This window comes from Actinomadura rayongensis, assembly GCF_009831215.1.
Lineage (GTDB): Bacteria > Actinomycetota > Actinomycetes > Streptosporangiales > Streptosporangiaceae > Spirillospora > Spirillospora rayongensis.
Genome location: NZ_WUTW01000002.1, coordinates 686949 through 743844, shown reverse-complemented (window position 1 = coordinate 743844; position 56896 = coordinate 686949). Strand labels below are relative to the sequence as shown.

General features: G+C 71.7%; 50 protein-coding genes and 1 tRNA gene (2 of these 51 only partly in view). 24 read left to right on the top strand and 27 right to left on the bottom strand.

Annotation, left to right across the window (positions count from 1 at the left end):
• Window positions 1-367: the 3' portion of a response regulator transcription factor gene (locus tag GQ466_RS12705; protein WP_161103060.1), read on the top strand. The gene continues 317 nt to the left of window position 1, outside the view; 367 of the gene's 684 nt are visible here — the last part of the coding sequence; its start codon lies off the left edge, out of view; it ends in the stop codon at window positions 365-367.
• 50 nt (window positions 368-417) lie between these two features.
• On the opposite strand, the gene GQ466_RS12700 is transcribed toward GQ466_RS12705, so the two are convergent.
• The gene (locus GQ466_RS12700) at window positions 418-978 is read right to left on the bottom strand and encodes a DoxX family membrane protein (RefSeq protein ID WP_161103059.1); all 561 of its coding nucleotides are present in this window, start codon (window positions 976-978) and stop codon (window positions 418-420) included.
• A gap of 327 nt (window positions 979-1305) precedes the next feature.
• Between GQ466_RS12700 and GQ466_RS31505 the strand changes: the two genes are divergently transcribed.
• Genes GQ466_RS31505 through GQ466_RS12685 form a run of 3 tightly spaced genes read left to right on the top strand, consistent with a single transcriptional unit; the run spans window position 1306 to window position 3322 of the window.
• Window positions 1306-1470, top strand: coding sequence for a DUF3073 family protein (locus GQ466_RS31505; RefSeq protein ID WP_161103058.1), 165 nt, complete (start codon window positions 1306-1308; stop codon window positions 1468-1470).
• An 8-nt stretch (window positions 1471-1478) separates the two neighbouring features.
• Window positions 1479-1616 (top strand): hypothetical protein, encoded by a 138-nt coding sequence (locus tag GQ466_RS12690; RefSeq protein WP_161103057.1) that lies wholly within the window; start codon window positions 1479-1481, stop codon window positions 1614-1616.
• Entirely contained in the window at window positions 1613-3322 is a 1710-nt protein-coding gene (locus GQ466_RS12685) for a SulP family inorganic anion transporter (RefSeq protein WP_161103056.1), read from the top strand. The genes GQ466_RS12690 and GQ466_RS12685 overlap by 4 nt, the downstream gene beginning before the upstream one ends.
• Here GQ466_RS12685 and GQ466_RS12680 read toward each other — a convergent pair.
• Window positions 3319-3750 (bottom strand): hypothetical protein, encoded by a 432-nt coding sequence (locus tag GQ466_RS12680; protein ID WP_161103055.1) that lies wholly within the window; start codon window positions 3748-3750, stop codon window positions 3319-3321. The genes GQ466_RS12685 and GQ466_RS12680 overlap by 4 nt on opposite strands.
• 327 nt (window positions 3751-4077) lie before the next feature.
• Between GQ466_RS12680 and GQ466_RS12675 the strand changes: the two genes are divergently transcribed.
• From GQ466_RS12675 to GQ466_RS32750, 3 genes are all read left to right on the top strand, one after another.
• Window positions 4078-4563 carry a hypothetical protein gene (locus tag GQ466_RS12675; protein ID WP_161103054.1) on the top strand — a complete coding sequence of 162 codons (486 nt, stop codon included), beginning with the start codon at window positions 4078-4080 and terminating at the stop codon, window positions 4561-4563.
• Between the two features lie 4 nt (window positions 4564-4567).
• A complete protein-coding gene (locus GQ466_RS12670; RefSeq protein ID WP_161103053.1) occupies window positions 4568-6082 on the top strand; it encodes a hypothetical protein in 1515 nt (504 codons plus the stop codon).
• A 159-nt stretch (window positions 6083-6241) separates the two neighbouring features.
• A complete protein-coding gene (locus GQ466_RS32750; RefSeq protein WP_161103052.1) occupies window positions 6242-9328 on the top strand; it encodes a CHAT domain-containing protein in 3087 nt (1028 codons plus the stop codon).
• 12 nt (window positions 9329-9340) lie between these two features.
• Here GQ466_RS32750 and GQ466_RS12660 read toward each other — a convergent pair whose 3' ends face one another.
• Together GQ466_RS12660 and GQ466_RS12655 are read right to left on the bottom strand one after the other, a co-directional pair.
• On the bottom strand, window positions 9341-9742 hold the full coding sequence (locus tag GQ466_RS12660; RefSeq protein WP_161103051.1) for a hypothetical protein: 402 nt from the start codon (window positions 9740-9742) through the stop codon (window positions 9341-9343).
• 325 nt (window positions 9743-10067) lie between these two features.
• Window positions 10068-12131: a vanadium-dependent haloperoxidase gene (locus GQ466_RS12655; protein WP_161103050.1), complete on the bottom strand. Its 2064-nt coding sequence runs from the start codon at window positions 12129-12131 to the stop codon at window positions 10068-10070.
• A gap of 289 nt (window positions 12132-12420) precedes the next feature.
• Here GQ466_RS12655 and GQ466_RS12650 point away from each other — a divergent pair, with 289 nt between their 5' ends.
• Both GQ466_RS12650 and GQ466_RS12645 read left to right on the top strand, forming a co-directional pair.
• Entirely contained in the window at window positions 12421-14184 is a 1764-nt protein-coding gene (locus GQ466_RS12650) for an adenylate/guanylate cyclase domain-containing protein (RefSeq protein WP_337193442.1), read from the top strand.
• A gap of 114 nt (window positions 14185-14298) precedes the next feature.
• On the top strand, window positions 14299-15648 hold the full coding sequence (locus tag GQ466_RS12645; protein ID WP_337193441.1) for a sensor histidine kinase: 1350 nt from the start codon (window positions 14299-14301) through the stop codon (window positions 15646-15648).
• A 93-nt stretch (window positions 15649-15741) separates the two neighbouring features.
• On the opposite strand, the gene GQ466_RS12640 is transcribed toward GQ466_RS12645, so the two are convergent.
• Complete coding sequence (locus GQ466_RS12640) at window positions 15742-17211, bottom strand: Crp/Fnr family transcriptional regulator (protein ID WP_161103049.1); 1470 nt, start codon at window positions 17209-17211, stop codon at window positions 15742-15744.
• Between the two features lie 742 nt (window positions 17212-17953).
• Here GQ466_RS12640 and GQ466_RS12635 point away from each other — a divergent pair.
• The 3 genes from GQ466_RS12635 (at window position 17954) to GQ466_RS12625 (ending at window position 22261) form a co-directional block, all read left to right on the top strand.
• Entirely contained in the window at window positions 17954-18826 is an 873-nt protein-coding gene (locus GQ466_RS12635) for a helix-turn-helix domain-containing protein (protein ID WP_161103048.1), read from the top strand.
• A 250-nt stretch (window positions 18827-19076) separates the two neighbouring features.
• Complete coding sequence (locus tag GQ466_RS12630; RefSeq protein ID WP_161103047.1) at window positions 19077-19271, top strand: DUF397 domain-containing protein; 195 nt, start codon at window positions 19077-19079, stop codon at window positions 19269-19271.
• Between the two features lie 170 nt (window positions 19272-19441).
• Window positions 19442-22261, top strand: a complete 2820-nt coding sequence (locus GQ466_RS12625) for an FAD-binding and (Fe-S)-binding domain-containing protein (RefSeq protein WP_337193440.1) — start codon at window positions 19442-19444, stop codon at window positions 22259-22261.
• A gap of 174 nt (window positions 22262-22435) precedes the next feature.
• On the opposite strand, the gene GQ466_RS12620 is transcribed toward GQ466_RS12625, so the two are convergent.
• The 5 genes from GQ466_RS12620 to GQ466_RS12600 form a co-directional block, all read right to left on the bottom strand.
• A complete protein-coding gene (locus GQ466_RS12620; RefSeq protein WP_161103046.1) occupies window positions 22436-23053 on the bottom strand; it encodes an alpha-ketoglutarate-dependent dioxygenase AlkB in 618 nt (205 codons plus the stop codon).
• Between the two features lie 615 nt (window positions 23054-23668).
• Window positions 23669-25081, bottom strand: a complete 1413-nt coding sequence (locus tag GQ466_RS12615; RefSeq protein WP_161103045.1) for a sensor histidine kinase — start codon at window positions 25079-25081, stop codon at window positions 23669-23671.
• The gene (locus GQ466_RS12610; protein WP_161103044.1) at window positions 25078-25767 is read right to left on the bottom strand and encodes a response regulator; all 690 of its coding nucleotides are present in this window, start codon (window positions 25765-25767) and stop codon (window positions 25078-25080) included. The genes GQ466_RS12615 and GQ466_RS12610 overlap by 4 nt, the downstream gene beginning before the upstream one ends.
• A gap of 44 nt (window positions 25768-25811) precedes the next feature.
• Window positions 25812-26039: a hypothetical protein gene (locus tag GQ466_RS12605; RefSeq protein ID WP_161103043.1), complete on the bottom strand. Its 228-nt coding sequence runs from the start codon at window positions 26037-26039 to the stop codon at window positions 25812-25814.
• A complete protein-coding gene (locus tag GQ466_RS12600) occupies window positions 26018-26389 on the bottom strand; it encodes a hypothetical protein (protein ID WP_161103042.1) in 372 nt (123 codons plus the stop codon). Before GQ466_RS12600 ends, GQ466_RS12605 begins: the two co-directional genes overlap by 22 nt.
• 173 nt (window positions 26390-26562) lie before the next feature.
• Between GQ466_RS12600 and GQ466_RS12595 the strand changes: the two genes are divergently transcribed.
• Complete coding sequence (locus GQ466_RS12595) at window positions 26563-27426, top strand: DMT family transporter (RefSeq protein WP_161103041.1); 864 nt, start codon at window positions 26563-26565, stop codon at window positions 27424-27426.
• On the opposite strand, the gene GQ466_RS12590 is transcribed toward GQ466_RS12595, so the two are convergent.
• Window positions 27410-28465, bottom strand: coding sequence for an MGDG synthase family glycosyltransferase (locus GQ466_RS12590; protein WP_161103040.1), 1056 nt, complete (start codon window positions 28463-28465; stop codon window positions 27410-27412). The two genes, GQ466_RS12595 and GQ466_RS12590, sit on opposite strands and share 17 nt — an antisense overlap.
• A 31-nt stretch (window positions 28466-28496) precedes the next feature.
• On the opposite strand from GQ466_RS12590, the gene GQ466_RS12585 reads away from it, so the two are divergent.
• A complete protein-coding gene (locus GQ466_RS12585; RefSeq protein WP_161103039.1) occupies window positions 28497-29267 on the top strand; it encodes a polysaccharide deacetylase family protein in 771 nt (256 codons plus the stop codon).
• 66 nt (window positions 29268-29333) lie between these two features.
• On the opposite strand, the gene GQ466_RS12580 is transcribed toward GQ466_RS12585, so the two are convergent.
• From GQ466_RS12580 to GQ466_RS12570, 3 genes are all read right to left on the bottom strand, one after another.
• Window positions 29334-30785, bottom strand: a complete 1452-nt coding sequence (locus tag GQ466_RS12580) for a SulP family inorganic anion transporter (RefSeq protein ID WP_161103038.1) — start codon at window positions 30783-30785, stop codon at window positions 29334-29336.
• Window positions 30786-30793: 8 nt separating this feature from the next.
• Entirely contained in the window at window positions 30794-31390 is a 597-nt protein-coding gene (locus tag GQ466_RS12575) for a carbonic anhydrase (protein WP_161103037.1), read from the bottom strand.
• Between the two features lie 124 nt (window positions 31391-31514).
• Entirely contained in the window at window positions 31515-31916 is a 402-nt protein-coding gene (locus GQ466_RS12570; RefSeq protein ID WP_161103036.1) for a hypothetical protein, read from the bottom strand.
• Between the two features lie 541 nt (window positions 31917-32457).
• Here GQ466_RS12570 and GQ466_RS12565 point away from each other — a divergent pair.
• Together GQ466_RS12565 and GQ466_RS12560 are read left to right on the top strand one after the other, a co-directional pair.
• Window positions 32458-33201 carry a hypothetical protein gene (locus tag GQ466_RS12565; RefSeq protein ID WP_161103035.1) on the top strand — a complete coding sequence of 248 codons (744 nt, stop codon included), beginning with the start codon at window positions 32458-32460 and terminating at the stop codon, window positions 33199-33201.
• 226 nt (window positions 33202-33427) lie between these two features.
• Window positions 33428-34129 (top strand): hypothetical protein, encoded by a 702-nt coding sequence (locus GQ466_RS12560; RefSeq protein WP_161103034.1) that lies wholly within the window; start codon window positions 33428-33430, stop codon window positions 34127-34129.
• Between the two features lie 312 nt (window positions 34130-34441).
• On the opposite strand, the gene GQ466_RS12555 is transcribed toward GQ466_RS12560, so the two are convergent.
• From GQ466_RS12555 to GQ466_RS12545, 3 genes are all read right to left on the bottom strand, one after another.
• A complete protein-coding gene (locus tag GQ466_RS12555) occupies window positions 34442-34816 on the bottom strand; it encodes a hypothetical protein (RefSeq protein ID WP_202420402.1) in 375 nt (124 codons plus the stop codon).
• Window positions 34817-35228: 412 nt separating this feature from the next.
• Window positions 35229-37352: an ATP-binding protein gene (locus GQ466_RS12550; RefSeq protein ID WP_161103033.1), complete on the bottom strand. Its 2124-nt coding sequence runs from the start codon at window positions 37350-37352 to the stop codon at window positions 35229-35231.
• Between the two features lie 50 nt (window positions 37353-37402).
• Window positions 37403-38368: an AfsR/SARP family transcriptional regulator gene (locus GQ466_RS12545; protein WP_161103032.1), complete on the bottom strand. Its 966-nt coding sequence runs from the start codon at window positions 38366-38368 to the stop codon at window positions 37403-37405.
• Window positions 38369-38507: 139 nt separating this feature from the next.
• Here GQ466_RS12545 and GQ466_RS12540 point away from each other — a divergent pair, with 139 nt between their 5' ends.
• A complete protein-coding gene (locus GQ466_RS12540; RefSeq protein ID WP_161103031.1) occupies window positions 38508-38702 on the top strand; it encodes a DUF397 domain-containing protein in 195 nt (64 codons plus the stop codon).
• Between the two features lie 73 nt (window positions 38703-38775).
• Here GQ466_RS12540 and GQ466_RS12535 read toward each other — a convergent pair whose 3' ends face one another.
• Together GQ466_RS12535 and GQ466_RS12530 are read right to left on the bottom strand one after the other, a co-directional pair.
• A complete protein-coding gene (locus GQ466_RS12535) occupies window positions 38776-39606 on the bottom strand; it encodes a DUF5753 domain-containing protein (protein WP_161103030.1) in 831 nt (276 codons plus the stop codon).
• A 105-nt stretch (window positions 39607-39711) separates the two neighbouring features.
• Entirely contained in the window at window positions 39712-39861 is a 150-nt protein-coding gene (locus GQ466_RS12530) for a hypothetical protein (RefSeq protein ID WP_161103029.1), read from the bottom strand.
• Window positions 39862-40067: 206 nt separating this feature from the next.
• Here GQ466_RS12530 and GQ466_RS12525 point away from each other — a divergent pair, with 206 nt between their 5' ends.
• The gene (locus tag GQ466_RS12525) at window positions 40068-40913 is read left to right on the top strand and encodes a helix-turn-helix domain-containing protein (RefSeq protein WP_161103028.1); all 846 of its coding nucleotides are present in this window, start codon (window positions 40068-40070) and stop codon (window positions 40911-40913) included.
• Window positions 40914-41151: 238 nt separating this feature from the next.
• Here the strand turns inward: GQ466_RS12525 and GQ466_RS12520 are convergent, their stop codons facing one another.
• The gene (locus GQ466_RS12520) at window positions 41152-42468 is read right to left on the bottom strand and encodes a bifunctional DNA primase/polymerase (RefSeq protein ID WP_161103027.1); all 1317 of its coding nucleotides are present in this window, start codon (window positions 42466-42468) and stop codon (window positions 41152-41154) included.
• A gap of 587 nt (window positions 42469-43055) precedes the next feature.
• On the opposite strand from GQ466_RS12520, the gene GQ466_RS12515 reads away from it, so the two are divergent.
• On the top strand, window positions 43056-43223 hold the full coding sequence (locus GQ466_RS12515; RefSeq protein ID WP_161103026.1) for a hypothetical protein: 168 nt from the start codon (window positions 43056-43058) through the stop codon (window positions 43221-43223).
• Window positions 43224-43410: 187 nt separating this feature from the next.
• On the opposite strand, the gene GQ466_RS12510 is transcribed toward GQ466_RS12515, so the two are convergent.
• Together GQ466_RS12510 and GQ466_RS12505 are read right to left on the bottom strand one after the other, a co-directional pair.
• Window positions 43411-43486: transfer RNA gene (locus tag GQ466_RS12510), tRNA-Glu, on the bottom strand.
• Between the two features lie 81 nt (window positions 43487-43567).
• Window positions 43568-45091: a metallophosphoesterase family protein gene (locus tag GQ466_RS12505; RefSeq protein ID WP_337193439.1), complete on the bottom strand. Its 1524-nt coding sequence runs from the start codon at window positions 45089-45091 to the stop codon at window positions 43568-43570.
• Window positions 45092-45114: 23 nt separating this feature from the next.
• Here GQ466_RS12505 and GQ466_RS12500 point away from each other — a divergent pair, with 23 nt between their 5' ends.
• Window positions 45115-45465, top strand: coding sequence for a metallopeptidase family protein (locus GQ466_RS12500; RefSeq protein WP_202420401.1), 351 nt, complete (start codon window positions 45115-45117; stop codon window positions 45463-45465).
• Window positions 45466-45605: 140 nt separating this feature from the next.
• Complete coding sequence (locus GQ466_RS12495) at window positions 45606-46952, top strand: MFS transporter (protein ID WP_161103024.1); 1347 nt, start codon at window positions 45606-45608, stop codon at window positions 46950-46952.
• Here GQ466_RS12495 and GQ466_RS12490 read toward each other — a convergent pair.
• The gene (locus GQ466_RS12490; protein WP_161103023.1) at window positions 46949-47257 is read right to left on the bottom strand and encodes a PspC domain-containing protein; all 309 of its coding nucleotides are present in this window, start codon (window positions 47255-47257) and stop codon (window positions 46949-46951) included. The genes GQ466_RS12495 and GQ466_RS12490 overlap by 4 nt on opposite strands.
• Window positions 47258-47446: 189 nt before the next feature.
• Here GQ466_RS12490 and GQ466_RS12485 point away from each other — a divergent pair, with 189 nt between their 5' ends.
• A complete protein-coding gene (locus GQ466_RS12485; protein ID WP_161103022.1) occupies window positions 47447-48466 on the top strand; it encodes an aspartate-semialdehyde dehydrogenase in 1020 nt (339 codons plus the stop codon).
• A 32-nt stretch (window positions 48467-48498) separates the two neighbouring features.
• Here GQ466_RS12485 and GQ466_RS12480 read toward each other — a convergent pair whose 3' ends face one another.
• Complete coding sequence (locus GQ466_RS12480; RefSeq protein WP_237417863.1) at window positions 48499-48726, bottom strand: DUF2277 domain-containing protein; 228 nt, start codon at window positions 48724-48726, stop codon at window positions 48499-48501.
• Between the two features lie 14 nt (window positions 48727-48740).
• On the bottom strand, window positions 48741-49769 hold the full coding sequence (locus GQ466_RS12475) for an alpha/beta hydrolase (RefSeq protein WP_161103021.1): 1029 nt from the start codon (window positions 49767-49769) through the stop codon (window positions 48741-48743).
• 114 nt (window positions 49770-49883) lie between these two features.
• Between GQ466_RS12475 and GQ466_RS12470 the strand changes: the two genes are divergently transcribed.
• The gene (locus GQ466_RS12470) at window positions 49884-50783 is read left to right on the top strand and encodes a LamG domain-containing protein (protein ID WP_337193438.1); all 900 of its coding nucleotides are present in this window, start codon (window positions 49884-49886) and stop codon (window positions 50781-50783) included.
• Here GQ466_RS12470 and GQ466_RS12465 read toward each other — a convergent pair.
• Together GQ466_RS12465 and htpG are read right to left on the bottom strand one after the other, a co-directional pair.
• Window positions 50737-54267 (bottom strand): nSTAND1 domain-containing NTPase, encoded by a 3531-nt coding sequence (locus GQ466_RS12465; RefSeq protein WP_161103020.1) that lies wholly within the window; start codon window positions 54265-54267, stop codon window positions 50737-50739. The two genes, GQ466_RS12470 and GQ466_RS12465, sit on opposite strands and share 47 nt — an antisense overlap.
• Window positions 54268-54354: 87 nt before the next feature.
• Window positions 54355-56238 (bottom strand): molecular chaperone HtpG, encoded by a 1884-nt coding sequence (gene htpG / locus GQ466_RS12460; protein ID WP_161103019.1) that lies wholly within the window; start codon window positions 56236-56238, stop codon window positions 54355-54357.
• Between the two features lie 243 nt (window positions 56239-56481).
• Here htpG and GQ466_RS12455 point away from each other — a divergent pair, with 243 nt between their 5' ends.
• A protein-coding gene (locus GQ466_RS12455) for an SDR family oxidoreductase (protein WP_161103018.1) crosses the window boundary here: on the top strand, window positions 56482-56896 show its 5' portion. The gene runs 341 nt beyond the window's last position; 415 of the gene's 756 nt are visible here — the first part of the coding sequence; its start codon is at window positions 56482-56484; its stop codon lies off the right edge, out of view.

Sequence of the window (56896 nt, the reverse complement as noted above, 5' to 3'; positions counted from 1 at the left end):
CGGGGCCGCGGGCTATGTGCTCAAGCAGATCCACGGCTCGGACCTGGTCGGCGCGGTGCGCACGGTCGCGTCCGGCCAGTCGCTGCTGGACCCGCGCAGCACCGCCCAGATGCTCCAGCGCATCCGCGAACGCCAGGAGCGCAAGGACCCGCTGGCCGCGCTCACCGACCAGGAGCGGACGATCTTCGAGCTGATCGGCGAGGGCCTGACCAACCGGCAGATCGGTGAACGCATGTTCCTCGCCGAGAAGACCGTCAAGAACTACACGTCGCACGTGTTCGCCAAGCTCGGCATGACCCGCCGCACTCAGGCCGCCGCCTACGCCGCCCGCCTCAAGGCCGACGCCCCGAAGCACCCCGAGCGCTGAGAAGCGGTGAGGCGCGCCCCGGTGCGCCTCACCGCTTCGCCCGCGTCCGGTCACTTCAGGAACGGGAACCTGCGCACCAGCGCCGTGGCGCTCCACCGGCGGCCGAGGCCGAGGGCGTCGCCCGCGCTGACCAGGGCGAGGCCGATCAGGACGAGCGCGTAGACCAGGTGGTCGTCCATGAAGACGTTGTTGGCGGGCGGGAGCACGGCGCTCCACATCATGACCAGCAGCAGCGCGCCCGCCCCCGCCGCGACGCGCATCCCGATCCCGAGGACGAGCGCCGCGCCGACGCCCGCGAGGCCCGCCATGAACAGCCAGTCGGCCCAGGCCGCTCCGGCGATGTCGTGGTAGAAGCCGGCGAGCGGTCCCTGCGGCGCGTGCTTCAGGAAGCCCTCGGTGGGGCTGCCGCCGTCGATCCACGCCTGCGCGCGCGGCGTCTCGTGGCCGAGTCCGAAGGTCTTGTCCAGGAACGCCCAGACGAACACCCAGCCCAGCGCGAGCCGGGCGGCGGCCCAGACGTAGCGCGCGGCGGGCGACTCGGTGAGCGGCGCGGGGGCGTGCAGGTGGTCCAGGACGCGGTGGGTCGTGTTCCTGCGGGTCGAGACAGCCATGGTCGTCCCTCTTCTGCTCGTTCTCGATTCCGTCCGTCCCCACTTCACCGTTCTCCGGAAAGCGGGGGCAGGTCCGAACGGCTCGCGGCCATGGGACTTACGTCCTCGCCGGGTCACCGGCTGAAGCGCGCCGCGCGGCGGCCACCGCGCCCCTCGCGCAGCAGCGGATCGGCCGTCAGGGAGATCTGGCCCGGTGCCGGACGGCAGACCCGGCTGAACCCCGTCCTGTGCGCGAACGCACACGGCCTTACGACTTTACAAAATATGCAATTCGCTAGGCTTGCAACTCACCGGGACGGTCGGTGTCGTGGAGTGAGGAGGCCGGTCGTGGGACGTGGTCGGGCGAAGGCCAAGCAGGTGAAGGTCGCGCGCAGGCTGAAATACGGCGGCGGCGACGGCGATCTCGAGCGGCTGCGGCGGGAACTGGAAGCCGCCGCGGGCGGTGACGACGCGTCGGCCGACCGAGGAGACGACGACGTCGCGGAGGGATGAGCGTGCCGGTGCCGCTGCATCAGGCCAAGGCCGAACCGTTCGAGACGCCGGGGCATCCGGTCCGGGTGCCGGAGCCGATGCGCGCGGGCCGGTGGATCCCGACCGACCTGCGGGCCGCCGAGCCGGTGGACGGGACGCGCGCGTGAGCGCCCAGGCGCTTCTGCGCGACCTGCCCGGACGGTCGGCGCGGTTGCTGCCGGGACGCGCCGACTGGCGGATCGTCCGGCGGTCGTGGGGCCGGGACCTGGTGGCCGGGTTGATCGTGGCGGTGGTGGCGCTGCCGCTGGCGCTGGCGTTCGGGATCAGTTCCGGGCTGGGCGCCCGCGCCGGGCTGGTCACCGCGGTGGTCGCCGGAGCACTGGCCGCGATCTTCGGCGGCAGCAACCTCCAGGTGTCCGGGCCGACCGGCGCGATGACGGTGGTGCTGGTGCCGATCGTGGCGAAGTACGGCGCCGAGGGCGTGCTGCTGGTCGGGCTGCTGGCCGGGCTGATCCTGATCGCGGCGGCGGTGGCGCGGGCGGGCCGGTTCGCGGCCTTCCTGCCCACCCCGGTGATCGAGGGTTTCACCGCCGGGATCGCCGTGGTGATCGCGTTGCAGCAGGTGCCCGCCGCGCTCGGGATCACCGGCGCGCACGCCGGGAAGGTGTGGCGGGTCGCCGCCGAGGCCGCCGCCCGGTTCGCCGCCCATCCCACCGCCGCCGCCCCGGTCATGGCGGTGGCCGTCGCGGCGCTGATGCTGGTCGGCGGACGGTGGCGGCCCGGCGTCCCGTTCTCGCTGGCCGGCGTCGCGATCGCCACCCTGGTCGCCGAGGCCGCCCGGCTGGACGTCGCGCGGATCGGCGCGCTGCCCGCCGGGCTGCCCGCTCCGTCGCTGGACTTCGTCGACCCCGGCGCGATCACCGCGCTGCTGCCGTCGGCGCTGGCCGTGGCGGCGCTGGCGGCGTTGGAGAGCCTGCTGTGCGCCACGGTCGCCGACGCGATGAGCGTCGGGGAAAAGCACGACCCCGACCGCGAGCTGTTCGGCCAGGGCGTCGCCAACCTCGCCGCGCCCGTGCTGGGCGGGGTGCCCGCCACCGCCGCGATCGCCCGCACCGCGGTCAGCGTCCGGGCCGGAGCCCGGTCCCGGCTGGCCGCCCTCACCCACGCGGGCGTGCTCGCCGTCATCGTGCTGGCCGCGGGCGGCCTGGTCGGCCGCATTCCGCTGGCGGCGCTGGCCGGAGTTCTGCTCGCCACGACCGTCCGCATGGTCGAGGTCGGGTCCCTGGCCGCTCTCGCCCGCGCCACCCGCCGCGACGGCGCGGTCCTCGTGCTGACCTTCACCGTCACCGTGGCGTTCGACCTGATCACGGCCGTGGCCGTCGGTGTCGCGGCGGCCATCGTGCTGGCGCTGCGCGACCTGGCCCGGACCGCGCGGCTCCGGCCCGTCCCCCTCGACGCGGGCGACCACACCGCCGAGGAACAGGCCCTGCTGGCCGAGCACATCGTGGCCTACCGGCTGGACGGCCCGCTGTTCTTCGCCGCCGCGCACCGCTTCCTGCTGGAGCTGTCGCAGATCTCGGACGTCCGCGTGGTCATCCTGCGGATGTCGCGCGTCACCACCCTGGACGCCACCGGCGCGAGCGTCCTCGGCGACGCCGTCACCCGCCTGGAACAGCGCGGCATCCTGGTCCTGCTCTCGGGCATCGACCCCGCCCACGACCAGGTGCTGACCACCCTCCGCACCGCCGAGCACCTCCGCCGCGACGGGCTGGTCTTCCCCGACACCCCCGCCGCCATCGCCCACGCCCGCGCCCACGTTCACGCCGCCGACGCGGGACTTTCGGCACTGCCGGTACGTCCGGCCCGCTCCTAGCGTCGGCCGGAGTTGTCGTTGCCGTCGATGGAGACCCCGAACTTTTCGGCGATTGATCGGATCAACCGTGTGGTCGAACCTCTGCCGCCCAGCGCGTAAGGGCCGACGAGGTGTGCGATCCTGTAGTCGCCTTTTTCGATCACGTACAGATGAACGGCCATCCGCGTCGCTCCGTGCCATTTGCTGTGCCCGGGAACGAACGCTCCAATTCTCAGCGACGGTGCGGTCTCGCCGACCGGGACGGGTTCTTCGGAAGGCGTGAAAAACTCGAGTCCGCCTTCGTCTCTGTTCACGAGTGCCGAACCCGCTCGCAGCAGCTTTCGGGCGGGGCCGTAACTCGCTCGCACGGCGTCTACGAAGACCTGGTCGCACCGCTGGACGGTCATGTCGGTCCGGAATTCGACGCGAACGCTGTTCACTCTGGCCACCGGCCTTCCCTTGCACCCGATCCGCTGGCAGGAGCGTACGCGGCACAGAGCGCCGTGGCCGCCAAGTCGCGGATTCGTTCATGGCCGCATCAGGCCTGTGATCAGAGTCAACAGGCTGGTATCAGCGTCGTTGCCGAAAAGCTGGGTCTATGCGTCTATCGGATTCTCTGACGCATTGCAGGCGATGTCCAGAAGCGGACAGTCCGGGTGAAGAATGTGCTTCGAAAGTATACTTGGCCATTCGGCGTCCTGTGGCCTTGTGTGGATGGACGCCCGACGTCACGTTCGGTTGACCACGGCGGCGGCGTGGCGGGAAAGCGGGCAAGGGTGGCTGAGCATCTTCTCATCGAACGCGCTTCGCGCGACTTCACGGTGCTGCGGGATGGGTACCGGGTCGGCGCGGATTTCGAGGTCACGGTCGACGAGGACGGTCGTCCCCGCTCCGCTTTGGGGCCGGAAGGCGCTCTCCACGTTCTGGTACTCGACGCGACGGCGTCAGTGCTGGACCTCGTCGAGGAATGCCGTCGAGAAGGTCCAGCCGGACGCTCGTTGAAAGAGCGGCGGCTCATCATCGCCTTGGTCGACCGAGGGCGCGAAATCCGAGGTTTCGTTCTTCCCGAGACCGCCGCGACCATTGTGCGTGAGATCGTGACGGGCGTACGCGGCGACTCTGAGCTTTTCGGGCCCGCCGAGGGGCGCGTCGGATCATCAGCGATCGAGTGCCCGGAGTGCCGCCGTGTCGGGCAATACGATGACGTGGAGCCGGGTGAGACGCGGTGCGGCTACTGCGGCGGCGTGCTGAGGCCGGTTTAGCCGGATGGGCGGGCTCGTCGACGGCGCCGCCGGGCTGCTGAGCCGCCGTCTGATCATCACCACCTGGATCCCGCTGTTCGTTTCCCTGGTGCTGCTGACCGTCCTCACGGCCGCAGGCGTCGGATGGTCGGCGATCGTCAGCGCCTGGCGCGCGGTGCCGGCGGATCTGCGGGTCATCGCCGGCCTCGCCGTGCTGGCCGCGACGACGATGCTCGCGCACATGATGAACGCCTTCCGTCCGCAACTCCTACGGATCTATGAGGGCTATTGGGCCGAACCGCTGATGCGCCGGTACGGACGGCGTCACGCGCTCGTCCACGCACGGCTCAAGGAGGACGCGGCGGATCCGTGGCCCGTGACGTATCCGCGCAGCGCTTCCCGGGTTCTGCCCACCAGACTCGGGAACATTTTGCGAGCGGCGGAGGAGCATCCCTTCCGTCAATATGGGATTCCGGCGGTTCTGGCCTGGCCGCGTCTCTATAACTCCCTTCCCGAAACCTTTCTGGTCGCGTTCGGCGCGGCGGCGGCCGATCTGGAGCTGATGATCACGATCAGCTTCCTCGGCATGGTCCTCGCATCCGTCGGGGCCGTGCTGTCCGCGTTCCTCCTTCCCTGGTACGTCGCGGCCCTGGTGCTGCTGGGCGGAGCAGGAGTCTTCTGGCTCGGGTACATCGCGGCCGTGCGGGCTGCGGTTCCTTACGCCAACCAGGTCCGTGCCGGGTTCGATGTCCATCGGTGGAAGCTGCTGGAGGCCATGGGCCTGCGATTGCCTACGAGCTACGCGGAAGAACGCGCGCAGTGGGGCCAGCTCCGCAAGCTCTGGGCCGGAGCCGGCCCGGACGCCGCTCAGCACGATGAGCTGCGCTATCCGAAGGACGAATCTTTCGTCTCCGAGCCGCCGCCCGAGCCCGGCCCGGTCCGGCCGCCTGAGCCGCGCCCCGTCTCGGAGCCCGTCGCTGAACAGCCGCCAGAGTCATCGTCCCTCGCGCCGTCCGCAGCGCCGCGGCCGGCGACGCGCACGAGAGTGCCGCACCCGGCGCGCGATCTGGCGATCGTCGTCGTGGCGGCGGCAGCGACCATCAGCGCGCTCACGGGCGCACGGGCGAGGCTCGACGACGATCCGGTTCACGCGTCACGACGGCTGCCCGCATTCCGCCAATTGACCGACGCCGATCTCGACCGGCCCGCGCGGAAGCTGCGCGGCCGTTACACGCTGACAGAAATCGCGCCCGGCAAAGAACTGGCCGCGCGGTCGCTGGGGCCCCCACTGCGCCCGGGGACGCTGGACAAGATGATCATCACGACGATCGGGATCGACGCCGGCGGTGAGGCGGTCGCCGCCGCCGGCTCGATCGTGACGCTTCGCTGGGCCTCCAAAGACTCCCCGTCCCGCATTCGGAGCGTCGACGGGGTGATCGTTCTGCGCCTCCTGCCGAGAGATCGCGCCGTCGTCGCCGCAATGCCGGCGGTCGCGGCCACCCTCCCCGCGACGGGCATCGTCCACGTCGCCCGGCCCTGAGAGGTCAAAGCAATGGCACGACGCATTCCACCGACCTCGTACGGTTACGTTCCTCCTCCGGAGGCGCGGGCATCCGGATGCCAATGCCCGGGCTGTGGATGGAGCGCCGAACCGGCCCCACGGCGCTGGTCCCGAGCGTGTCCGGAATGCGGCACGCGCGTGGACGCTGTTTTCGAGCAGCCGTGGGCGTACGATGCCGAAGGTGTCCGACTTCGACACGCCGTCGCGCACAGCGAAGACGAATACTCACGCGTGTACGCCCAGATGCAGCTTTCCGTTTGGAGCTACAAGGATGCGTACGGCAAGGGCGCCACGGACGAAGCAGCACGGCTTCGTCGCGGCTTCTCCCGATCCCTGTGGGAGTCGCTGGAAAGTCGCTCACGGGCCACGACCGCGTTCGGGCTCTACCGGCTCGTATCCTCGGCCGTCGAGATGGGTGATCTCCAGGGCGCGGCGGAAGAACTTCTCGATTGGCATCCGCTCCTGGACTTCCGTGCGCTCGAAGAGGACAACGCCCGCCGCACCGACGTCCGCAACTTCATCTCGGCATGCACGGCATTCCTCGGCCACGCCGGGTCGATCGGTTTTCCCCTCGAAATAGCGGTCGACGAGGCGATGATGGACGCGGTGGAGCGCGCAGAGAGCGTGCTGACCGTCGAGAACATCGAGAGCCTGAAAGGTGTCCGTCGCCGGCGCGCACGGACGTACGAGGCATCGCGGCTGGAACAGCGTGATCTCCTCCAGACGACGACCGAGAGCGACGAGGCCGGACTCTCCGACCACGTCCGCCGAACGGTCTCGCGGCGGGACCGCCCGCGCGGCGACGCCAGGTCGGCGTCGAAACGCGTCGGACGCGCCGAACACGTGATCGCGTCGGTGCGGAAGGGCGGCCCGCCGGACGCCCTCGCCGGGGTGATCGGCGATCTCGTCACCGTCCTGTCCGAGCCCGGCCTCGCACGGGCGGTGTGCTTGCGCGCCGCCACCGCGCTCGCCGACGCGGCGCTCGTCGTCAACCAGGTGCACGACGACCCGGCCGCCCTTCTCAGCGCCGCGGCGCGGCTCGACCAGTTCGCCGCGACCGCGGACGGCAGGCCGGTGCGCAGCCTCGCGCACATGCTGAAGGCTCGCGCGGCGATGGCCGCGCTCCGCGATCAGACCGCCGACGCCCACGCGCACATCGCAACCGCGGTCGCCGAATGGAACCGGGCCGCGGCCAATGCCGACGATCTGACCGAGGCGATGCTTCCCGAGATCCACTCCGCGCTCGCCCGGCTCCTCGTGTTCCAGAATCCCGACGAGATCGACACTGCGATCGAGAGCTGTCGTACCGGCCGTCGGCACGGTCTTCGGCGGTGGCGCGCAGCCACCGCCGCCGACACGACCTTGGCGCGACTTCTGGTGTGGCGCGCGCTCCGTCCGGACACCGCACCGGAAGATCGAGAAGCGATGGTCGACGAGGCGATTCGCCTCAGCCGAAGGCAGAGCCGCCCGTGGCACGCGGGCGGCGCACGGGCACGGCTCGCGCTCAACGAGGCGCTGTCCCTGCGCGACGCGCTGTCGGGCGGCGCCGACCAGAACAGGCGAGCGGCGGATTGGCGCAAGGCCGAGAGGCTGGCGGGCGGCGCGAGCACCGGTGACCGGCTCCGTGTCGCCGAGGCGTGGGTCGCCTGGTCGGTGGGAACCGGTGACGCCGACCTCATCGCGGAGGCATATGAGCGTCTCGTGTCCGCCGTCCCGCTGCACGCGGCCACCCGGTACCGGTCGGCCGCGAAGGACGAGGTCATCGCCGGCGCCCAGGAGCACACCGAGGAGGCCGGTTACTGGCTCAGCCGCGCGCGCCGCTACCGTGACGCGGTCGTCGCGCTGGAGACCGGACGCGCCGTCAAACTCAGCGAGATCACCGCGCGGGACCGGGCGAGCATGGTGGATCTGCTCACGCGGATCGGCGATCCGTCGCTGGCCGCGCGGCTCGCGAACGCGCTCGCGACGCTGGACGACGAGGAGCGGGGCGCCTCGGCGCCTTCCGGCTCGTCGACGCACCTCCAACAGGCCTGGGCCGACGTGACGGCCGCCGCCCGCGCCATCGCGACCGCGACCGGAACCGATCCGCTGGCCTTGGCCGTGGACTACGACGATGTCACCGCCGCCACGGCCGATGGAGCGGTGGTGTACATCGCCGCCGCGAAAGCCGGAGGTTACGCGCTGGTGGTCGCGAGCGGGCACGACCCGCAGTTCGTGGACCTGCCGCGTTTCGACCGGGCGACCATCGAACGACTGTTGGACGCGTTCCTTCCCCGTCAGGGCAAGAAGCCGCCGTCACCGGATCGGCGAGCCGCCGGGCTGAAGTGGTTGTGGGACAACGGCATGCGGGATCTGATGCTCGATCACGCTCGCGGGCGAGTGGTCACGCTCGTTCCGGTCGGGCTGCTCGGCCTCGTCCCCCTGCACGCCGCCGGTGATCCGGGGGACCCGGACGTCCTGCGGGAAGAATGGCGTCACGCGAGCCACTTCTCGGCGGTCCGGTACGCGCCGAACGCCCGCGCACTGCGCTGGGGACGCGAGACGGCGGACCACCTGTCGGGGCCGGAGCTCTCACTTTTCGCCGCGAGCGTGCAGCGCGGACACGGATCCCGTAGCCCGTTGTTCGCCGTCGTGGACGAGACGAACGACGTCGCCCGGACGTGGAAAGCGGGCACCACCACGCCTCATCACGAATGCACGTGGGCGGAGTTCCGGGAGAATGCGCCGGAGCACAACGTCTGGCATCTGGCCTGTCACGGCCGGGCGATCCCGGACGCGATCCTGGCCAGCACGCTTCACTTCAGCGACTCGGCGGTCACGCTTCGTCAGATGCTCGCCGATTTCGGGCTGGCGCCGCGGCGTTTGGCCGTCCTGTCGGCCTGCGAGTCGCACATGACGGGCATCGCCAACCCCAATGAGGCCATCGGGCTCCCGTCGGCGATGATCCAACTCGGCTTCGCCGGAGTCATCGCCGCGGCATGGCCGACGAGCGACCTCGCCACCGGCTACCTCATGGCCAGATTCCACCGCTATTGGCGGCAGGAGGGCGACGCACCCGTCATCGCCCTCACCCGCGCCCAACAGTGGCTCCGCCGTGCCACCCGATCAGAACTGACGGCATTGCTGCCCGGCCTGTCACCGATCTTGGAAATGTTCGCCGAGGAGGATGCGCGCCCGTTCGCCGACCCGGTCTACTGGGCGGCGTTCGCCTACACGGGCGTCTGAGCGCGCGCGTGGCTACCACGTATCCGGGCCGTTGACCTCCAGCCACCGCTTCCACTCGTACCCTTTCAACCTGGCGCTGGGCAGCCCGCGCTCACGCTTGAACATGATCGCCGCGTCGAGGACCGCAAGGGAGTCCGCCGTCCGGAAATCCGACCCCGCCAGCTCGACGATGAGGCAGCTCGCACCGTACGTTGCGAAGCCGCTGCGCTCGCCCTCGACAGCTCCGCTGAGCATCTCGGCGAGAGCCTTCGGATCATCGACGTACCCGGTGAACGGTGCGATGGACGTCTGGATTACTTCGGTCGAGTCGATGCCCGAACCCGGCGGGTCCATTTCGAACCGGCCCAGCAGTTCCAGGCGGCGCAGCAGGTCCGCGCGCGCCCGGGACGCCGACTTCCTCCTCGACCACCTCATGTGCAATCTCCTCCGGGAGCGATGCCCGTGACCGCATGCCCGTTTATTCGCCTAGCGCGATAACACTTCTGCCTGAAAGCGATCCGCTCGACCATGGCTCCCATACTTGCAGTCACTCGATGCAATCGGCGGTGATTCGGGGGTATCCGTCCGGTTGCGGTCCGCAGGACGCGTCGATCGGTTGAAGAGGGCACGCCGGAAAACGCTCACGAGAGATGTCCGTATAGCGGCACTGTCCGGGTGGAGGATGAAGTGAGAGGCGTAGCGGCGACCGCAGGTGTGTGCCTTCACGCCTGTGAAGGCACACACCGTTGGTCGGAGGGGACTAGCCGGCCGGGCGGCTCACCTGGAAGTCGTCGAAGTCCACGGTGACGGGGGCGTTCGTGGAGCTGGCGGACAGGTAGGCCAGCAGTCCCGCTCGGCCGGCTCCCTGGAGGGCGGTGGTCGAGTCGGTGACTGTTTGCAGCCAGGAGGTGGGCTCGGTGGTTCCGTCAGCCCATACCTTCGTCTTCAGCGTGGTCGGGGAGGTACCGGTCACCTGTAGGCGCAGGTGCAGTTTGGTTCCCGGGGTGTAGGTGAGGCCACTGATCGTCTGTAGCGGGCCCACGTTGGTTTCGACTCCTGCTGCGTCGGTGCGGCGCAACTGGACTGCCACGCCGCCGTCGGGCTTGAAGGTGAGGACCGACCGGTAGGTTCCGGCGCCCTCGACCTTGCGGCCCACCGCGGTGACGTAGACGCCGTTGCCGGTGGCGGGCTTGTCGATGCCGACCTTGACGGTGAGATCGGTGTCGGCGGCGATGACCCGGTTGGGGTAGGCGCTGCGGCCGGTGGCCGGTGCGGACAAGGTGATGTGGCCGGCGCCGTTGCTGACGCTGTAGTCGCCTGCGGGGCTCTGGACCCACCAGTCGCCGCCGGTGTCGGCGGCGCCCAGGCCGCCGCTGACGGTGCGCTCGAAGGAGTCGGTGGCCAGTACGGCGCCCTGTGCGGGAACGCCGAGGAAGTTCTGCACCACCCAGTTGGCGACGTTGTCGCCGGTGGCGTTGCCGTATTCACCGTCGGCCCGGTAATGCACGCCGAGCCAGATCCGGCTGAGCGCGTCTTCCTGTGCGGCGGAGCTGAACGAAGTGAACGAACGCGTGATCGGGCGGCCGTTGGCGTCCTTGGCGTAGGGGTCGTCGGTGGTGGCGGTCCAGGAGAAGGCGTCGCCGCCCACGTAGCGTTTGAGGACGCCCGCCCACGCGCCGGCGAAGGTGGCGTGTCCGGAGATGTAGGCCGGGAACGGCGGCGAGAACGACACTCCGGCGCCGTTCTTGGACTCGGGCACCCAGTTCGGGTCGTCGGGGAAGGTGGCCCGGATGGCGGTCTGCGGTCGCCACAGGTCGGTGTTGGTGTCGAACTTGACGTCCCAGGCCGAGATGGCGGCGTCGCTCATCGCCAGCGACACCAGCGCGAACAGCTTGGCGTTCTTCAGCTCGGTCTGTCCGGTCAGTTTGTCGGCGATGGTGATGGTCTGGTCGATCAGGTGCCCCGGCGGCTTGTAGGTACCGTCCAGGTCGTTGGCCCACCAGTGGGCCGCCAGTGTCTGGTCGGCGGTGCGGCTGGTGCTGTCGCGGCGTCCCTTTTCCCGGACTTCCTGGAGATGCTGCTTGTAGGTATCGGTTCCCAGCAGTTCGGTCACCGACTTGGACCGCTCGGGGAAGTTGGGCCGGAACTGGTTCGTGGTGATCATCGTGAACGGCTGCACCCCGCCCCAGTTCGGGGTGAGGGCCGCTCCCTCCGGCCCGGGAGTGGTCTGCTGCCAATCTCCGGGCCGGGTCCCCGGCGTGTACGGCGCGTTGTTGTCCGAGCCGTCGTGCGCCCGCGTCACGGCCATCACGGCCGCCGCCTTGACGCCGATCGAGGCGCCCTGGTCGCGCTGGTCCTGCGTGACGCCGGACGGAATGGTCGCCTGCGCGGTGCTCAGCTTGGCGTCGAAGTCGAATTGCGGGTAGCTGCTCTTGGGGTACAGCGTGCTCAGCACCCGGTACGCCGCATTGTCGATGGCGGTACTCGTATCCGGGCTCTGGCCTGCGGGGACGGGGATCCGGCCCAAGTACGGCTGGCCGATGCAGCCGCTCGTGCCCGCGCACGCGGCCGAGTTGGCCGCGTCGTAGATCGCGCCGTTCATCATGGCGGCGGTCCGCGCCAGCGGGCCCGGCGCGGCGTCCACCTTCGTCAGGCCGCGGTACACGTCGATCAGGACGCGGTTCCAATAGACGACATGGTCGGTGGTGGTGCCGCGCGCGATGCCGGGCGGAGCCGCCAGCGCGGCCACCACCGACGCCGTTCCGGCCGCGGCCACCAGTTTCCGGCGCGCGCCAAGGAGCCGAGATTTCAGGGAGACTAACATTGTTCCCTCTCTGTTGTGAAAGGCGACTCGGGTGAACAATCGAGAGTCGAAATCATGATGACGAGGAGTCAATGTTTCATTAAATGGCCGCGAGCAAGAAGCTGGGACGACATTTGTGCGAAGCGCCGCTTGCCGCGCAACGCCGTGTATGCCTAGCGGCGGGGAGGGCTTGCTGCGGACGACGATTGCGCGCGTGGTTTTCCACAGGCGCGGCGCGGGAGTGTACGCGGGGTCGCGCGGGTGGCACGCTTGCCGTGAGTTCTTCCAACGGAGGGAGATCGGCCATGCGGTGTGCCGCGGGAACGGGCCGGGCGAGGGCGCGAGCGTCGGGTCGGCGCGCATGACCGTCCGGCGCGTCATCGACGGCGGCACCGCGGGCTGGCACGCGGGGCGGGCGGCGGTGGCGCGGCATCTCGGCGCGCGGCTGGAGGAGTATCCGGGGCTGCCCCGGACGCTGCTCGAACTGCGCGTCCGGTGGGTCCTGCTGGTCGTCGTCGGGGTGGCGAACCTCGGCGGCGCGGTGGTCGTGCTGCTGTTCGCGGTGTTCGTCCTGCCCGATCCGCCGCTGCCGGACCGCGACCACGCGCGGCTGGTCAACACCGTCGCGTTCTTCGGTTATCCGCTGGTCGCCGCGCCGTTCGTGCTGGCGGCGGGGTTGCGGCTGTGGAAACCGGTGATCGCGCTCGTCCGGGAGGGGCGGGTCACCGACGCCGCGCAGGGGCGGGCCGTCCTGCTCGGCCCGCTGCGGCTCACCCTGCTCGTCGGCGGCCTGTGGACGCTCGGCGCCGCGGGCTGGGCGGTGCTCGACATCGCCCTGTTCGTCCCGGAACTCGCCGTCAAGACCGGGCTCACCTGCCTGCTCGGCGCCCTCACCACCTGCACGATCGTCTACCTGCTGTCCGAGCGGCTGCTGCGGCCGGCCGCCGCGCTCGTCCTGGCCGCCGGGCAGTCGCGCCGGATCCGGCTGCCGGGCGTCGTGACCCGCGCGATGCTCGCGTGGGCGCTCGGCACCGCCGTGCCGGTGTTCGGGCTGATCTGTGTCGGCGTGGCCGTGCTGTTCGGTCCGCCGATCAGTACGACGCAGCTGTCAATCACGATGATCGTGCTCGCCGGGACCGCCATCCTCGTCGGAATGTGCGTCACGCTCATCGCCATCAAGGCCGTCGCGGACCCCATCACGACGGTCCGGACGGGCATGGCGCGGGTCGAACGCGGCGACCTGGACGCGCGGATCGACGTCTACGACGCGAGCGAGGTCGGCCAGCTCCAGGCCGGCTTCAACCACATGGTGGCGGGCCTGCGGCAGCACGAACGGCTCCGCGACCTGTTCGGGCGGCACGTCGGCGAGCAGGTCGCCGACCTCGCGCTGGAGAGCGACGGCATCGAGCTCGGCGGGGAGGCGCGCGAGGTCGCCGTCCTGTTCGTGGACCTCACCGGCTCCACCCGGCTCGCGGCGACGCACAGTCCGGACGAGGTCGTGGAACTGCTCAACCGGTTCTTCGGCGTCGTGGTCGCCGCCGTCGGCGCGCACGGCGGATGGATCAACAAGTTCGAGGGCGACGCCGCGCTCGCGGTGTTCGGCGCGCCGCTCGAACTGGACGACGCGGCGGGCGGCGCGCTCGGCGCGGCCCGCGAACTGCACCGGCGGCTGCGCGCCGAGGTCCCCCAGCTCGACTTCGGCGTCGGCGTCTCCGCGGGCACCGTCGTCGCCGGGTACATCGGCGCGGAGCAGCGGTTCGAGTACACCGTCATCGGCGACCCGGTGAACGAGGGCGCGCGGCTCAGCGACCTGGCCAAGACGGTGCCGGGCCGGGTGCTCGCCGCCGGGCACCTGCTCGACCTGGCGCACCTCGCCGAGGCGGAGGCGTGGGAGTGCGGCCGGTCGGTCACCCTGCGCGGACGCACCCGTCCGACGCGTCTCGCCGCGCCCGTGCCCGACGGGGCGGAACCGCGGCGGGCGCGCGCCTGGGTGCCGAAACCGCGCGTCCCGCGGATGCTGCGGCGTCCGCCGGGAGAGGACGACGACGCCGAACCGCCTGATACACCCCGCTGAACAGTGCGCCACGAGGGGCCGGAAACAAATCTTTGCCCCCTCTTGTTCGGTGTGCGCCCGTTCTGGGCCCGCCGATGTGCCCGCCAGGTGATTACCTCACCCACGGGAGGACGGGTGATCGAACGGCGAGCATGGTCGATACGGCTGCGGCTGACGCTGCTGGCCACCCTTGTCTCGGCCCTCGTGTGCGGCGGAGTGGCCGCCCTGATCATCGCGACGGCCCGGCAGCACGACGAGGACCGTCGGCACGAGCGTGCCGTCGTGGCCGCGCTGCGCATCCAGTCCGAGGTCGAGCAGGACCATGTCGCCGCGCTCGCGGCCGGACGCCTCCCGCCCGCGCTGTTCCAGGTCGTGGACGCGGGCGGGCGCGTCGCCGCGTCCGGCGGCCTCATCAGGGGCGCGCCGCGCATCGCGTCGTTCGTGCCGCGCGACGGCGACGTCTACACCGCCCGCCGCCTGTGCCCGCCGGTCGGGATCCGCGGCTGCGTCGAGGTGGTGGCGTTCCGCGTCCGGCACGGCGGCGACCTGTGGACGGTCTACGTCGCCCACCTGCTGACCCCCTGGTACGTGCGTCCGCGGATCCCGCTGCTCGCCCTCGGCATCGCGGCGGTCATCGTCGGCGCGACGGCCTTCCTCACCTGGCGCACCGTCAACCGGACGCTCGCCCCCGTCGGCGCGATCCGCACCGAACTCGCCGAGATCACCGCGACGTCGTCCGGACGGCGCGTGCCCGTCCCGCACAACCACGACGAGATCCGGCTGCTCGCCGAGACCGTCAACGCCACCCTGGACCGGCTCGACGGCGCGCTGGAGAAGCAGCGGCGCTTCACCTCCGACGCGTCGCACGACCTGCGCAGCCCGATCACGGCGGCGCGGACGCAGGTCGAGGAGGCGCTGCTCGCCCCCGACGAGGTCGACTGGGTGGAGGTCGCGCACGGCGTCCTCAACAGCCTCGAACGACTCCAGGCGATCGTCACCGACCTGCTCGAACTCGCGCGCCTCGACGCGGGCAACGGCCCGAGCAAGGAGATCGTGGACCTCGCCGCGCTGGTCTCCATCGAACTCGGCCGCGCCGAGCGCACCAAGGAGGTCGTCCCGGACCTGGCGATGGACGTGACGGTGCGCGGCGAGCGGCTGCGGCTGTCCCGGCTGCTGACGAACCTCCTCGACAACGCCGAGCGGCACGCCGAGTCGCGCATCGACGTCCGGGTGCGCGCCGAGGGCGACACCGCGGTGCTGGAGGTCCAGGACGACGGGGACGGCATCGCGGAGAAGAACCGCGAGGTCGTGTTCGAGCGGTTCGCGCGGCTCAAGGCGTCGCGCGAGAAGGACGCCAACGGGACGGGTCTCGGCCTGCCGATCGCGCTGCAGATCGCGCGGGCCCACGGCGGGACGCTCCGCATCGAGGACAGCCCGAAGGGCGCCCGTTTCGTCCTGCGCCTCCCGAGGGCGGCGCGGCCCTGAGGGCGCCTGCGGGACCGCTGCGCGCGACGGGCGCGCGGCCCGGGACGGACGGCGGCGCGGGCGCTCCCCTCTCGCCCCGCGCCGGCCGGGCGGTCAGACCCGGTCGCCGGCCCCGGTGGACGCGCCCCACAGCCGCATCCACGCGGTCATCCGCGACTCCTTGACCCGGACGGGGACGCGCTGGAAGAACGGCCCCCCGCTCTCGGCCAGGATCGCGTCGTAGACGAACTCGGACGTGATGAAGCCGAGGTCGGCGCCGGTGCCGGCCATCTGCTTCTTGAGGACCGGCGCGTCGAGCATCCGCGCCGTCCGGATGATCGCGAGGCCGGACATGCCCTCGGTGTCGGGATAGATCTGGCCGATGTTCATCGCCACGCGGAGCTGGACGGCGAACGCGGCGCTGGACCGGTGGTTGTGGCGGCGCAGCGCGTCGGCCAGCATTGGCAGCAGCGGGCTGACCAGGGCGCGCGGCGGGATCTCGACCGGGACCACGATGAACGCGCCGTCGCCCCGGTCCTCGTGGTAGCAGGCCTCCCACGGGACGCCCGCCGCCGTGAAGCCCGCGCGCAGCATGTCGTACATGATGTGCCGCACGTGGTAGCGGTCCTCGTCGGTGCGGTGCGGGCCGCTGAACCCGGCGACGTCGGTGAAGAGGATCGCGCACATGCGCCCCGCCCAGCCCGACGGGTCGACCATCGCCCGCGCCGCCGCGCCGCCGTCCGGCGCGGCCGGGCCGGCCGTGGTCTCGACGACCATGTACCGCGCGGTCAGGCCGGGGACCACGTCGTCGGACGGCACGGCCGCGGGCGGCGCGACGGGCGGCGCGGCGTGCGGGCCGGTGTCGGACGGCGTGTTCGGGTCGTAGTGGTCGCCGAGCCGCCACTCGTCACCGGGCGCCGGGTAGGGACGGGTCGGCTCGCCGTCCTCCACCGGGTCCGGTAGCGCGAAGGGCCGCGTCGGGCCGTGCCCGGTGCTCGCGACGCACTCGTCGCCGAGCCGGTTGGCCGCCGGAAGCCCCGGGACGGGCCGCGTCGCGACGTGCACGTCGTCGCCGGAGTCGGGCAGCGCGACGCCGCCGGGGTGCTGGATCGTCAGTCGGACGCGGGTGAACTGTTCGGGCGTGGCCTCGCGGAGCCGCGCGTAGATCTGCCGTTCCAGCACGCCGTGCAGCCGCGCGTGGACGGAGAGGAACGCCGCGAACAGATCCGTCGGCACCCGGAGCATGCGCACCTGCTCCAGGGTGACGACGCCCGCCGATCGGGTGCGCCGTCCCAGTTCGGCACGTTCCCCGATCAGGCTTCCCGCGCCCCGGACGGCGAGGGTGCGGCGGCATCCGTCACGTTCCACCCACACCCGGACGCTGCCCCTGAGGATGACGAGCGCGTGGTCGGCGAGCGCGCCCTCCTCCCAGAGGACGCGGTCGGCGGGCAGGTCGACGTGGTCGGACAGCCTGGCCAGTTCGCGCCGCTCCTGGTCGGTGAGCGCGTCCCAGAACGTCGGTTCGGCGGCCCGGTCGTCCGGCGGCGGTGTCACGCCCCGCCGCGGGCGCTCCGACGTCACCATTGGGATCTCCATGTCGCGGGCCGCCGCGATGGGACGGTGCGAAAGTCAATGTTCATGTCGAGAACCCCTGTCTCGAAACGGTCACCGTCCGTTCCCTCCGTCCGCTGGTCCCCGGGCGTACGGGAAGGTGTGCCGGAATCGGCGACACATCACCTATGGCCTGTTCCGCGTTGACGCGGTTAGACTTGGTGAGTCCGCAGGCCGCGTTTTTCCTGGTCAGCGAGGTTCCGGCGATGGCGCTCGCCGTACTTTCCGCAGCCGGGTGAGAACGCTTCCTCGGCCTCCGCAGGAGCCGTCCTCCGCCCGTTCCTTGATCCGCCGGACCGTGAAATCGGTGATCAAGGGAGGGATCGGGGGGCGGCTCTTTCGCATGTTGCGCGGGGTGTGTGGTTCGGGGGGTGATCGTCTTCGGTACTCCTATCCGGCCAGTTCGACTTAAGGACGGCCTGGGTCTCTCCAGTCTGGCCTTCAGACTACCAGCAGATTGACTCCCAGCATACCGTTGGCTGCTATTCTGCTAGGTGTCATCCTTCCTCATGGAGGTCGGCTACCCAGCTCCCTGCGAGGTTTAAACCATGTGTTCGCCATCGTGGCGCCGGGCCTGTGGGTCGATGGCCCGTGATCGCGGGCCCCCGCACCAGTCGGAATGACGCCCTCAAACCCGACAGCACGCACGATGGCAGGTGGCAGTCGACCAGTTGGCATCGCGGCGTTCTTCCACTACCTGGAGTAACGATCCACAATGGCGACTGACCAGGGGCCTGTGGTCCAGAGCGCGCAGCTGCGCACGGAACTCGTCCAGCTCCGCAAGGAGAAGGGGCTCACGCAGGAGCAGGTCGCGCACGAACTCGACTGGAGCACGTCCAAGATCATCCGTATCGAGGGAGGCAGGAACGCGATCTCGCGCACCGATCTCCAGGCTCTGCTCCTCAAGTACAACGTGACGTCCGAGAGCAGACAGGAGAGGTTGCAGTCCCTGGCCAGGGGCGCGCGGGAACCGGCATGGTGGGCTCCCTACCGGGGCGACTTCTCGGACACCTACATGAGCTTCGTCGGCTATGAGGCGGGGGCCGCGGTCATCCGGCACTTCCAGGGGTCGATCATTCCCGGGCTGCTTCAGACGCCCGAGTACGCCGAGGTGATCGCGTCCGGCGTCGTCGGCCCGGTGCGGGTCGGCACGGTCGTCAAGATGCGGATGGAACGGCAGCGCCGCATGGCCGACCGCGAGAACCCGCCGCGCCGCTTCTTCGTCCTCGACGAGGCGACGATCCGCCGCCATGTCGGCATCATGGTCGACCCGGAGATCATGCCGCGGCAGCTCCGGAAGATCGCCGACGACGCGGAGGCCGACGATCGGCTGACCGTCCGGATCGTTCCCTTCTCGATCGGCTCGCACAAGGGAGTGGAGAGCACGTTCACGCTCCTGGAGTTCGATTCGAGTCTGAGCGACGTCCTCTATCTGGAGGGCGGTCGGGCGGCGAGCGCCCTGTTCGTCGGCGACGAGGACCGGTCCGGCGACTACCGGGATGCTTTCGAGGAACTCCTCGAGCAGTCGCTCACCGCAGAGCGTTCCATTGCGTTGTTGCGCGAGGTGGCCGACCAGCTCATGGGCTGATCGCGCGCCTCGACCCGTAGGGAGGTGAAAACCCCGACCAGCCCCAAAAGCCGCTCGGCAGCATAGCGACGAACTGATCTTGTGGTGGGCCATAGGCGGGAGAACCTCGACCGCCTACACTCGTGGACGAGAAATCATCCACAAGGTCGTGGTTTGCTGCGCCCTGTCTGACGCCGACCTTGTGGACGATGGTCACTCGGTCGCCGTGTCGGCGGGGCCAGCCCGCCATCGACGGATGGAGGGTCGCCGAATGGCCGAACAGAGCAGAGACGTTTCCGGGCTTGCCTGGCGCAAGTCCACCTGGAGCAGTGATGCCGATTGCGTCGAGGCCGCGCGGTGCGAGGCTTCGGTTCTGGTGCGTGATTCACGGAATGTCCTCGGCGGCGTTCTTGAGGTCTCCGTCCCGCAGTGGCGTGATCTGCTGCGATCCCTTCGCGGTGCGTGACCGTGTGATCAAGGCCGTCGCTCCGGCTCGTCCGGCCGCCTTCGGTTCGCGGTGACGGTTCCGCTTCCGGCCGACGAGCCTCCCGCCACGTGGACGACCGGGGGTCCCGGTGTCTTCCGGACCCCCGGCGCGCGCGATCCGGGCGGACGGTGGGCGCCTACCCTGGACGCGTGGACGATCATGCGACCCGGCTCGCGGCGGCGCTGCCCGGCGTCCTGCGGACCGACCTCACCACCCGGACCGCGTACACCTCCGACGCGTCCCTCTACCGCAGGCTCCCCGCCGCCGTCGCCGAGCCGCGCGACGCCGGCGACCTGGCCGCCGTGCTCGCCCTCGCCGCGGACGAGGGTCTGCCCGTCACTCCGCGCGGCGGCGGCACGTCCATCGCCGGGAACGCGATCGGCACCGGCATCGTCGTGGACGTCTCGCGGCATCTCGACGCCGTCCGTTCCGTGGACCCGGACGCCCGGACGGCGGTGGTGCGCCCCGGCGCCGTCCTGGACGACCTGCGCGCCGCCGCCGGACGCCACGGCCTGACCTTCGGCCCCGACCCGTCGAGCCATTCCCGCTGCACGCTCGGCGGCATGATCGGCAACAACGCCTGCGGATCGCACAGCGTCGCGTGGGGCGTGACGGCGGCCAACGTCGAGTCCGTCCGGCTGATGCTCGCCGACGGCCGCGAACTGCACGCCCGGCGCGGCACGAGCGGGGACCCGCGCGTCGACGCGGAGCTGACCCGGCTGCGCGACGCCCATCTCGGCCCGCTGCGCACCGAACTCGGCCGGTTCAGCCGCCAGGTCGCGGGCTACGGGCTGCACCACCTGCTCCCCGAGAACGGGTTCGACGTCGCGAAGGCGCTGGTCGGCGCGGAAGGGACGCTCGGTTTCGTCACCGAGGCGACCGTCCGGCTCGTCGCGGCCCCGAAGGCGCGGGCGCTCGCGGTGCTCGGCTTCCCGGACGTCTTCGCCGCCGCCGCGTTCGCTCCGGCAGCCGTCCGCGCGGGGGCGCTGACGGTCGAGGGCATGGCGTCCGACCTGCTCACGGCGCTGCGGAACCAGCCGGGCCGCAGCGGAGCGGGCGCGGACCTGCCGCCGGGCGGCGGCTGGCTGTACTGCGAGGCGGGCGGCGACACGCCCGCGGCGGCGCGGGAGGCTGCCGAGGAGATCGCAGAACGCGTCCGCGCGGAGGCGTCCGGCATGACCGCGGTCGTCGTGGACGATCCCGCGCGGATGCGGGCGCTGTGGTGGATCCGCGAGGCGGGCGCCGGCATCGTGACCCGGCTGCCGGACGGCGGCGAGGCATGGCCCGGCTGGGAGGACTCGGCCGTCCCGCCGGACCGGCTCGCCGACTACCTGCGCGACCTGTACGGGCTGATGCGCGAGCACCGGCTGCGGGGCGTCCCGTACGGCCACTTCGGCGAGGGCTGCCTGCACCTGCGGCTCGACTTCCCGCTGACCGACGCGCCGGGCGTCGCGCGGTACCGGGCGTTCATGGAGGCGGCGGCGGACGTCGTCGCGGCGCACGGCGGGACGGTCTCGGGCGAGCACGGCGACGGACGGGCGCGCTCCGAACTCCTGCCGACGATGTACTCGCCGGAACTCCTCAAGGCGTTCGCCGCGTTCAAGCACCTCTTCGACCCGGACGACCGGTTCAACCCGGGCGTCATCACGGCCCCGGAACCGCTCGACGCGGGCCTGCGCCCCGGGCCGGGCCGGGACGCGCTGCCGATCGCGCCGGTGCACGCCCTGACGCGCGACGGCGGCTCGTTCGCGGCGGCCGTGCACCGCTGCGTCGGCGTCGGAGCGTGCCGCGACCTGCGCGCGGGCGCGATGTGCCCGTCGTTCAAGGCGACCCGCGACGAGGTCCACTCCACGCGGGGCCGCGCCCGCGTCCTCGCCGAACTGCTGCGCGGCGAGACGCTGCCGGACGGCTGGCGGTCGGACGAGGCCAAGGACGCGCTCGACCTCTGCCTGTCCTGTAAGGCGTGCGCGACCGACTGCCCGGTCAACGTGGACATGGCGACGTACAAGGCGGAGTTCCTGCACCGGCACTACGCGGGACGCGTCCGTCCGCTCGCGCACTACTCGATGGGCTGGCTGCCGGTCTGGGCGCGGGTCGCGACGGCAGTACCGGGGGCGGGCGCGCTGCTCGCCCGGCGCCCGGTCGCGGCCGTGGCGAAGCGGCTGGCCGGCGTCGAGCCGCGCCGGGAGATGATCCGCTTCGCGCCGCGGACGTTCCGGAGCTGGTTCCGCGGACGTCCGGCGGCCGAAACGGGACGTCCCGTCGTCCTGTGGCCGGACACCTTCACCGACCACATCGAGCCCGGCGTCGGACGCGCGGCCGTCGAGGTCCTGGAGGCGCTCGGCCACCGGGTGCTGGTGCCGCCCGGACGCGTGTGCTGCGGCTTGACCTGGCATTCCACCGGGCAGCTAGGGATGACGCGCCGCGTGCTGCGGCGCACGCTCGACGTCCTCGCTCCGGCGCTGGACGCGGGCCTGCCGATCGTCGGCCTGGAGCCGTCCTGCACGGTGATGCTCCGGGACGAGGCCCGCGAACTGCTCCCGGACGACCCGCGCGCCGCCCTGCTCGGCGGGCTCGTCACGACGCTGGCGGAGGTCGTCGCCGACCACGACGGACCCTGGCCGTTCACCGAGCTGGACGCGTCCGCCGTCGCGCAGGTCCACTGCCACCAGGAGGCGAAGGGCACCTACGCGCCCGACCTGGCCGTGCTCGAACGCCTCGGCGTCCGCCCGGACGTCGTCGGTTCCGGCTGCTGCGGCCTCGCCGGGAACTTCGGCTTCGAGCCCGGGCACTGGGACGTCTCGCAGGCGTGCGCGGACCGGGAGCTGTACCCGAAGGTCCGCGCGGCGGCGGACGGCGCGCTGATCCTCGCCGACGGCTTCTCCTGCCGCACCCAGATCGCGCAGGGAACGCCGCGTCGCGCTCTGCACCTCGCCGAGGTTCTGCGCGGCGCGCTGCCCGATCGGTGAACAATCGCCGGGCCGGACGTCTCCTCGGTCAGATTCCGTCAAGCGCCGGACGGCCGCGAACGCGGCCCGTCAGTATGTGAGCGCGGCCCGTCATCGACGGCGCCACAGCCGCCGGCCGGGAGCCGCCGACGACCCCTCGGCCCCCGGCCGGCTGTATTTCCGGGGACCGCGCGCTCAACCGACGTTGGCCGGACGGAACTGAATACTCACCCGGGGACCGAGCGGCCGGGCGCTCTTGGGGACCGCGTGCTCCCACGTCCGCTGGCAGCTCCCGCCCATCACCAACAGGTCGCCGTGGCCCGGCTCGTAGCGGCGCGCCGGGCCGCCGGACCGGGGACGCAGCAGCAGCGGGCGCGGCGTCCCGAGCGAGACGATCGCGACCATCACGTCCTCGTGGCGGCCCCGGCCGTGCTGGTCGCCGTGCCAGGACACGCTGTCGCGGTGGTCGCGGTAGAGGCACAGCCCGGCCGTGGCGAAGGGCTCGCCCAGCTCGTCGGCGTAGTGCTCGTCCAGCAGCCGCTTCATCTCGGCGAGCGCCGGATCGGGCAGCGCCGCGCCCGCGCGGTAGAAGGCGAGGCGGCGCGGCACCGCGACGACCCGGTCGTACATGCGGCGCCGTTCGTCGCGCCACGGGACGGTCTCCACCAGCCGCTGGAAGAGCGTGTCGGCGCCGCTGATCCACCCCGGACGCAGGTCGATCCAGGCGCCGTCGGTCAGCGGGACGCGCCGCACCGACGACCCCAGAGACCCGACACCGATCTCATCCGCATCCAAAAGCGACGCTTGGAACATAGACCCCAGACTACCCACCGAGTCAAACATGTGTTCGAGTCGGTGCAACCAGGGAAGGGGGCGGGCCCGAGGACGGGGGCGCCCGGCCGACACCCGGTGCCCCACGGGGGAGGGCACCGCGGTGCCGGTGGGACGGGCCATGAACACCTGGTCACGGGCCCGTCCCGTCGATCGAAGATGACGGGGGTGCCCCTGTCAAGATTCCCCCAGGGGACGGAAGCGGACGCGACGCGCGGGGGCGCCCCGAAGCCTTCGCCGCCGGGCATCGTGGGCGGTGCGAGGGTGCCGCGAACGGCCGGTGCGGCGCTGGTCGCAGCGCTTCTCGACGGCGGCGTCCGCGCGTACGGGAACGCGGAGCATCTTCCCGCCCGGATGTCGCCGACGGGGCCGGACCTGGTCACGTCGCCGACCGGGCCCGGCGGAGCTGTGCGGCGACAGGCTCGGGACGGCCGCCGCCCACGCCCGCACGTCCGCCACCATGCCCGCGTACGGCGGGCTCGGGACGGCCGCCGCCTACGCCCGCACGTCCGCCACCATGCCCGCGTCCGCCCTGGCGTACGGCGAGCGGGATGGCCGCCGCCTACGCCCGTACGTCCGCCCCGAGGGAACGCGGCGTCACCGCAGCCACGACGCCGGGTCGCCGCCCGGCTCGGGCGAGCGCGGAAGGCGGACGTCGAACACCGCTCCCGGGCCGTCCGGCGGCGCGGCGACGGCGATCGTCCCGCCGTGCAGACCGACCTGCTGCGCCACGAGCGTCAGGCCGAGACCGGACCCCGGGCTGCCGGGCCGCCGCGCGAACCGGTCGAAGATCGTCCGCCGGGCGGCCTCCGGGACGCCCGGCCCGTGGTCGCGGACGCGCAGCACCAGCCCGTCCGGCGCTTCGGCCAGCGTGACCTCGATCGCCGCGCGGCCGTCCGCGTCGGCGCCGTGGACGGCCGCGTTGTCGATCAGGTTGTCCACGATCATCCGCAGGCCCTCGGGCCAGCCGCGCACCGTCCCGGTGTCCGGAACGTCGACGGTGATCGAAGCGCCGTGATGCCGACGGCGCGCGTCCTCGACCGACGCCTCGACGAGATCGGGCAGGTCGACGGCCGCGACGCTGCGCGGATCCAGCAGCTCCCCGCGCGCGAGCTGCCGCAGCATCGTGATCAGCCGGTCCATCCGGGCGTGCTCGGCGACGAGGTCCGCGACGACCTCGGCCCGCTCGGCGGCGCCGATCCCCGGGTGGTTCACCAGGCCGAGGTTCGTCCCCATGCTGGTCAGCGGCGTGCGCAGCTCGTGGGCGGCGTTGGCGGCGAACGCCCGGGCCGTCTCCAGCGCCGCGCCCGTGCGGCGCACCGCGTCGTCGCCGCGCTCCAGCAGGTCGTTGACGAGCCGCGCCAGCTCGTCCACCTCCACGGTCCCGGACGTGGTCGCGAGCCGCCGCCCCGCGCCGGGCGAGCGGCCGATCGCCCCGGCCTGCCCGCGCAGGACGGTCAACGGACGCACCGCGAACCGCGCCAGCCCGAACCCGGCCAGCGCGCCCACCCCGGCGGCGACGAGCGTGACGACGGCCAAACGCTGGCGCAGCAGCGAGATCCGCGCGCTCACACGGCTCTCCGGCTCGAACACCCACAACCGGCCGACGTTGCCGCGCGCGCCGAGGCCGGTGGCGACGAACCGCCAGCGCCGCCCCCCGGACACGATCGTCGCCGGACCGGCCCCGTCGGGACGGGCGCTCGGCACGGTCCCGACGACCAGCGGCTCGCCGAGCCGCGGCAGCAGGAACACGCCGCCGGAGCCGTCGTCGCGCGCCGCGCCGCTCACCCGCTGCTGCGCGCGCTCGGGCGGCGACAGCGGCGTCCGGCGGGACCGCTGCGCGTACGTCGTCGCGGTCGGGACGAGCCCGTGCAACCGGACGGTGAGCTGCCGGTCCCGTTCCGCCTTCAGGTCGTGCGAGGCGAGCCGCAGGACGAGCAGCCCGGCCAGCAGCACCAGCACCGGTACGAGCACCGCGGTGATGACGGCGAACCGGGTGGTCAGCTTCATGCGCCGGGCTCCCGCAGGACGAACCCGACGCCGCGCACGGTGTGGATCATGCGCGGCGTCCCGTCGGCCTCCAGTTTGCGCCGCAGGTATCCGACGAAGGTGTCCACGGCGTTGCTGGTGACCTCGAAGTCGTAGCCCCACACGCGGTCCAGCAGCACCGAGCGGGACAGGACGATCCCCGCGTTGCGCGCCAGCGTCTCCAGCAGGGAGAACTCGCGGCGGGTCAGCTCGACGGGACGCCCGCCGACCGTCACCCGGCGCGTGTCGGGGTCGAGGACGAGGTCGCCGACGCGGACGAGCCGTCCCGGCGCCGGTCCGGCGCGCCGCAGCAGCGCCCGCAGCCGCAGAGCCAGCTCGGTCAGGTCGAACGGCTTGACCACGTAGTCGTCCGCGCCCGCCGCGAGGCCCGCGACCCGGTCGGCGACCTCGTCCAGCGCCGACAGCATCAGGATCGGGACGTCCACGCCCCGTTCCCGCAGCGTCCGGCAGACCTCGATCCCGGACAGGTCGGGCATCGAGACGTCCAGCACGATCGCCTCGGGCGGCGTCCGCTCGGCGGCGGCCAGCGCGCCGCGCCCGCCGTCCGCGCTCTCCACGCCGAAGCCCTCCAGGGCCAGGCCCCGGCGCAGAGCGCGCAGGATCGCCGGGTCGTCATCGACGGCGAGAATCCGGTACGGCGCGTTCACGACACTCCTGACCTGCGGCGACGACCATCAGGGTGCCACACGGTTCACGGTTGGTCGGCCATCTCGCGTTCGCCCTGCTGCGCGGCGGTTTCGGCGTCGTTCACGGCCTTCTGCAACTCGGGCGGGATCTGGTCCGTCCGCGCGGACGGGCCGTGGCCCGGCGCCGCGCCGGGGCCGCCGCCCGTCCCGCACGCCGCGACCGGCCCGGCCGCGAGCGCGAGGACGACGGCGGCCCGCGCCGCGCGGCGCGCTACTTCTGCGCCGCGCACCACGTCTGCGCCTTCGTCAGGCCCTGCCGGCGCAGCTTGAGGACCGCGAGCCGGTTCTGGCGCAGCCCGATCCGCTGCTCGATCAGCGCGGCGCGCTGCGGGTTCTTGGACCGGGCCTTGTCCTCGCGGGCCTGGAGCCAGCGCACCGATCCCCGCTGGTCCGGCCCGGCCGAGATGCGGCCGGTCAGCTTGTCGACGCGCTTGGAGACCCGGTCGACACGGGCACAGAACTTCGCGACGTTCTTCCCCGTCTTCGGTTTGGCGGTGGGACCGGTGTCGGCGACCGCCACCCCCGTCGTCCCGGTGAGGACGAGCGCGAGCGCGGCGCCCGCCAGCAGCGTCTTGCGTGCCATAGCGAAACCTCCGTTTCGGTCGGAACCGACGCCGACGGTAGAAGGCTTCTTTGGCAGAACTCTGTGGGAGGACGGGTAACGCTCTGACCAAGCCCCCGCTCCGCCGCCGATCAACGGGTACGACCTCGGGAAACACCCGCCGACGAAGGACGGACGATGCCCCGGGGACGCCGTTGATCGCCGCGTTCCTCGCGCTGCTGGCCGCCGCCGCCAACGCGCTGGCCTCGGTGCTGCAGCGCAGGGCCGCGCGGACCGCCCCCGAGGCCCACACGTTCCGCCTGTCGCTGTTCGCCGACCTGCTCCGCGACCCCGGCTGGCTCGGCGGGATCGCGGCGCTCGTCGCCGCGTTCGCGCTCCAGGCGGCGGCGCTGTCGATGGCGGGGCTGACGCTCGTCCAGCCCGTCCTGTCCGCCGAACTGCCGATCACGATGATCCTGCTCGCGGCGGTCGCGCCGTGCGGGCTGCGGGGCGTCCCGTGGACGGGCGTCGGGCTGCTCACGGCCGGGCTCGTCGGGCTGCTCGTCGCCGCGTCGCCGCGCGCGGGCGTCCGCGACCCCGGGACGTGGAGCTGGATCGTCGCGTGCGTGATCTGCGTCGGCGGCGTCGCGCTCCTGGTCGTCGCGGCGCTCGTGGCCCGGGGCGCGGTGCGCGGCGTCCTGTTCGGCGTCGCGTCCTCGGTGAGCTTCGCGCTCACCGCCGCGCTGATGAAGGAGGTCACCGAGCTGTTCGGCGACGGGCTCGCGGCGACGGCCGCGTCCTGGGAGCTGTACGGGATGGCGGCGGCCGGGCTCGCCGCGCTGTTCCTGCTCCAGAACGCCCTGCAGAGCGGATCGCTCGTCGCCGTTCAGCCCGCGCTGACGGTCACCGACCCCGTCGCCAGCATCCTCCTCGGGATCGGCCTGTTCGGCGAGCGCGTCCGCACCGGCCCCTGGGTGGCCGTCGAAGTGCTCGGCGTCCTGCTGATCGCGCTCGGCAGCATCCGGTTGTCACGGTCGCCGGTGCTCCAGGAGCACCACGGCGTCACGCCGACGCAGTGACGACCTGCTCGGCGGCGGGCGCGTCGAACAGGGCATAAGCCCGCGCGACCTGCCGGTCCCGCGTGGACGGGTCGGCCAGGCCGTCCAGGGCGTCCAGCAGTTCGGCGGGGGTCCGCGCGTAGACGCTGACGCCGCTGTCGGCCATCGCGCGCGCCCCGTCCCGCCCGTGGCCGGGGATCGGACGGTAGGAGACCACCGGCAGCCCCCGCGCGAACGCCTCCCGGCAGCTCAGGCCGGCCGCGTTGTCGACGAACGCGTACGCGCCCGCCATCAGGTCCGCGATGTCGTCCCGCCAGCCGAGGACGAGGCCCGCGCCCGCGCCGCGCAATCGCCGGATCAGCCGCTCGTTGCGCCCGCACAGCACCACCGGGAGGTAGCGGCCGGACCGGGCGAGGACCCGCATCGTCTCCGCGACCTCGCCGACGCCCCACGACCCCGCCGACACGAGCACCGGGCGGTCCGCGGACCGGAACTCCGCGACGGGCCGCGCGTCCCGGCGGAACTGCGGGCGCACCAGCGGCGCGCAGCCGGTCGCCGGACGGCCCGTCGCCGCCGTCACCGTCCGCGCGGCGGCCTCGTCCGGGCACAGGTAGCGGTCATTGCCCCGGTGCAGCCACAGCCGGTGGACGGCGAAGTCCGTGACGAGCACGATCGACGCCGCCGGCAGCCGCCCGGACTCGCGCAACCGCCCGGCGACCTGCGCCGCGAGATGGAACGTGGACACGACGGCGTCCGGCGGACGGCCGCGCAGCGCGCGGTCCAGCCGCGCCGCCATCCACACCACGAGCGGCGACACCCGGGGCGGGCCGGACGGGACGAAGAACCTCCGGTACAACGCCCCGTACAGCCACGGCGTCCGCAGGATCATGCCGTGGTAGAAGCGGCGCAGCCCCCGGCCGAGGCGGAGCGGAAGCAGGTCCAGCACGTCCACGACGGCGGCGTCGAACCCGTCCGGCGCGAGCCTGCGGGCCAGCTCGGCGGCGACCTCGTCGTGGCCCGCACCCATTCCGGCCGTGAGAATTAACAGCCGCTTGCCCATGTGCTGGAGCCTTTCTGAGCAGACTTGCCGTATGTCGTCTCTCGTGCGCCCGGCCGGGCTCGGAGCCGCCGCCGCGTTGGCGGCGCACCTGGGCCCGGCGGTCACCTGCCTGCGCTCCGTCCGCCGCTGGACGCCCCGCACGGCCGGGCGCGGTGATCCCGGCCATGTGGCGCTGACCTTCGACGACGGGCCGGACGGCACGTCCACGCCCCGGTTCCTCGACGTCCTCGCCGAGCTGGACTGCCGGGCCACGTTCTTCGTGCTCGGCGACCTGCTGCGCCGCCGTCCCGACCTCGGCCGCCGCATGGTCGCCGAGGGGCACGAGGTCGCCGTGCACGGCTGGCGGCACCAGAACGGGCTGCTCGCGCGGCCGGGCCGCGTCGCCGCCGGCATCGCGCGGACGGTGCGGCTGGTGCGGGACGTCTGCGGCGTCCGGCCCGCCTGGTACCGGCCGCCGCACGGCGCGCTGAGCGGCGAGGGGCTCGCCGCGGCCCGCGCCTGCGGGCTGCGCCCGGTGCTGTGGACGGCCTGGGGACGGGACTGGACGGCCGCGACGACGCCCGGGACCGTCCGCGCGACCCTCGCTCCGGACCTGCGGGGCGGCGCGACGGTGCTGCTGCACGACAGCGACGTCACGTCCGCGCCCGGCGCCTGGCGCGCGACGCTCGGCGCCCTGCCCGGGATCGTCGCGGCGTGCCGGGCGGACGGGCTCGCGGTGGGACCGCTGCGCGACCACGGAATCCACCCCCGGACTCACGGTTTCCCCGACATCCCCATGCTCGGCAGGAACACCGCCCGCTAAGCCCCGGAACGTTCCAAGACCGCGTACGGAACGACGCCCGCCCCCGGTGGGACGGGCGTCGTCCGGCTATCCGGCCTGGGCCAGCGGGACGGGAACCGGCCCCGCGTGGTTGTGGTCGTCCGCCCAGTCGAGCAGGGCGGTACGGCAGGCGTGGTCGAGGTGCCGCAGCCCGGACAGGTCCAGCTCGATCGGCCGGTCGCGCGGCAGCGCCTCCAGCGTGTCGAGCATCTTCGGGAGCCGCAGGAACGTGGCGTTCCCGATGAGGCGGACGTGGATCGGGTCCGTGGAGTCGTCGGTCTCCAGGTGGATGTGGGACGTCTCCCAGGCCGTCTTCACCACGGCCAGCAGGAGCCCGATCAGCACGCCCTCGAACAGGTTGAGCACGACGACCGACACGGCCGTGACCGCGAGGACGATCGCCTCGCCCCGGTGCTCGCGCCACAGCGGGCGCAGCCGCGCGAGCGGGATCAGCTTCCACCCCGCGTGGACGAGGACGCCCGCCAGCGTGGCCAGCGGGATCAGCCCGAGCGCGGCCGGGAACAGCGCGGCGAACAGCAGGAGCCACACGCCGTGCAGGACGCGGGACGCCTTCGTCCGCGCCCCCGCCGCGACGTTCGCCGAGCTGCGCACGATCACCGCCGTCATCGGCAGCGCGCCGAGCGCCCCGCAGACCGCGTTGCCGACGCCCTGGGCGACCAGCTCCTTGTCGTAGTCGGTGCGCGGTCCGTCGTGCATCCGGTCCACGGCCGCCGCGCTGAACAGCGTCTCGGCGGACGCGATCAGCGCGAACGCCAGGATCGTCCCGATCACGCCGACCTCGGCGAGCCCGGACACGTCGTCCAGGCTCGGCGGGTGGATCGCGCCGAACAGTCCCTGGACGTCCAGCGCCTTCACCGGGAGGTCGAACAGGACGGTCACGAGCGTGGCCGCCCCGACCGCGACGAGCGCCCCGGGCACCTGCCGGACGCGCTTGGGCAGCCGGGGCCACAGCGCGAGGACGGCGATCGTCCCGCAGCCCACCGCGAGCGCGGTCAGCGCCGTGCCCGAGCCCACGCTGTCGACGAGCATCTCCGGCAGCCCGAAGATCTTCTCCAGGCCCGAGCCGGGCGCGGTCTTCCCGGCCATCGTGTAGAGCTGGCCGGCGATGATCGTGAGGCCGATCCCGGCGAGCATCCCCTCGACCACGGCGATCGAGATGGCCCGGAACCACCGGCCGAGCCGCAGCGCGCCGAGCACGAGCTGCAGCAGGCCCGCCGCGAGGACGAGCACGCCGAGCGCGGACGCCCCGTACTCCCGGACGGCCTCGAACACCAGCACGGTCAGGCCCGCCGCCGGTCCGCTGACCTGGAGGCTGCTGCCGGGCATCGAGCCGACGACGATCCCGCCGACGATGCCGGTGATCAGTCCGAGTTCGGCGGGCACGCCGGAGGCGACCGCCACCCCGACGCACAGCGGCAGCGCCACGAGGAACACGACGAGCGAAGCGGGGACGTCCCGGCGCAGCGTCTCCGCGTTCATCCGGCCGATCACAGCGGGAGGAAGGCGTCGGCGTCCGGGCGGTGAGCCAGGACGGAACCGGTGTGGACCTCGTAGTACCAGGCGTGCAGGCCGATGGCGCCGTCGCCCTGCCGCCGCCGGATGCTCGGGTAGGCGCGGAGCCGGTCGAGCTGCCGCAGCACGTGCTGCTGCACAGGACCGGCGTAGTCGCCGCCGGTCTCGGCGGGCGGCGCGGGTCCCTCCGCCGTCGCGCCCGCGAGCCATCCGCGCACGGCGGGGACGGCGGCGAGGTCGTCGCCGCGCGTCATCGCGCCGACCGCCCCGCAGTGGGAGTGGCCGCACACGACGACGTCGGAGACGCCGAGCACCTCGATCGCGAACTCGATCGTCGCGGCCTCGCCGGTGGGGTGCCCGAGCCGGTACTTCGGGACGATGTTGCCCGCGGTGCGCAGCTCGAACAGCTCGCCGGGACGGGCGCCGGTGAACAGGGACGGGATGACCCGCGAATCGGAGCAGGCGATGAACAGCGCCTGCGGTGACTGGCCCTCGGCCAGCCGGTGGAATTCCTCGCCGTTCCGGGCCGCGTGCTCCCGGAACGAGCGTGCGTGGTCGATGAACGTCTGCATGGCGAGATACCTCCAGGGGCGCGCCGCCGGACGGGCGGGGCGCATCGATGGAGCGGAAAACGGGCCGATGGCAGGCGTGTGTCCGCCGGTCACGTCGTCGTGGCGGCGGAGACGCGGTGGTCTGTCAGTTGCGGAAGACCTGGAGCAGTGCGGGTATCGACGCCGTCGCCGACCGGCTCACGGCGTGGAGATGGTCGTGCCGGCGTCGGGGGACGTCCGGGACGCGGCCGAGCGCGCCGAGACCGGGTCCGAGCGCGGGACTGACGTGCGCGCGCGGAAGTCGCAGGTCGGGGAGCAGCGCGGGGACACGGGCGCCGGGATGCCGGGGCGCCTCGTGCGGATGCTGTTCCCGCTCGCAGCAGGACACCTTCTCGGCGGCCTTCTCGTCGGTCGCGGCGCTCGCCGCGACCGTCCGGACGCCGACGTTCTCGTGGTGCGGGAGGGCGGCCAGGATCAGGGTGAAGGCGCCGCACAGGAGCACGGCGACCGCGAATGCGGTGCGCTGGAGCGTACCGAGCCGCGCCACTGCCCGACCGTCCTTTCCTGCTGGGAGCGTGCAGGGTGGATTTTTCCGACGATATGCGCCTTGACTAGCGCATGTTCCCCTTGCCGTTAACTATGCGCGAAATCACATGTTGTCGGCAACTCCTGGTCACGCCAGGTGTCATGGAGTCCTGGACAGGGATTGCTCATCCTACGGATAGGTCCTTGGCCGCGTGCGCCGGTCGACCTAAAACGTGAATGCATTTCATCTAGAAACTTCTCAACAAGTTTCGCGATTCGGTACTTTTTGGTCATTTGACCCGGGTGCGGGGAACGGGTGTCGCGTTCCGTTCGATCCCGCCGGTCGGGTGCCCGGACGCCGTTCTACGCCTCCTGCCAGCCGAAACGCGCTCGGTCTGTCGTTGCGCTCGTCGAAGGGCGTTCGCGACGGCCACTGTGGCGGTTATCACGGCCGACTCGCGTGGCGGCGCGGCGGTTCCGGTCCGCCGACGCGGGGGTCGGGTGGCCGCGTCCGGCCTGCACGAAGCCCCCTCCGGCCGGGGCGGCTGTCCGATAATGGGGAAATGGGATCGCGCCCACTCGCCGTGGCGTCGCTCGCGGCCGGCCTGACCGCGCTGACGGCGTGCGGCGGCTCGCCGCGCCATGGACCGGCGGCCGACCCCGTGACGCTCGCCCCCTCGGCGACGGCGACGGTGTCCGGTCAGCCGACCGGCGGAACGTCCGGGCCGCCGACGGTCGGCCCGTCGCCGCGCGCCTGGACGACGCCGCGCGTGAACACCGGCAGCGGCGCGTCCCTCTCGGACCGGACCCCGGACGCCCAGTGCCGCGTGATCTGGAGCCCCTATCCCGTGCGGATCGAGGGGTTCACGGCCGCGCAGTCGGGCGCGCCCGCGCCGATCACCGACAGCCTCATCTCGGACGACGTGCTGGCCCGGTCCCGGTTCGGAACCGTCACCTACGAGACGGCGCCGAGCTGCACGGGCTCGGTCGGCGAGGGCGTCCAGGCCCACGAGCCCTGCGCGCCGGGCACGGTGATCGGCCCGACGGACGGGTGCGCGGTGACGCCCGCCTACACCGACCGGCCGGAGATCCCGCGGCCCGCGCACTACACGGTGCTGACGACCTGGCGGCTGTCCAAGCTGTGCACGGACGCGTCCGCGCCGTGCTCCGGCCTCGGCGCGACGGCCGACCGTCCGGTGCGCGCGACGTGGGGCACGACGCGGATGTTGAGCGCCTGCGCCACCTGGCAGTCGCTGCCCGAGGCGCCGAACGGGGGCGAGAGCAGTCTCGGCCAGTGCCAGGAGTAGGTCCGGACGGCTGGCGAGGGCGCGCAGGCCCGTCCCCGCCGAGCCCGCTCCCGGGCCGGACTGGACGCAGCGCCTCTCCCTGCTCGGCACGTTCGGCCCGCCGACGTCGCTGGTCGCGGCCGTCCTGATCTGGTATGGCTACGTCGCGACGCTCCAGCGCTTCCGCTACTTCGGCGTCGACCTGCAGCTCACCGACCTCGGGAACCAGACGCTGCTCCTCTACGGCGTGGAGGTGGCCTATCCGGCGGCGGTGCTGCTGTTCCTCACCGTCCTGGCGGCCCTCGGCGGGCACGCGATCGTGCGCGGCGCGGTGCTCCCGGACCGCGTGCGCGCGGCCCGCCGGATCGCGCTGGCGGTGGCGCTCACCGGATTCGCGCTGACCGTCCGGGCCCTGGTCGGCGTCCTGTCCACCGAGGTCGCCGCGCACGAGACCCCCGGCACGACGCCGCTCTGCCTGACGACGGGCGTCCCGGCGCTCGTCTACGCGTTCTGGCTGTTCCGCCAGGCCGGCGACGGCGGCTGGCGATCGCGCCCGGAACTGGCCGGCGTGGAGCGCGGCGGCCGTTACATCGCGTTCGCGGTGGTCGCGATGGGCCTGTTCTGGGCGGCGAACAGCCTCGCGGGCGAAGTCGGCATCGCCCGCGCGTACGACGACGCCCGCGATTTCGCCAAACTCCCCGAGGTCGTCCTCTACACGAAGGACCCATTGATCGACGCGCCTCCCGAAACACTCCACGCCGACTTCGGCAAGGGCGCCGCCTACCGCCACCGCTACCAGAACCTGCGCCTCCTGCTGGCCTCCGGCGGCCGTCTCTTCCTCGTCCCCCTGACCTGGAAACCGAACAGCCGCACCGCACGCATCTCCACTTTCGTCGTCCCCTACGACGGCAACATTCGCCTTCAGCTCATCCCACAGAAGACGGGCTGATCACCGAGCCCGTCACCAGCGCCCATGCTTCTCATCAGCCGAGCGCAGGCAGACGAACATCTGATCCTCAGTGATCCGCCCCTCGTCATAAGCGTCATGACACTCGTCCCGCGTCCCGCCCGGAACGACCGCCCCGCCGACGAGGACCACGACCCCCAGCAACAAGCTCACACAAAACCGCACGATGCTCCCTTACAGCCCCCGACCCTGAACAGCAATCCTAGGGAACGAACGCGCCGGACGTCAGAACAGCACGCCCCGGTACGGATGCGGGCGCTTCCACGTGTCCTCCCACGCTAAAACGGCGGCCTGTCATTCCGGCAGATCTGGGCGGGACTCACGAATCAGTTCCGGATTGTCCGGAATTGCTGCCAGGAACTTCCGGTAGGTCTCGATGGCCTCCTTGAGCTCGGCGAGCGAGTACGCGCCGCGCTCGTGCTCGACCCAGTCGTTCTGGATCTCGATTCCCGCCGCACTGAACTCGACGGTGTAGTTTTCGCTGTCCCACGGCTCGGGCGTGCGCCCCGCCTCGACGTCGGCGATCGTGGCCAGCGCATCCAACTCCACGTGCTTGTTGGTGGCGATGTACGCGAGGATCCAGGCACCGAGGGTCCGGTGCCTCTCGTCCGTCGCATGATAAAGCGGCATCCGGAACTCGGGGTCTAGCGAGAAGGAAATGAAGCCCATTGCGAATTCTCTAGTCAGAAGGTCGGCCAGCCGTGAATGAAGCCGCCTGCGCCGTCATACAAGCCTTGAATGGTCGAACTTTGATACGTTCCTAGCCGCATGTTAGTGCCAGGAACGGGGCGGGCGTGCTGGAAGGTCCGGGGATGGCAGCGTCGACCTGCTATGGCGTCCAGTGGTCCGGAAAGAACGTGCTCACGCGGCCATTACCGTTCTTCGGCTTCCAGTCGGGCGGGTTCGGGCTGTCGTCCCAGAACTCCGACTCGGCCTTGTAGGAGCTCGTCTTCGGATCCTTGACCGCGGTGCCCGGCTTGATGCGCCACCCGCGGAAGTCCTTGCCGCCGGGCCGGTCTTGGTAGCCGGAACCTCTTCGCCTCGGCGAGGGGACGCTGGTCGATGATCGGGTAGGTCTGGGTCACGATTCACTTCCTGAAGGAGGGGCTGCCGCGTCGAGGGCGGCGAGCAGGATCTTCGTGAGGGGGGACGGGCGCTCCCGGCCAGACGACCGCTTGCGCAGCACCACGGGCAGGTCCCGGCGGAGGGCGCTTTGCTCAGTCGGCGAGAGTGCGAGGCGGAGCTGTCCGCCGAGCGCGGCCGCGTTGGCTTCGGCGTCGTCGCTGAGCCGCTCGATGCCGCGCAGTGCCTGCGCGAGCGAACGGAGCGCGCCGCGGCGGGCGGGCGTGTACCGCAGCGCCGCGGCCCAGATTCTGCAGATCGGCGCACGCAGTTCGGGTTTGGCGAGCAGGAGCACCACGACGGCCGGGTTGCCGCCATCGCGCAGCTTTGTGGACAGCACCGCGAGGACCGCCCGCATGGCGAGCCGGTAGCGTCCGGCGGCCCGTCCGGCAGGGCTCAGCTCGTCCAGGCGACGCTGGAGCAGGGTGATGACTTTGACCGCTCTGCCGTCCGCCACGACGAGCGTCGCGAACAGCTCGCCCATGCTCTGCGCGACCCCCTGGCTGATCGGTCCTTCCTGCGCCACAAGCTGCCACAGGCGGCGGGCGGCCTCCTCCGGGTACCGAACGCCGAGCTGTCCGGTGAAGGCGACCGCCCCGGTCCAGCGCTGCGGCCACGAGCCGTGGCCGATCCAGCGCCGCGCGGTCTGCAGAGCCGTCCGGGACAACTCCTGGTCGGTGGACATGAGCGAGAGCACCCAGATTGCCGCCTGCTGGCCCTGCCAGCCGTAGGCGCCCTTCGACCAGGGCAGCAGATAGTCGAGTTCGACCTCCTCGTACGCCTCACGGGCCAGCACTGCCAGCCCGACCGTGAGGTTGAAGCGGACCGTGTCGTCGAGGACGACCTCGTGCACCCACTCGTGGACGGCGAACAAGAAGCGCTCGTCATAGGAGTCCCAGAGTTCCCGCAGAACATGCGGTCGGTAGGAGGGATCCTTGAACCTCAACTGCTTGCCGACCATGCCGTCCTTCATGATCCGGTCGAGCGTCACCAGGCCGTCGCCGCGCACCATGGTGCTCCGCCGGTCCAGGACGACGTCCGCGGCGTCCTTCTCCTCCGGACGGGGGATGTGCTTGTCGAGGATCTCCTCGAACCGCAGCAGGCACATGCCGTGGTCGCGCAGCTGGAGACCGTGCGTCATCGCCAGCACCGTGATCACGCAGATGTCCTTGCGGGAGGGCTTGCCGTCGAACCACTCCGCGACCCGGGCGCGGGCGGCGAATTCGAAGACCTCTCGGACGGCGGTGGCCGGGTCCGTCCCGGCTGCGACGCGCTCGGCGACCCGGGCCACGCTGCCGACCCCCGGCGTGTCCGGCAGTTCTCCGAGTACGGTCTCGACGGTCGCGGATGCAAGACCGTACGCCTCAAGGACGAGCCGGACGTCCGGCCGTTCCCAGCGCAGGTGCCGGACGGCCTCGGCCGCGTTCGTCTCCAACATCTCGGCGGTGATGACGACGAGGAGCCACGCCTTCTGCTCCGTGACGCGCGTCCGGACCCGGCGCCAGACGTCGTCGGTGGTCAGCCGGTCACCCGTCTCATTGACGCCTTCGACGAAGTAGGCGCACTTCTCTTGGTACGGACGGCGCGAGAGTTCCTCCAGGCTCGTGCCGGGCGTCAGTACGAAGACCGGTCCTGAGCCGAGGGAGGCGAGGACCGTCCGCCCGCCATGGCTCTTGCCGCAGCCGGGCGGGCCGTAGACCGCCGCCACTCCGTCCCGGCGGACCGTGGCGACCGCCTCCTCATGCGTCATGGACCGGACCGGGCTGTTCCGAAGGGCGCGGATCTCCGCCTCGCTCATCTGGCCCGTCACGGCGCCCGACGTCATCGCCTCCGGGCTTTCGAGGTTGTTGACCAGGCCGAGTGAGACCGAGCCGCCGATCATATTGATGTAGGTGTAGAGAGCCCCGATCGATTGCCGGGTGAACCGGTGATCGGCGGGGGCCTGCTTCGCTTCGGGCCGGGATTCGTTGCGCCCGTCCTCCGTGTCGTCGTCCTGGCCGTCGCCGTGTGTTGCCTCGTCCGGCGACGGGTCCGGCTCGCCGACGGTGTCGTCGCTGTTCTGGTCTGCGTTCTCGTCGTTCATAAAATGACCAACCGCTGTTGTCGGAACTGTTGAGGAGAGTGGGGCCGGAGTCATCGGCTCCAGTTGTTGACGATTCCGAACTGGCCGACGCCGCCGTCGCTGATGTCGATTCGGTGATATTCGTGGTGGTGGCTTTCCCCGGACCGCGACCGTCGGGGGGACTCGGAACCGGGCGCGTCGGCCTCGGGCACCCCGTCCCCGCCCTCCGGCGTTTCGTCCGCACTCCCCGGCTCCGCGGAGCCGACCCGGACGGCCCCGTCGCGGATCCGATCCCGCACCGCCGTGAGCTTGGGGTCGATGGACGCCTTACCGCGCGGGAAGCGGGCGACGACCTGGTCGTAGACGGAGAGCGCCTCGCCTGGCCGTCCCACGGCCGCGAGCGCGTTCATCAGGTATCTGGCCAGCTCCTGGTCGTCCGGGTGCTCGGCCCGCGCCTGCTGGAGCATGGGAAGGCGCTCCCGCGCCCGGCCGGCTTCCAGCGACCAGCGCTCCAGCTTCAGCCCGGCCAGCCGGCGTTCCTCAACGAGCCCTTGCCGGAACGCCTCGGCCTTGGCTCCGCCCAGGCCGGGCAGCGGCCGCCCGGCGACGAGGTCAAGCGCCTGCTGCACCAGGTCGGCCGCCAGGCCGGGGTCGCGGTCCGCGTGTCCACCCGCCTCGGAGACCAGCGTGCGGAAGCGCAGGAAGTCGACTGCGGATGGGGGGAGTTCGAGCCGATAGCCCTTGGCAACGTGCGTCAGGCTGCCGTCGAACCCGGCCCCGGCCAACACCTTCTTGATGTCCCTGGCCTTGCGTTGAAGATCCGCGTCCGCCCACAGGGGGATCTCCTCCCCGTCCCAGACCCGCTCGACCAGTTCTCCACGGGAGATCCGGCTGCCTTCGGCGATCGCCAGATAAGCGAAGATCGCCTGGTGTTTGCTGGCGCCGATCCGGATCGGCGTTCCACCCCGGCGCAGTTCAATGGTGTTGACGACGTGGACCGTGACGTCCTCCGTCGAAGCCACCAGTTCGGACGACATGTCCCTCCTTCTCCCGGGTACGAGCCCGGACGGAATTTCCTGCGAAAGTACCCGCGAAATTTCTCACGGTATTACCTATGGGTGATTCCAAGCTCATCCCGACGGCGGGCGTTCGGCCCACCGGACAGGGAGTGAAGCAATGCAGACGCCCGAGAACAGAGGACGACCGGTTTTCCGGAAGACGTCGTATTCGAGTTCGAGCAACAACAACTGCGTGGAGGTCGCGGCTGAGCACGGCCGCCTCCTCCTGCGCGACTCCAAGGACCCCGGCGCGGGGGTCGTGGGGCTCGATCTCCCGGCGGCGCGACGCCTTCTCGCGCGGCTGCGCGACTGAGCGACCGGAAGGCGAGCTGGGCGGTGCGCCGCCCCTGTGCGGCCATGGCGCACCGCCCGGCTCGTGCGGCTCTTCAGCACGCGGCCGCCAGTCCGGCGAGGAAGTCCGCCGAGGCGTCCGCGTCGAGTGCGTCGCGCTCGGCCCGCGCGAACGCTCGCCGGTAGGACGCGACCTCCAGGGCGTTCCACTCGAAGTGCTCGCGGTCCAGCAGTTCCAGTTGCACTGCCGCGTCCTCGGCGGAGCCGTCGTCGCCGACCCGTAGGTCGAACACGTGGAAGCTGAAGCGGACCGCCCGGCACGGCTCGGCCGTCAGTGGCCGCACGAGGACGTTCACGCCGGGCAGCCGCGACATCGCGATGAGGTGCTCGTACTGCTCGCGCATCACCGCCGGGCCGCCCACGGGACGGCGCAGTGCCGCCTCGTCGATGAGGCCCGTCATCTCCATTCCCCCGCGACCGAGAACCCGGGCCCGCTCCTGCCGCAGATCCACGAGCTTCTCCAGCCGTGGCCAGGGCTGGTCGCGCCGGGTGCCGATGAGTGCCGCGGTGTAGGCGCGGGTCTGTAGCAGCCCGGGGACGAGCCCGGCGTGGTGGGTGCGGAGGCTGGCGGCGCTGTCCTCCAGGATCAGAAGCGTCTCGCAGTCGGTGTCGATCTCGTCGGAGTACCGGTTCCACCAGCCGCGCGTTCCGTCGAGCAGGGCGAGCGCGGGTGTCGGGTCGGCGCCGTAGAAGCCCACCAGCTCCATGAGGTCGGTGCGCCGGATGGTCGCCAGCCCGGCCTCGAACCGCACCATCCGCGCGGTCGGCCAGCCCAGCACCGCCGCCGCCTCTGCTGTGTTCCGGGCCGCGCTCCCGCGGAGTCGGCCCAGGTGCGTGCCCAGCCTGCGCAACTCGTGGATTCCCATGCAGGTCCCCTAAGGTCTTTGCAAAACGCAATTTGCAGTATGAACGACGGTCCCTCATCCTGGCAAATCCCCCTCTGGCGAGTCCCTTACCTGCGGTGACATCACCTAGCGCCGGGCATGGCGCCCCCGGGACGAAGGCCGGACGGCCGCCCGCAGTCGACGGAGCGGTCCGGGCAGCCAGCAGGCCAGCGCCAGGACGAAGCCCAGCGCCGCGACCTCGCGCCACCCGGCCACGAGGAAGAGGGGAGCGGTCATCGCGAAGAACGTCTCCAGGTCCTGGAGCAAGCCCGATTCGGGAAGTCTGACCGTAGCCGAGGTCGATCGCCTCGTCAGGCGCCTTTGCACGTATCCTCCCCGTGTTGACACCGTGCCCGAGCATGTGATGTCGCACTGCCGGACACTCGCAAGTGCAAGTTGCGGGTGGTAAAATTGATCAACTACTTGACGGGGAAGAGGGTGGGATGACGCGGGGCAGAAGTCCGGTGTTGCAGCGCCGAAGGCTGGCCGCCGAGCTTCAACGCCTGCGCGGCGTGTCCGGCAAGACCCTCGAAGAGGTCGCCGACCACCTTGAATGCTCTCCGGCCAAGGTCAGCCGAATCGAGAACAACCTGGTCGCCGTGCGCATTCAGGATGCCCGCGAACTTCTCGACCTCTACGGAGTGGTGGGCGACCGGCGCGACACGCTCCTCGGCATGGTCCGCGCGGCGCGCAGCAAGGGCTGGTGGGCGCCTTACGGGGACGTCCTCGATGAGAGCACCGAGAACCTGCTGAGCCTCGAGGAGGAGGCCGCGGCGATCCTGGTCTACGACAACAGCGTGGTCAGTCCCCTGCTGCAGACCCCGGAGTACACCCGCTCCTACCTGCGGTCGTGGACGGACCACGACCTCAGCACCGTCGATCGTCGCGCGGAGTTGTTCCAGGAGCGGCAGCGCGTTCTCGTCGGTGCGGACGGCCCGCGGCTCTCCGTCGTCCTGGACGAGGCGGTCCTGCGGCGTCCCGTTGGTGGCGGCGCCGTCATGCGGGAGCAATTGCACGCCCTTGCCGCCGTGGCCGAGCACTCGGGGTGGGATTTGCGGGTGATCCCCTTCGAGGCCGGGCCCTACCAGGCGATGGGATTCCCGTTCCAGATCTTCGAGTTCCGCGCCGATCCGCGAGTCGTCCACACAGAGATGTTCGACGGTGGCCGCGTGCTGGAGACCGCCGAGGAGGTCGGCCGCTACCTCACGGCGTTCGACCAGGTCAGGGCGTCCGCCTGGGAGCCGGGCCGGTCCCGGGACTTCCTGCTGGAGCTGTCGGAAACGTTCTGATCGCATCTCGTCCGTCCTCTCCCGCTCGGATGACGGCGCTGATCGTCTCTTTGAGCGCGGGGAGGAACGGGGGCAAGTTCAGCGGGACGAAGACCGGCAAATCGGCGGTGAGTGGCCGGATGAGGTCAGGGGCGGTTCTCGATCAACATGCAGGGATGGAGGATGGCTTGGCGCGGTACGGAGCTGCGCCACGCCCTGCGGGTCTATGCGGTCGTCGGTATCGGGATCGGCGCGTTCGTCAATGTCTCGCTGCGTCCGTCCAGTGGTAGGCGTTCAACCTGCTCGCGGGGGCCGTCGGGGCGAGAGAGCCGGCAATCTCGGCGACGGTTACACGCCACCCGGCGTCCGGCCCGGCATGACTCGTCCCTTCTGGTGATCCGGTGACCTGATCGGGTCGTGCTTCCTCGGGAGAACAGCACCTGTACCGTCCCCACATGCAGGCCAAATGGGACGTCGAACAAGCATCCGACGGGCTGCGCATGACTTTCGACCCGATCGACTTGCGCGCCAGGACTCGCATCCCTACCGAAGCCGTGCCGCTCTTTTTCGCCCCCGCTGTCGACAGCCCACTGACCGTGCATCGGACAGCGGCCGGGCTAGACGCGCACGCCGCCACCAGCGGCTCCATCGCGCTGACCGTCGCCCGCTCCTCCCTGAACTTCGGCGAATGGCTCGCCAGCCCTGGCGCCGAGCCGAGCTGATCCGACAACGTCTCGCTGCAGAAGGTGCAGTCGAAGACGCAGCGTTTGGTGACCTGGACGATCACCGACAGCGGAGCCGTCGCCTCGGCGGCGAGTCGACGGGGGTCCAGGTCGGCGCCCAGGGCGAAGCGGTGACCGCTGGTGAAGCGAATCGGGTCGGTCGGTGATGGCGGGCATTCCCAGCATCGCCATGTCAGTTCCTCTGACTGGTTGGCGTGGGCCGGGCGGCTGGCGTGCTGCAGGCCTGGATGCGGAGATGATCGAGGCAGGGACCGTAGGACCGGTGCCAGCTCGGTGAACTGGGGCAGGCGGAGAACGTTGGTGTCCGTGGGAGGTATCACCCATCTGGCCCGGCCGTCGGACGGAGCGCTGCCCGACGGAAGCGTGATCAAGTGGCCCGGGCCGAGGTAAGCGAATCCGTCCGTTCGGGCCAAGTCGGTCCACGGGCTGCTCTGATGCGGATGGATCAGCAAGCTGAGGGCGTCGCCGTCCGACATCACCGATGCGAGCCACGCTCCGCGGTCGGCGAGCACGTCCAGGACGGCGCGGCCGGTGGGCGACGGCATGTTGATCACGTCGAACATGGCGCCGGTTGGGACGACGATGCTCGCGTCCGGCCGCGAACCCCACCACCGATGGACGCGTTCGGGGTCGACGGTCGGGGTCACCACGTCATCGATCCTGGAAGATCCGTCGTCGAGCGTCGCGGCGGTTCCTGCCATGACCGGCCAGTTCCATCGCGCGTACATGAGGGCGGCCTTCAACGGTGTGGTGGTCGGTTCAGGGGTGGAGTCGCGGTGGACGGATCGGTCGGCGTGGTGGGGAGGACACCGCCCGGGCAGCGAGGTCGTCATATCCCATAGCAAAACCGCCAGCCGCTACGGCGGGCAGTGTGCAGAAGGGGTGCACTCCCTGACGGGTGGGTGAGTCCTAGGGCGGCTTCGAGATCCACACCGAACAGGGTTTCAACGTCGGACGCCCCCCGTTCGGGAGCCTTCCGCAGAAGATCGCTCATCCCGTCGCCGCGCGGCGGGAGCAGGAAGCGAGCAAGCGCATCCTTGCTCCCGATCCGGTACGCGGGCCGGTCGTCCAGACCATCTTCGCGATCCCGCGTTGCCGAACGCCTTGGGTACCAGGCGATCGCCGACCGGCTCAACATCGACCTGGAGCGGTAAACGCCGCCCGTCGCGACGGCGAAAGCGCGGACCGTGGGCAGGTGGACGTACTCGTCGGTGCGGGGTCCTGACCGATCCCAAGCACACCGGGTACATGGTGGGGAATCGCAGGGCGACGTCGTCGCCGAGGGGCAGGACGAACCCGCCGGAGGCGTGGGTGTGGTCCAGCCGGCCCACCCGTCCCGGTCTCGTGTCCATCGAGACTTTCGTCAAGCCCAGCAGGTGCAGCTCGGCGGAACACGGGCGCGCGAGCACCGGAACGCGGCGTGACGGCGGAAAATCGGGGCGCCGACCTGAACCGCCGCCGCAAGCGCGTCCTGGACCCGCTGGAAACGGTCGACGAGCCCACCGCCGCCTTTGTGAATCTGATCAAGGAACGCGTCGCCAAGATCGCTGCCGAGCTTGAGGCCGAGAAGGCGCACTGCGCGAACTGAGCGAGACCGCGCGCGCTACGGTCTACACGGACCTGCTGGACGCCTTCGCCGTCCGGATGCGCCACGATCAGGACGGTGGGACCGTCGAGGTCCAGATCACCGTTACATCCGAAAGATGGACATGCAACGACATGCCGCATTCACGGCGGTTGCGGGAATGGCGCGGACGATCTGGCAGCGGTGCGTGTGGTACCCCCTACCGGATTCGAACCGGCGCTACCGCCTTGAAAGGGCGGCGTCCTAGGCCGCTAGACGAAGGGGGCCTGGTCTGCGGCGTCCCCGGGCAGGGGGACGTCGCTCGACCAGTCCAGCATAGGGGACAACCTCGCTGGACGCATAAGCGATTATCCGCCTGACGACGGACGTGTCGTGGCCGGGGTCGGGGCGGACGGGGTCGACGGGGACGGGGGAGGCGAGGCGGGGACGGGCTGGAGGCGGATCTCGCGGTCCGGCTGGGGTTCGAGGTGACGTTCGATCTGCGCGGAGGTCAGTCCGAGTCCGCCGAGCCGCAGGTCGTCCCATCCCTGGAGCCGGTGCGTGGTCCGGTTGAAGTAGAGGACGGACAGTTCGATCGGCGTCGGCTCGCTGTGATCGAGGCTCCGCAGGCCGGCCCCGCCGGTCGAGCCCTGGATGAACAGCCGCGAACCGGACGGGAGCAGCCGCGTCGACCGGGCGTGCGTGTGCCCCGCCAGCAGGAGGGGGCTGAGCCCGGAGAAGCGCTCGCCCTCGGTCGGGTCGTGCGTCATGACGATGTCCGGCCGCTGCCCCGACTTCGCGAGCTGCGCGGCGAGGCCGGATCCGATCGACTGGAGGCGCGAGACGGGGAAGGTGTCGTCCTTCGTGGACTTGTCGGGCGTGAAGCGGGGGTCGCCGACCCCGTAGATCGTGAGGCCGTTCACCGTCCGCATGTCGTCGTCCAGCACGATCGCGTTCTTCTGCCGTCGCACCGCCCGCTGGGTGCTGCCGGAGTCGTGATTGCCGCGAATGTAGACGTACGGCACCTTCAGCGTCTTGATGTCGTCGGCGAACTTGTTCTCCGCCGACGTCCCGTGGTCCATGAGATCGCCGGTGTCCACGATCATGTTCACGCGGAACTGCGTGCTCACCGACCGGATAACGTTCCAAGCCGCGGGATTGAGATGAATGTCCGAGACGTGCAGGACGCGGACCGTCGACGGGTCGGGCTCGTAGGTCGGCAGCGACGACGTCGCCGCGTACAGCCGCGACATGTTCCCGACGAGCCGCGCCAGGTTCTCCCGGTAGTGGGAGAAGCGGTCCACGATGTTGTGGGTGTCGCCGACGACCTGCGGCGCGTTCGCGAGCAGGCCCGTGTAGCGGGGTTCGGCGAGCGAGCGCGGGTCGAACGTCAGCCAGCCGAGCAGCGACAGGACGGCGAGGCCCGCGACCGGCGCGGCCGTCCCGAGCAGCGCGCGCCGCCACGACCGGAAGACGAGCAGCCCCGCCAGGAAGCCGAGGACGAGCGCGAGCCCGACGCCGCGCAGCGCCATCACGATCACGCCGTGCCGGACTTCGCCCGCGACCGTGTCGGCCAGGTCGTCCACGGCCTTCGGGTCGTCGATGAGCTTGCGGGCCGGGGCGAGCCGCAGCTCGGTGACCTGGGCGCGCAGCCCGATCGGCCCGGCGTGGGTGTCGAAGTCGAGCGCGCCGAGCGGCGGGATCTGGACGGTCGTCCCGCCGCCGAAGGACGGGCGCAGCGACAGTTCGACCTCCGTGGGTCCCGCCGCGGTGTGGACGCGTCCGCCGAGCAGCAGGCCCAGCGTCCCGCCGACCAGCGCGACGACGATCACGGCCGTGACGCGGCCCGTGCGGCGTGCGCCGGGTCCGGTGAGCCTGGCCGGGATATGCACGGAACCTCCTTGCGTGACGCAGAATGAACGATGTGATCGACATAGCACGGGACGTGTTCGAGGATCTCGTGGGCGAGGCCCTCGACGGCATCCCGGCCGAGCTCACCGGGCAGATGCGCAACGTCGTCATCGTCGTCGAGGACGAAGCGCCCGAGCCCGGCCTGCTCGGCTTGTACCAGGGGGTACCCCTCACGGAGCGGGGCGACTGGTACGGCGGGGTTCTGCCCGATCGCATTTCGATCTACCGCCGGGAGATCCTGAAGATCTGCACGACGTATGACCAGGTGGTCGCGGAGGTCCGGACGACGGTCGTCCACGAGATCGCGCACCACTTCGGCATCGACGACGCCCGCCTGCACGAGCTGGGCTACTGACGTTTCCGCAGATCACGGGCCGGTCAAAGTCCGGCAGGGGATCGCGTTCCAGCAAATGGGCACGGTAGGTCACATAACTGCCACGCAGCGTGAGTTAATAGGGGGAGCCGGCCCGGCAGGAACGACCGACGGGAGCGTGCGTGGCGGGAAAGCAGACCGGCCGTCATCGGCGGGCGCACGAGGCGCGTGCCACCTACCGCGAGGTGTTCGCGGTGGGTGAGTTCCGCGCGCTCTGGACGGCCCAGGCGCTGTCGTTCATCGGCGACCAGCTCGCCCAGGTCGCGCTGGCGCTGCTCATCTACCGGCATACGGGGTCGCCGCTGCTCACGGCGCTGACGTACGCCCTGACCTACCTGCCGCCGATCGTCGGCGGGCCGGTGCTGTCGGGGCTGGCCGACCTGTTCCCGCGCCGCCGCGTGATGGTCGTGTGCGACGCGGTCCGGACGGTGCTCACGGCGCTGATGGCGTTCCGGGGCACGCCGACGTGGGGGCTGTGCCTCCTCGTGTTCCTCACGGTGCTGCTGGGGACGCCGTTCACGGCCGCGCGGGCGGCGATCCTGCCGGACGTTCTGGACGGCGACCGCTATGTCGCCGGGTCGGCGATCAACAACATCACCCACCAGGTCACGCAGATGCTGGGCTTCCTCGTCGGGACGGGCGTCGTGCTCGTCGTCGGCGAACGGGAGGCGCTGGCGCTGAACGCGCTGACGTTCGCGCTGTCGGGCGCCATCCTGCTCGCGGGGCTGCGTCCGCGCCCCGCCCCGCGGGACCGCGAGCACTCCTCGCTCGGGCTGCTGCGCGGCACCCGCGACGGCGCGCGCCTGGTCTTCGGGGACCCGACGCTCCGCGCGCTGACGCTGTTCGCGTGGCTGGCGGCGTTCTATATCGTGCCGGAGGGGCTCGCCGTCCCGTACGCGGCGACGTTCTCGGGCACGGCCACCGAGGACCGGGCCGTCGCGGGCCTGCTGATGTCGGCGATGCCGACGGGAATGGTGATAGGAGCGTTCCTTTTCAGCCGATGTGTCCGCCCTTCGGACCGGATCCACTCGATGGGATGGATGGCGATGCTGGCGTGCGCGCCGCTCGTCGTCGCGGCCATGTCCCCGCCCCTGTGGGCCGTGGTCTGCCTGTGGGCGCTCGCGGGCGTCGGCAGCGCCTACCAGCTCGCGGCGAACGCGGCGTTCGTCGCGACGGTCCCGGCCGGGGGGCGGGCCGTCGCGTTCGGCCTCGCCCAGTCCGGGATCCTCGCGGGTCAGGGCCTCGGCATCCTCGCCGCGGGCGCGGGCACCGAGCTGCTCGGCCCCGAGCGCGTCGTCGCGCTCGCGGGCGCGGCCGGGCTGTCCGCCGCCATCGTGCTCACCCTCGGCTGGAACCGGATGCGCGACACCGTGGCGCGGACGCTGCGCGGTACCGAACCGGAGGACGAACTGGAGGACGAACTCGCCGGGGAACCCGAGGCGGACCGCTCGTCCGCCTCCACCACCTAGGAGCGGACCTTGCCGAGCTTGTCCTTGGCGCGCTGGACGGCGTCCTGAACGCCCTGGTTCTCCTGCGCCTTCTTCACGAAGTCCTCGCCGATCGACGTCCGCGCGTCCTCGTCGGGGATCAGGATCCAGCCGATGACGTACGCGGCGACGCCCGCGCCGCCGAAGAGGGTGAAGACGGCGAGCCCGAGCCGGACGAGGTTGGCGTCCACGTCGAAGTACCGGGCCACGCCCGAGCAGACGCCGCCGATCATGCGGCCGTCGTGCGTGCGCCGCAGTCGGCGCTGTGCGTTCTTGTTCAGGTCCATGTCCCGATGATGCCCACCGGCGGCGCGCCCGCACATCGGGGATCGTCCCTGATCGGCCCCTGAGGCCGTCCCCGGGTACGGCGCCATGGTTGAGCAGCGCTTAAAGTCGGGGGCAAGGGTTATTGCCTGGACGTTCACGGACGTCACCGGCACACTCGTCACCCGGACCGAGCGAGCAGAGGGAGCGGCATGAGAATCGGGATCGTCGGGGCCACCGGCCAGGTCGGGGGCGTCATGCTGAGGATCCTGGCCGAGCGCGGGTTCCCGGTGGACGAGCTGCGGCTGTTCGCGTCGGCCCGGTCGGCGGGACGGGCCCTGCCGTTCGACGGCCGCGAGGTCACCGTGGAGGACGCGGCGACCGCCGACTACTCCGGGCTGGACATCGTCCTGTTCTCCGCCGGAAAGACCACCTCCACGGCCCTCGCGCCGAAGGTCGCGGCGGCGGGCGCGGTCGTGATCGACAACTCCTCCGGCTGGCGGATGGACCCCGACGTCCCGCTGGTCGTCGCCGAGGTCAACCCGCACGCGGCCGGGAACCGCCCGAAGGGGATCATCGCCAACCCCAACTGCACGACCATGGCCGCGATGCCGGTGCTGCGCCCGCTCCACGAGGAGGCCGGGCTGGAGGCCCTGGTCGTCGCGACCTACCAGGCCGTGTCGGGCAGCGGGCTCGCGGGCGTCGAGGAGCTGCACGGCCAGGCCCGGCGGGTCGTGGACGCCGCCGACGCGCTGACCCACGACGGCGGCGCGGTCGAGTTCCCCGACCCCAAGGTGTACGTCCGGCCGATCGCGTTCAACGTGCTGCCGATGGCGGGCTCGATCGTGGACGACGGGCTCGCCGAGACCGACGAGGAGCAGAAGCTCCGCAACGAGAGCCGCAAGATCCTGGAGATCCCGGACCTCAGGGTGTCGGGCACCTGCGTGCGCGTGCCGGTCTTCACCGGCCACTCGCTCCAGATCAACGCGCGGTTCGCGCGCCCGCTGAGCCCCGCGCGGGCGGCGGAGCTGCTCGCGGACGCGCCGGGCGTCGTGCTGACCGACGTCCCGACGCCGCTGGAGGCCGCCGGGCAGGACCCGACGTACGTGGGCCGCATCCGCCGGGACGAGACGGTCGAGAACGGCCTCGCGCTGTTCGCGTCGGGCGACAACCTGCGCAAGGGCGCGGCGCTGAACGCCGTCCAGATCGCCGAGCTGGTCGCCGCGGGCTGACCCGCCGGGGCCGCCGTCCTGCGGGGCGGCGGCTACCGCCCGCGCACGACCAGCGAGCCGAGGAGGGCCGCCGTCGCGGCGGCGACCTCCTCGACGGCCCGGTCGAACGCCTCGGCGTTGTGGGCGGCCGGGGCGCGGAACCCCGAGATCTTCCGGACGTACTGGAGCGCGGCGGCCCGGACGTCCTCGTCGGTGGCGTGCTCGGTCATCGGCGGACGGAGCGTCTTGATACTGCGGCACATGCCTCCAGTGTCACTCATGCCGCAGACATTTCTCAGGGCGCGATGCGCTCGCAGATCCAGGCCAGGGCGAGCGGGTACCGGTAGTCGATGCCGCCGTGCGCCCCCTCGAACAGCTCGAAGTGGATCCGGTCGGCGGGGACGCCCGCGTCCAGGAGCGCCCGATGGTAGGCCGTCGCGCCGATGTCGAGGAACCACTCGTCCTTCGTGCCGCCGTCGATCCAGATCGCCCGCATCGAGCGCAGCGTCTCCGCGTGGTCCGGGACCATCCGGACGGGGTCCAGCGCCAGCCACCGCGCCCAGACGTCCTCGCGGAGCACGCCGGTGTGCGGGTCGAACGGCAGGACGGGCGTGCCGTCCTCGTCCGGCGTGTAGCAGGCCGCGTAGCCGAACATCTCCAGCAGATCCATGTCCTCCGGACGCGTGAACGCCACCCGGGACCGGAAGTCGTCCCACCAGCGCAGGATGTCGCCGTCGTAGGCGCGCAGGTGGCGGACGATCTTGGGGAAGTCCGGCAGGTAGGAGTACTCGAACAGCGCGTCGCCCGCGTGCGTGGCGAGCGCGCCGAACAGCCCGGGACGCAGCATCGGCGTGATCATCGCGCCATAGCCGCCGCTGGACTTGCCGGTGATCGCGCGGTGCTCGGGGGCGTCCAGCGTCCGGTAGTGCGCGTCCACCCACGGGACGATCTCGTCGCACAGATAGGAGTGGTACCGGCCGGTGCCGCGGCTGTCGAGGTACTGGCTGCCGCCGTAGGCCGTCCAGGCGTCGACGTACACCACGATCGCGGGCGGGGCCTCGGCGCGGGCGAAGACCGCGTCGGCGGTCTCCGGGAAGGGCCGGCGGAACGGCATGCGGTTGCGCCACATCTGCACGTGGCCGGTGAACCCCATGATCACGTAGACGGTGGGGTAGCGGCGGCCGGGATCGTCGTCGTAGCCGGGCGGCGTGTAGACGAGCAGGGGACGCTCGGCGGGATCGCCCAGCGGGTTGTCCGCCAGCAGCGCGCTGGCGAACAGGTGCTCGTCGAGACGTCCGGCCAGGTCGGCGGACCAGGGCAGCATGGCGGCTCCTTCGCTCGTGATCACCGCCGACGCTAGCCGACCGTCGACGGCGCCCCGCGTGCCGGTGCGTCAAATTCACGTCCGTCGCGGAGAGTGCGGTTACTCTCACTCTTCGTGTGGAACGTTTTACCGCCGTCGCGGCTCGCGGCGGCCGTCGTGCTCGCGCTGGCCGCGGGCGGGTGCGGGCTCGGCGCCCCGCAGCGTCCGCCCGCGCCCCGCGACGCGCTGCCGGTCACCACGGTCGGGCCGGGCGGACGGCCCTACGCCCCGTCGCGCGGGCGCGTCCCGCTGCACGACAGCTTCGAGCGCCTCGACCTCGGCACCGGCCGCCGGTGGGGCTGGCGGAGCGCGGCCTATCCGGACTGCACGACCAACCGGAAGAACTTCAAGCTGGACAGCCTGTCGCGGGCGGCGCTGTCCACCGCGTCCGGCCGCCTGGCCGTCACCGCGAGCCCCCTGCCGGGCGGACGCTGGCGGACGGGCCTGCTGAGCACCGGCGACTCGTGCGGCTCGGGCGGCGACGGCTTCGAGGTCCGCACCGGGGACGTCATCACCACCCGCGTCCGGCTGCCGAGCGCCCGCTACGGGGCGTGGCCCGGGATCTGGACGTGGCGCCAGGGCGGCAACGAGGTCGACGTCTTCGAGTGGCACTCCGACCGTCCCAACACGCTGGAGTTCGCGAACCACGTGAAGGACAGCGCGTGCTTCTGCGCCAGCCCGCTGGTGCGGCGCGGGGCGTGGCTCGACATCGCGGTGCGGCTCGGCGCGCGGAAGGTGACGTGGTACCTCGGCCGTCCGCCGGGGCCGCTGCGGGCCGTCCACTCCGACCGCAAGGGCGTGGGCGCGCACTTCCACGCCCACCTGGTCATCGGCATGTCCGTGGACGACGGCACGCTGCACTTCCGCCCCGACCGCGCCGCCCCGTTCACGTTCGAGGTCGCGTCGATCACCGTCCGCCGCCCCGGCGTCAGCGGCCGGGCGGAAGCAGGAGAGCCTGCCGGTCGTCGTCGGTGAGCGGCGTGAAGATCCGCGCCTCGGCGATGTGCAGGAGGGAGGCCATGTCGCCGGTCGCGTTCCACAGCCGGACGCTGCCGTCGTCGGACGAGCTGGCGACCCGCGCGCCGTCCGGGGTGAAGGCCACGCTCGCGACCGGTCCGTCGTGGACGCCGAGCGTGAACAGCTCCACCGCCGTCTGCGGATCCCACAGCCGCACGCCGCCGTCGTTGTAGCCGGCGGCCAGGCGGTCGCCGGTCCGCGACCAGGCCACGCACTGCGCCGAACCCGCCGCCGCGCGCATCTCGTGCAGCAGCCGCCCGGTGGACGCCTCCCACACGCGCAGCGTCTGGTCGTCGGACGCGGACGCCAGCCGCAGCCCGTCCGGTGAGTAGGCGACGGCCCGCACGCCCGCGCGGTGCCCGCTCGCCACCGCGACCGGATCGCCGGTGGCGGCGTCCCAGACGCGGACGGTCCCGTCCTCGGACCCGCTCGCGACGCGGTCGCCGTCCGGCGAGAACGCGACCGCGTGGACGAAGGCCCGGTGCCCGCGCAGCGCGCGCTGCTCCGCGCCGGACCGCGCGTCCCACAGCCGGACGGTGAAGTCGTGCGACGCGGTCGCCACCCGCGCGGAGTCGGGCGAGAACGCCACGTCCCAGACCGGACGGGCCGTCTCGGCGTCGAGGACGGTCAGCACCTCGCCGGTGAGGACGTCCCAGACGCGGGCGGTGGAGTCCACCGACCCGGTCGCGAGCAACGTGCCGTCCGGGGACCACGCCACGCCGTGCACCCAGCTCGCGTGGCCGGACAGCACCGACAGCGTGCGCAGGTCCGCGCCGTGCAGCAGGTGGACGGTGCCGTCCTTGACGCCCACGGCCAGCCGGTCCCCGCCGGGAGCCCACGCGAGCGACTGCGCCCAGTCCGGCAGCGCGCGGCGGGCGGCGAGGGAGCCGTCGGCGAACGCGTCCCAGATGCGGACCGTGCCGTCCCAGCTCCCGGTGACGAGATAGCGCGAGTCGTCCGACCAGGACACCGCCATCGCGGCCTCCTTGTGCCCGCGCAGGACCGCGGTCTCGCGCCAGGTCTCGGTGCTCCACACGCGGATGGTGGCGTCGAACGAGCCGGTGGCCAGCCACCGTCCGTCCCGGGACCAGTTCAGCCCCTGGGTCGTGTCGCCGTGACCGACCAGCACGGCCACCGCGCGGCCGGTCGCGGCGTCCCAGATCCGGACGGTCTGGTCCAGCGACGTGCTCGCCGCCAGGGAGCCGTCCGGCGAGTACGCCACGTTGTGGACCCAGCCTTCATGGCCGGTGAAACGCAGTAGTTCGTCGCCCGTCGTCCGGTCCCAGATCCGGACGGTGCCGTCGCGCGCGCCGGTGACGACGTGTCGGCCGTCGGGGGAGAAGTCGACGCCCCACGCGACCGCCTCGTGCCCGCGCAGGACGAGCGCGGGCTCGGACTCCGCGGTGTTCCACAGCAGGACGGTGCCGTCGTTGCAGGCGGCGGCGACCTGCGCGCCGTCGGGGGACCACGCGGCGTTCCAGAGCTGGTCGCCCGCGCCCTCCAGGACGAACGGCGCCCCGGCCCCGTCCGCCGACCAGATCCGCGCCCGTCCGTCCAGGCTCGCCGTGACGAACCGGGACCCGTCGGGCGCCCAGGCGAGGCCGAACACCACGTCGCCGTGCGGCAGCGCCGGTGCGCTCTGCGCGCGGTCGGTGACCGACCAGAGCCGGGCCGTCCCGTCGCTGGACACCGTCGCGATCACCGACCCGGTGGGCGACCACGCCACGTTCTCCACGTGGTCGGTGTGACCGGTGAGGACGGCGCGGGTCCGCGCGGCGTTCAGCGCGGCGACCAGCGCGCGACGGGCCGGCGAGGTGTCCGCGCAGCGCACGGCCTCGACGGCGGTGGCGAGCGCGTAGTCGGGATCGTCGGCGACGCGGGCGAGCGCGCGTTCGGCCACCGAGGCCGCCAGCCGCTTCATCGCCACGTCGCTGAGCCGTCTGCTGCGCCGCAGGAACTCGGCGATCGGCTCGGTGCGCGGGACGAGGTCGGGCCGCTGCTCCAGCCACCGCTCGATCTCGGCCAGCCGCTCCTCGGAGATCAGGTAGGCGTCGCGGCGTCCCATCCGCGCCCAGTCCGACGCCCAGCGCTCCAGGTCGTCGCGCCGCCGCAGGAACTCGCCGACGACGTCGATCTCCTGCACCAGACGCGGCCACGAGCCGAGGAACGCCTCGTGCGCCACCTGGTAGGCGGGGGGCTCGGCGTCCGAGCCGATGATCAGCCGGGCGTCCACGAACGGCTGGAGCAGTTCACGTTCCAGGTCGCTGAGCGTCGCGGCCGGGACGGGCTGGCCGAGCAGCGCGCCCTCCTCGCTGCGCGTCACGAACCGCAGCAGCACCGGCAGGACGGCGTCGCGGCGCGGCCCAAGGCTCTCGTAGGCGTCCTCGGCCGCGTCGGCGACGGCGCCCGCGACCCCGCCGATCCGGTCGTAGTCCTCCCGCGTGATCGTGAAGTCGTCGGACTCGACGTACAGCTTGTTCAGCACGTACGCCAGATGCGGCAGCGCCGCGCCGCCCCCGGTGTCGGCGACCAGCGTGAAGACCAGGTTGTCCGGCGCGAACGTGACGCCCGCGCGCCGCGCCGGGCCGCGGATGACCTCCTGCAGCTCCTCGCGGCTCAGCGCGGCGACGTTGATCGGGTTGCGCAGCAGCGCACCGAACGTGCTCTGCAGGATCGGGGTCAGGAACTCCGAGCGCACGAGGCCGATGACCCACAGCCCGGGGTCGGCGCGGACGGCCTCGCGCAGCACCCGCAGGAAGTTCTCCCGCTCCTGCGCCATCTCGGCGCCCAGCAGTTCCTCGGCCTGGTCGATCACGAGGAGGACGCGCGCCGACCGGCGGTCGCGCTCCGTCCGCAGCCGGGTCAGGCACTGCGCCAGCATTCCCGGCTCGGTGCGCAGCCGCTGCGCGAGGTCCACCGAGCCGATGCCGGGCAGCGCCTCGTCCAGCGACTTGGCGAGCGCCTCGAACGGGTGCCTGCCGGGGCTGAACTCCGGCACCAAAATCCACTGTGGCCGCCGCGCCAGGACGGGCAGCACGCCCGCCCGCACCAGCGAGGACTTTCCGACGCCGGACGGCCCCATCACCGGGATGAAACGGTCGGCGGGGTCGGCGTGCTTCGCCTCCAACCGGCTCAGCATGCTGCGGCGCTCGACCGCATGACCGAAGAACACACCGGCGTCGGCCATCGTCATCGCCGTCAGCCCGACGTAGGGGAGCCGCCCTTCGGCGAACTCCCAGACCGGGTCGGCCGGGCCGGTGCTCCGCTCGGAGAGATAGGCGTAGACCTCGTACGCGATCGCCAGCACGGACAGCACGGAGAGCGGAATGAACGCCCACTGATGGCCGGACGTGGCGATGTTGACGAACGCGCCGATCCCGATGCCGATGATCACATAGAACCCGCGCAGCGCGGGGCGCAGGTCCGTACCGCGTCGAGCCATCCCCCATCCCTACAGCCGAAGCTGATCAAGAACCGTCGCTTTGGCCTCATCCGGACACGCCGGCCCGCGTCCACACGCGGGAGGTGATCAGTTGGACGTCGGCGGCGCGTCGGGGGTTTCGCCGGTCAGGGTGATCAGGAGGTCGTTCAGGCGGGACACGAACGCGCCCGGCTCCTCCAGACGCGCGCCGGCGGTCAGGACGGCCTGGTCGAACAGGACGTTCGCCCAGTCGGCGAGGCGCGGATCGTCCTGGCCGCGGTTGAGGCGCTCGACCAGCGGATGGCTCGGGTTGATCTCCAGGATCGGCTGGTTCGGGAGCCCGGTGCCGCGCATCCGGCGCGCCAGCGTGAGGTCGGTGTCGGCCTCGTTGGCGACGACGCAGGCGGGCGACGTCGTGAGGCGGCTGGTGACGCGCACGTCCCAGGCCCGTCCCGCGAGGTGCTCCTTCAGTTTGCCGACGAGGTCGGCGTAGTCGGAGCCGGCCTTCTCTGCGGCCTCCTTCTCCGTCGCGTCCTCCAGCGCGCCGAAGTCGGGGGCGCCCTGCGCGACGGACTGGAGCCGCCTGCCCTGGTACTCGGGCGGGAGGCCGGTCACGACGAAGGCGTCCACGGCGTCGCCGAGCAGCAGCACCTCGATGTCCTTGGCGCGGAACGCCTCCAGATGCGGGCTGCTCGCGGCGGCGGACGGGTTCGGCGCGAGCAGGTAGTAGATCTTGTCCTGGCCGTCCTTCATCCGGGCGACGTAGTCGGCGAGCGAGACGTCGGCGTCCTGCGTCGCGGACCGGGTGGACGTGAAGCGCAGCAGCTCGGCCAGGTCCTCGCGGTGGGCGGGGTCGTCGGCGACGCCCTCCTTCAGGACGGCCCCGAACTGCTTCCAGAACACCGCGTACTTCTCGGGGTCGTCCTTCGCCATGCCCTTGAGCAGCGCCAGCACCTTCTTGACGGCGCTGGACCGGATGTGCTCGACCGCCCGGCTCCCTTGCAGGATCTCGCGGGACACGTTCAGCGGCAGGTCGCTCGAATCGATGACGCCGCGCACGAACCGCAGGTGGGGCGGCATGAGCTGGCCGGTGTCCTCCAGGATGAACACCCGCTGGACGTGCAGTTTCACGCCGTGCGTCGCCTGCGGGATCCACAGGTCGAACGGCGCCTGGGACGGGACGTACAGCAGCAGCGTGTACTCGTACCGTCCCTCGACCTTCGCGTGCACGTACGCGAGCGGGTCGGCGTAGTCGCCGGTGAGGTGCCGGTAGTACTCGTGGTAGTCGCTTTCGGCCAGCTCGCTGCGAGGACGCGCCCACAATGCCGACGCCCGGTTCACCGGGGCGTCGTCGTCGCCGATCGCGATGGGCAGGCTGATGTGGTCGGAGTAGCGCTGGACGATCGTGCGGAGCCGGTGCTCGTTGAGCAGGTCCTCCTCGCCGTCGCGCAGGTGCAGGACGATCGTGGTGCCCCGCTCGGCGCGCTCGACGGCCTCCAGCGTGTACTCGCCCTTGCCGTCGGACGACCAGCGCACTCCCTCGTCCGGCCCGAGCCCGGCGCGCCGCGTGGTCAGCACCACCCGGTCGGCGACGATGAACGCGGCGTAGAAGCCGACGCCGAACTGCCCGATCAGCGCCGTGTCGGCCCGCTGGTCGCCCGACATCGCCCGCAGGAACTCGCCGGTGCCCGACCGCGCGATCGTGCCGATGTTGTCGATGACCTCCTGGCGGCTCATGCCGATGCCGTTGTCGGAGATCGTGACGGTGCCCGCGTCCTTGTCGAAGGCGACGCGGATGCCCGGCGCGTCGTCGGGCTCGTCCGCGACCGTCTCGGGCCGGGAGAACCGCTCGATGCGCAGCCGGTCGATCGCGTCCGACGCGTTCGAGATCAGCTCGCGAAGGAAGATCTCCTTGTTGCTGTAGAGCGAATGCGCCATGAGGTCGAGGATCTGGGCGGCCTCGGCCTGGAACCTGAACGTCTCCTCGCCCACGCGCGGACCTTTCTCTCTTCGGCTGTCCGACAACCGGCCAAGATTAAAAAGGCTTCAACGCGAGGGTCAACCGATCCTCGGGCGCGCCCCCACCCCTATTCGGGACAATTCGGGCCAATCTGGGCGGGCGGTCGGCGTAGGGCCGCCTGCGGGATCTTTCGCCGAAGCCGTCACAGGTAGGAGGGCCGTCCGGTCCTAGCTGACGACCGGGCGGTCCACGCCCGGCGGACAGGAAGGCGAGTCATGAAGATCGTGGTCATCGGGGGCACCGGCCTGATCGGGTCGAAGGTCGTCACGAGGCTCGGCGAACGCGGCCACGAGGCCGTCCCCGCCTCCCCGAACACCGGCGTCAACGCGCTCACCGGCGCCGGGCTGGACGAGGCGCTGGCCGGCGCCTCGGTGGTGGTGGACGTGTCCAACTCCCCGTCCTTCGAGGAAGCCGCCGTGCTGGAGTTCTTCGAGACGTCCACCCGCAACCTGCTGGCCGCCGAGGAGGCGGCCGGAGTGGGCCACCATGTCGCGCTGTCGATCGTGGGCACGCGGCGGCGTCACGACATCGGCTACTTCCGGGCGAAGGCCGCGCAGGAGAAGCTGATCGAGGACGCGCCGATCCCGTTCTCGATCGTCCACGCGACCCAGTTCTTCGAGTTCGCGCGGC

Excerpts from the sequence above, each read along its gene's own strand:
- GQ466_RS12660 (WP_161103051.1), bottom strand. The coding sequence starts at position 9,742 with ATGAGGTGGTCGAGGAGGAAGTCGGCGTCCCGGGCGCGCGCGGACCTG.
- GQ466_RS12555 (WP_202420402.1), bottom strand. The coding sequence starts at position 34,816 with ATGGGCTTCATTTCCTTCTCGCTAGACCCCGAGTTCCGGATGCCGCTT.
- GQ466_RS12535 (WP_161103030.1), bottom strand. The coding sequence starts at position 39,606 with ATGGGAATCCACGAGTTGCGCAGGCTGGGCACGCACCTGGGCCGACTC.
- GQ466_RS12530 (WP_161103029.1), bottom strand. The coding sequence starts at position 39,861 with ATGACCGCTCCCCTCTTCCTCGTGGCCGGGTGGCGCGAGGTCGCGGCG.
- GQ466_RS12565 (WP_161103035.1), top strand. The coding sequence starts at position 32,458 with ATGGGATCGCGCCCACTCGCCGTGGCGTCGCTCGCGGCCGGCCTGACC.
- GQ466_RS12575 (WP_161103037.1), bottom strand. The coding sequence starts at position 31,390 with ATGCAGACGTTCATCGACCACGCACGCTCGTTCCGGGAGCACGCGGCC.
- GQ466_RS12615 (WP_161103045.1), bottom strand. The coding sequence starts at position 25,081 with ATGAAGCTGACCACCCGGTTCGCCGTCATCACCGCGGTGCTCGTACCG.
- GQ466_RS12700 (WP_161103059.1), bottom strand. The coding sequence starts at position 978 with ATGGCTGTCTCGACCCGCAGGAACACGACCCACCGCGTCCTGGACCAC.
- GQ466_RS12655 (WP_161103050.1), bottom strand. The coding sequence starts at position 12,131 with ATGTTAGTCTCCCTGAAATCTCGGCTCCTTGGCGCGCGCCGGAAACTG.
- GQ466_RS12630 (WP_161103047.1), top strand. The coding sequence starts at position 19,077 with ATGGCCGAACAGAGCAGAGACGTTTCCGGGCTTGCCTGGCGCAAGTCC.
- GQ466_RS12670 (WP_161103053.1), top strand. The coding sequence starts at position 4,568 with ATGGGCGGGCTCGTCGACGGCGCCGCCGGGCTGCTGAGCCGCCGTCTG.
- GQ466_RS12600 (WP_161103042.1), bottom strand. The coding sequence starts at position 26,389 with ATGGCACGCAAGACGCTGCTGGCGGGCGCCGCGCTCGCGCTCGTCCTC.
- GQ466_RS12520 (WP_161103027.1), bottom strand. The coding sequence starts at position 42,468 with ATGACGACCTCGCTGCCCGGGCGGTGTCCTCCCCACCACGCCGACCGA.
- GQ466_RS12620 (WP_161103046.1), bottom strand. The coding sequence starts at position 23,053 with ATGTTCCAAGCGTCGCTTTTGGATGCGGATGAGATCGGTGTCGGGTCT.
- GQ466_RS12500 (WP_202420401.1), top strand. The coding sequence starts at position 45,115 with ATGAACGATGTGATCGACATAGCACGGGACGTGTTCGAGGATCTCGTG.
- GQ466_RS12580 (WP_161103038.1), bottom strand. The coding sequence starts at position 30,785 with ATGAACGCGGAGACGCTGCGCCGGGACGTCCCCGCTTCGCTCGTCGTG.
- GQ466_RS12465 (WP_161103020.1), bottom strand. The coding sequence starts at position 54,267 with ATGGCTCGACGCGGTACGGACCTGCGCCCCGCGCTGCGCGGGTTCTAT.
- GQ466_RS12550 (WP_161103033.1), bottom strand. The coding sequence starts at position 37,352 with ATGAACGACGAGAACGCAGACCAGAACAGCGACGACACCGTCGGCGAG.
- GQ466_RS12540 (WP_161103031.1), top strand. The coding sequence starts at position 38,508 with ATGCAGACGCCCGAGAACAGAGGACGACCGGTTTTCCGGAAGACGTCG.
- GQ466_RS12480 (WP_237417863.1), bottom strand. The coding sequence starts at position 48,726 with ATGAGTGACACTGGAGGCATGTGCCGCAGTATCAAGACGCTCCGTCCG.
- GQ466_RS12640 (WP_161103049.1), bottom strand. The coding sequence starts at position 17,211 with ATGGTGACGTCGGAGCGCCCGCGGCGGGGCGTGACACCGCCGCCGGAC.
- GQ466_RS12635 (WP_161103048.1), top strand. The coding sequence starts at position 17,954 with ATGGCGACTGACCAGGGGCCTGTGGTCCAGAGCGCGCAGCTGCGCACG.
- GQ466_RS12475 (WP_161103021.1), bottom strand. The coding sequence starts at position 49,769 with ATGCTGCCCTGGTCCGCCGACCTGGCCGGACGTCTCGACGAGCACCTG.
- GQ466_RS12485 (WP_161103022.1), top strand. The coding sequence starts at position 47,447 with ATGAGAATCGGGATCGTCGGGGCCACCGGCCAGGTCGGGGGCGTCATG.
- GQ466_RS12490 (WP_161103023.1), bottom strand. The coding sequence starts at position 47,257 with ATGGACCTGAACAAGAACGCACAGCGCCGACTGCGGCGCACGCACGAC.
- GQ466_RS12525 (WP_161103028.1), top strand. The coding sequence starts at position 40,068 with ATGACGCGGGGCAGAAGTCCGGTGTTGCAGCGCCGAAGGCTGGCCGCC.
- GQ466_RS12585 (WP_161103039.1), top strand. The coding sequence starts at position 28,497 with ATGTCGTCTCTCGTGCGCCCGGCCGGGCTCGGAGCCGCCGCCGCGTTG.
- GQ466_RS12590 (WP_161103040.1), bottom strand. The coding sequence starts at position 28,465 with ATGGGCAAGCGGCTGTTAATTCTCACGGCCGGAATGGGTGCGGGCCAC.
- GQ466_RS12545 (WP_161103032.1), bottom strand. The coding sequence starts at position 38,368 with ATGTCGTCCGAACTGGTGGCTTCGACGGAGGACGTCACGGTCCACGTC.